We start from the raw sequence: 57671 nt of genomic DNA on the forward strand, positions 1-57671 counted from the left end.
CCCGCCCCCGCCCCCGCAGACCTGAGCAAGAGCGAGGACGCCCGATGACCAGCGCCCCCTACCAGCAGCAGTACACGTCGCCGATCCCGGTCCGCCGCGCCCACCTCGGGGACGCGCTCGGCTCCGAGTGGACCAAGATCCGCTCCGTGCGCTCCACGATGTGGACGCTGGGCGTCATGATCCTGCTCATGGTCGGCGTCGGACTGCTCAGCATCGTGGCGATCAAAGCCACCGACACGGACATGGGCGGGGAGTCGGCCCTCGGGCTGGGCTTCAACGGTGTGCTGCTCGGCACCATCTGCGTGCTCACGCTCGGCGTGCTGACCATCTCGTCCGAGTACGGCACCGGCATGATCCGTACGACGCTGACCGCCTGCCCCAGCCGCAGCCGTGTGCTGACCGCCAAGGCCATCGTCTTCTTCCTGCTGATCCTCGTCGTCACCACGGTCACCGCCGCCCTGGTCGCGGCCGTGCAGACCGCGACGCTCGACGGCGCCACCGCCACCGGGGAGGAGTGGGTGCGCGCGACGGTCGGCGCGGGGCTGTTCACCGCGGTCCTCGGGCTGCTGGCGCTCGCGGTCGGCGCGCTGGTCCGCCACTCCGCCGGCGCGATCACGATCATGATCGGCCTGATGCTGCTGCCGCTGGTCGCCGGCATCTTCATGTCGTCGCTGCCGGAGGTGCAGAAGTTCCTGTTCCAGTACTCGATCCCGAGCCTGCTCATCGCCTTCTACAGCGACACCGGTCTGATCGACGGCGGCCCGCACGGCTGGACGCCGCTGTGGATCCTCTGCGGCGTGACCGCCGTCGCGATGGGCGGGGCGCTCCTCGCCACGGAGAAGCGCGACGTCTGAGCTCCGCCTCCCGCCTCAGTAGCGGGGCGCGTTACGGGACCGCTGCACCCGCGTGGTGCGGCGGTCCCTCGCGTTCCAGCACGCCTTGTGCCAGTGCCGGCGGTCGTCCACGCCGCCGTACTCGGGCCACGCCACCACATGCGGCACACTCGAGGGGATCTCCTGGTCGCAGCCGGGGCACCGGTACCGTTTGCCGGCGCCGGCGCCGGCGACGTGGCGGATGGACCACTCCTCGTCCTGCCAGGACTCGGTGCGCTGGAACCCTCCGTACCTGGTGCCCGGCTCGCCGCCGTTCTGGTTCGGCTTCTCGCCGCCACGGGGGCGGTTGCGGCGCGGTGACACGGAACACCTCACTGGGAGCGGGCGCGGATGTTTGCCCGTCCAGCCTAAGGGTCGCGACTGTGGGTACTCGCACGGTCCGGTTCGAGTTACCGGAAAATCGCAACAACTTCCCGCCCGGCCGTTGCCTTTGGCACCTGCCAGACGTTGTTGCCAGTGAGGGGAGCCGCGTCGGCCGGTCAAGGAGGCATAAGGCGATGCGTGTGGGAACTTTTGTACTGGCGGCCCAGTTTCCCGGCCAGGGCCAGGGGGAGGCGCTGCACCGCGCGGTGCGGTCGGCGGAGGTGGCCGAGGAGGCCGGACTGGACTCGGTATGGCTGGCCGAGCACCACTTCGTGCCGTACGGCGTGTGTCCCTCCGCCGTGACGCTCGCCGCGCTGCTGCTCGGGCGGACGCGTCGCATCCGGGTCGGGACGGCCGTCAGCGTGCTGCCCACCACCCACCCCGTGGCGCTCGCCGAACAGACGGCGCTGCTGCACATCACCTCCGGCGGCCGGTTCACGCTCGGCGTGGGCCGGGGCGGGCCGTGGGTCGACCTCGAGGTGTTCGGCGCGGGTCTCGCGGCGTACGAGACGGGATTCCCCGAAGCGCTGGACCTGCTGCTGCGCTGGCTGCGCGAGCCGCGCGTCTCGGCCGGGGGGCAGCGTCACCGGTTCCGCGAGGTCGCCGTCGTTCCCCGGCCGCAGGAGCTCATCGACGGGGACCCGGTACCGGAGACGATCGTCGCCTGCACCTCGCCGCGGAGCGTGCGGCTCGCCGCCGAGCGCTGCCTGCCGATGCTGCTAGGGATGCACTGCGGTGACGAGGAGAAGGCGGACATGGTGGCCCTGTGGCGCCGTGAGGCGCTGGCCGCCGGTCACCGCGCCGACGCGGTCGCACGGGCGGCGGGCGGCCATGTGTCGGCGGGCGTGGCACAGATCGCCGACCGTACGGCGGACGCGGCGGAGGCACTGGTCAAGGCGATGCCGGGCTGGCTGAAGCAGGGGCTGGACGCCCATGTCACCGTGGACGGCAGGCACCGCGCGATGCGCGACCCCGTCGCCTACACCGAACTGCTGTGCCGGCTGCACCCGGTGGGCTCGCCACGGGTGGCGGCGGACCGGCTCGCGGCGACCTCGGAGCGTACGGGCATCACACGGTTCGCGCTGCTCGTCGAGGGCTCCGGCGACGTCGCGGCCACGGAGGAGAACGTACGGCGGCTGGGCACCGAGGTGGTACCCCGGCTCGAATGATGGCCACCATGCTGCCGCCCTGCACCAGTCGCACCTTCCGCGATGCGGAGCGGCAGCACAAGGCGTCAGCAGTCGCGCAGGGTCGGCGACTGGTTCAGCAGCTGGGCCCGTGCGGAGGTGAAGCGGGCGAGCCGCTCGTCGACCGAGGAGTCCAGCGGGAACACCGCGACGCGGTGGCAGTTCTGGAATGCCAGACGCACGCCGAAGTGCCTCTGGAGCGCACCCCGGATCGCATCACTCGCCAGCGCGCGCAGCAACTGGCCGCGCGCCTGCTCGTCCGGCGGCGGCGTCTGGTTGTCGGCGAACGCGCCGCCGTCCACCTTCAGCTGGGCCACCAGAGAGCTGATCATCTCCCATGCGAAGGGCAGGGAGGTCCGGACGCAGTCGACGAAGTCGGCTTCGTCGACCTCGCCTCGCTCGGCCTGTTCCAACAGCGCCGGTGAGACGTCGAGCGACATGGGTTCTCCTCTCGCGACCCCGGGTACCGGGGTCTTACGGGCAGGGAAGGAGGACGACCCCCGCACGACACGCTGCGTGCACGAGCGACAACCTCCCGCTTCCACGGTAAGCGCGCTGTCCGGACCGCACCAGGAGATTGGGTGCACAACCGGCCATGGAAGAAGGGGAGTTTAGGGCCGAATCGCGCGGAAGAGCGTGTGTCTTGTAGCGTTGCCGACCATGCGTCTCGTCATCGCCCGCTGCTCCGTGGACTACGCCGGCCGGCTCACCGCCCACCTGCCCTCCGCACCCCGTCTGATCCTGGTGAAAGCAGATGGCAGCGTGTCCATCCACGCCGATGACCGGGCGTACAAACCGCTCAATTGGATGTCGCCGCCGTGCACCCTCAAGGAGGGTGACGATCGCGTCTGGACGGTCGTGAACAAAGCGGGCGAGAAACTGATCATCACCATGGAGGAAATCCTCCATGACTCGTCACACGAGCTCGGTGTCGATCCCGGCCTCATCAAGGACGGCGTGGAAGCACACCTCCAGGAGCTGCTCGCCGACCGGATCGAGACACTCGGCGACGGGTACACACTGATTCGCCGCGAGTACCCGACCGCCATCGGACCGGTCGACATCCTGTGCCGCGACGCGGACGGCGCGACCGTCGCCGTGGAGATCAAGCGGCGCGGCGAGATCGACGGCGTGGAGCAGCTCACCCGCTATCTGGAGCTCCTCAACCGGGACCCCCACCTGGCGCCGGTGAAGGGCGTCTTCGCGGCCCAGGAGATCAAACCGCAGGCGCGGGTGCTGGCGACGGACCGCGGGATCGGCTGCGTGGTGCTGGACTACAACGCGCTGCGCGGCATCGAGGACGACAAGCTGCGGCTGTTCTGAGCCCACCCGCATGCCTACGGCCCCGGGACGTCACCGTCCCGGGGCCGTAGGCGCGTCTCAGGCGGCCGTGCCGGACGGCTCGGGGTCACTGCTCGTGGCGGGAGCGCTCTGGGTGGCGCCGCCCGCCCCGCCGGTGGAATCGGTACCGCCGCTGCTGGTGCCGCCGCCGGCGCCACTGGTCGTGTCCCCCGTGGTGGACCCGCTGGTCGTCTCACCGGACGTGGACCCGCTCGTCGTCTCACCGGACGTCGACCCGCTCGTCGTCTCACCGGACGTCGACCCGCTCGTCGTCTCACCGGACGTCGACCCGCTCGTCGTCTCACCGGACGTCGACCCGCTCGTCGTCTCACCGGACGTCGACCCGCTCGTCGTCTCACCCGACGTCGACCCGCCCGTCGTCGGGGCGCCCGTGGTGGGCCCGCTGCTGGAGGGGCTGCCCGAGCCGGGCCCCGACGTCGTCGGTGTCGTCGTCCCGCTCGTTGCGGACGGGTCGCCCGACGGACTCGACGGGGTGCCCGCCGCGCCGCTCTCGCCCGGGCTCGCCGAGGAACCCGGCACGCCGGAGGTGCCGGAGCCGGAGCCGCCCCGGCCACCGTCGCCACCACCGTCGCCGGGGTCGCGGGTGGAGCCCTGGGCCGGCTCGTCCGCGTCGAGGCCGCCGCCGCCCCCGGTCTCGTCGGCCGGCTGGTCGGAAGTGACCCGCCGCGAGCCGCCGTTGCCCTCGTCACCGCCCGAGGTCGCGCCCAGGGTCACCACCGTGCCCAGGACGGCCGCGAGGACGGCGCCCGCACCGGCGGCGACCAGGTTGCGCCGGGCACCGCTCAGGACGGTGCGCCGCGCCGACGGCCCGGCCACCGGGGCAGGCGGGTCCTGGCGGCCGATGAGCGTCTCGGTCTCACCCCCGAGGGCCGGCACCGCGGTCGCCCCAGCCGTGCGCGCGGGGGCCACCGGTACGCCGCCGGGCGGGGACGCCGGGTCCTCGAACCGCGCCGCGGGCACCTCCGCGCCCGCCGCCGGCGTGCGTCCGCCCGGCAGCGGCCCGCGCTCACGGTCCACGACCAGGGCCAGGGCGCGCCGGCCGGCCACCGTGCCGCGCTTGTCGGCGAGGGCGCCGCGCATGGCGATCGACGCCTCCAGCTCGGCGCGGGCCCGGTCCAGGTTGCCGGCGCACAGCGCGAGAACGCCCAACTCGTGGTGGAAGTAGGCCTCCTCGGCCACCTCGCCCGCGTGCCGGGCGGCCTCGGCACCGGTGCGCAGTGCCCGCTCCCAGGCCCCCCAGTGGAGCCCGGCCGCGAACGCCGGCGCCGCGCTGCGGGCGAGCACGACCGCCACGTCGGCGTACCCCTCCTCCTCGTCGTCCGAGGAGGACGAAGAGGAGGAAGAGGAGGAAGAGGAGGAAGAGGAGGACGAAGAGGAGCCGGAAGCGCCGGGTGCCCCGGCGGTGCCGGTCCCGCCGAAGACACCGGAGACGTCCGAGGAACCGGAAGCGGCGGTCCCGCCCGCACCGGAGTCGGCGGCCGCCTGTACCAGTGCCGTCATCGCGGCCAGGACGGCGTCCGCCTCGGCCACCGCCCGGCCGGGGCTGACCGAGGGGTGCCCGACCCACCAGGCGTAGTGCTGGGCGGCGGTGCGGGCGCGGTCGGCGGCGCCCTCGTCGTACCCCTCCGCCACGAGCTGGGCCATGACCCCGGCGGCGAGCCGGTACCGGGTGCCGACCGGGGTGAGCAGTCCGCAGCGCAGCAGCTCGCCGAGCGCCGCGTCGGCGTGGGTGTCGTTGACGAGCGCCGGCATGTGCGCCTGGTGCGGCACCTCCCCGCCGAGCGCGACCGCGAAGCGCAGCGTCTCGCGGGCGGACTCGGAGAGCCGGGAGGCGAGCAGCGGAGCGGGCGCCGCGCCCTCGCGGAGGGTCGGCAGGGGTGCCTCGCGGACGTCGGTGAAGACGCTGTCCTCGTCGTCGTCCCCGGACGGGCCGGCACGCAGCTCGTCGCGCTGCCGCAGCAGGGCTCCGGCCTGGACGAAGCGGAGCGGCAGGCCCTCGGACTCGAACCAGAGGTCACCGGCCCAGTTGGCCTCGTCGTCGGTGAGCGGCCGGTCGACGCAGCGCTCCAGCAGCTCCAGCGCGGAGCCGCGGTCCAGCCCCGAGAGGAACACCTCTTCGAGGTGGGAGTCGGCGGACGGCGCGGCGACACCGGGGGTGGCGGCGAGCAGGAAGGCGCACTCGGGGGTGGCGTCGAGGATCTCGTCCAGGGCGGCACCGCCGAACTCCAGGTCGTCCAGGACGACGACGGCGCCGATGTCGTGGACGGCGGCCTGCAGCCCCGCACGGTCGGGACGTTGGGCCGGCGCCCGGTGGACGGCGGCGAACAGTTCGTACAGCAACTCGGTGGGCGTGCGGTGGTGGCCGGAGAGCCGTACGACCCCGTCGGGCGCGAGGTCGGCGCAGTCGGCGGCGACGGCGTCGAGCAGCGCGGTGCGCCCGGCCCCGGCCGGTCCGGTCAGGCGCACGGAGCGTCCGCGCGACAGCAGCCGGACCAGCCGCTCGCGCTCCTCCTGGCGCTCCAGGAGGGGCAGCGGCAAGGCCGCGGGGCCGGGGGGCACGGGCGGACCGGCGGCGCGGGCCAGCTCGGCACGCTCCTCGGGGGTGTGGCGGACGGGTGTTTCCGGCCGGTGCCCGGGCGGGCACGGTTCGATCTCGCTGCCGTCTATCGGGTTGATGGTGAGCAGGAGGTCGCCCGAGACGAGCTGGGCGGTCCTGGCAGGACCCGGCGGTGCGCCGCCCTGCCCTGAGGGGGGCGTGGGGCCGCCGTCGCGTGTGGTGCGCGGGCGGCTGTCGCCGTCGCGGTCGTCGTGGCCGAAGTCTTCCGGTCCCCGGTTGATCGGGTCCATGGTGAAAGCCCCCAAGAGCGTGGTGCGCCGAAGCCCCTCCCGGCCTTTCCGCACGCCCGCTGCCGCTTCTGGTCCGGTGCCCGCCGGATGGGTCCGTCAATCGGCAGGCGACCGAACCCTAGACCTTCGCCCAGTATGGACGAAGAGCCGGGGTGGTACGGCGCCCAAGACGTCATGGTCTTGTGAGGATTGGGTATCTGGTGTGCTTTTCCAGGCCCGTACCGTTACACCCGGGGCAACGTTTCGGCGGCGATGCCGCCTTCGATGGCGAGGATGCGGTGCAGCCGGGTGGCCACCAGCAGGCGCTGCATCTGGGGCGGTACGCCCCGCAGTACCAGCCGGCGGCCGCAGCGGCCCGCTCGTCGGTGAGCGCCCATGATGACTCCCAGACCGGTGGCGTCCCAGGAGTCGAGGCCGGTCAGGTCCAGCACCAGGTCGCCGGCTCCGTCGTCGACGGCCGAGTGCAGGACCGTACGGGCGTCCGCCGCGCTGCGGACGTCGAGGCGGCCCCCGACGACCAGCTCGGCGTGGTCGCCCCTGATGTGCATATGCGCTCCCCGAGAGTGCGTTGTCGTCACGTCTTCCGTCGTCACGTACTTCTATGCAACAACTGACTGCCTGACCGGCGGACCAGTTGCGCCTTGTAAGCGAACCGATACCGAATTCACCCCGAGGGGTGATGGTGAAAGGGTCGAGACGGCTCAGTGCTTGTAGAAGCCCTGCCCGCTCTTGCGGCCGATGTCACCCGCGTCCACCATCCGGCGCATCAGCTCCGGCGGCGCGAACTTCTCGTCCTGGGACTCGGTGTAGATGTTGCTCGTGGCGTGGAGCAGGATGTCCACGCCGGTGAGGTCGGCGGTCGCCAGCGGGCCCATGGCGTGGCCGAAGCCCAGCTTGCAGGCGATGTCGATGTCCTCGGCGGAGGCGACGCCCGATTCGTACAGCTTCGCGGCCTCGACGACCAGGGCGGAGATCAGACGGGTCGTCACAAAGCCGGCGACGTCGCGGTTGACGACGATACAGGTCTTGCCGACGGACTCGGCGAACTCGCGGGCGGTGGCGAGGGTTTCGTCGCTGGTCTTGTAGCCGCGCACCAGTTCGCACAGCTGCATCATGGGGACCGGCGAGAAGAAGTGGGTGCCGACGACGCGCTCCGGGCGCTCCGTCACGGCCGCGATCTTGGTGATCGGGATGGCGGAGGTGTTGGAGGCCAGGACGGCGTCGTCGCGTACGAGCTTGTCGAGCGTACGGAAGATGTCGTGCTTGACGTCCAGCTTCTCGAAGACGGCTTCGACGACGATGTCGGCGTCGGCGGCCGCGTCCATGTCGGTGGTGGTGGTGATGCGGGCCAGGGCGGCCTCGGCGTCGGCGGCTTCGAGCCTGCCCTTGGCGACGAACTTGTCGTACGAGGCCTTGATGCCGTCGGTGCCGCGGGTCAGGGCGGCGTCGGTGACGTCGCGCAGCACGACCTCCCAGCCCGCCTGGGCCGAGACCTGCGCGATTCCGGATCCCATGAGTCCGGCCCCGATGACGGCGAGCTTCCTGGCCACGATCTTCCCCTTAACACCCGTTTACGTATCGGCTCTTCGCGGAGATTAGCGGGCGCGCGCGGCCGTGTGGCGCCGAAGAGATGCGCGTCACGTCTCAGATGACGGACATCACACCGATACGGGTGGTGCGGTGAGCCGGAGTGCCGCGGGTGGCCGTGAGCCGGGTCACGCGGAGCGGGGTCACGCGGAGCGGGGTCACGCGGAGCCGGCTCGCTCGCCTCGCCGCCTTCTTCCCCGCGGCTCCTCCGTCCGGCCGGGCAACCGCGCGCTTCGCGGGTGGCCTCGCCGGTGCCCGCCGCTCGACCGCCCCGGCGCCTGCCCCGGTCCGGACGGTGCCCGTGTGGCGAGGAGCCTCATAGCCGCCCCGGCGAGGAGGGCCGCGTCGGACCGGAGCGCCTGCCGGGGCCCTCGAGCCCGGCGTGTCCGGCCGGGCGTCCCTTTCACTAGGCTGGCCGTATGGTCAATCTGACGCGCATCTACACCCGCACCGGCGACAAGGGCACGACGGCACTCGGCGACATGAGCCGCACGGCCAAGACGGACCTGCGGATCGCCGCGTACGCCGACGCCAACGAGGCCAACGCGGTCATCGGTACCGCGATCGCGCTGGGCGGCCTCGACGAGGAGGTCGTCAAGGTCCTCGTCCGCGTCCAGAACGACCTGTTCGACGTGGGCGCGGACCTGTCGACGCCGGTGGTCGAGAACCCGGAGTACCCGCCGCTGCGGGTGGAGCAGCCGTACGTCGACAAGCTGGAGGCCGACTGCGACCGGTTCCTGGAGGACCTGGAGAAGCTCCGCTCCTTCATCCTCCCCGGCGGCACCCCGGGCGCGGCCCTGCTGCACCAGGCGTGCACGGTCGTCCGCCGCGCCGAGCGGTCGACGTGGGCCGCGCTGGAGGTCCACGGCGAGACGATGAACGCCCTGACGGCCACGTACCTCAACCGGCTGTCGGACCTGCTGTTCATCCTCGCGCGGACGGCCAACAAGGAAGTCGGCGACGTTCTGTGGGTGCCGGGCGGGGAGCGCTAGCGGCGTTCCGCACGGACCGGTTCGCGGGGCGGCCCGGCTTCCGGGGCCGGGGCCTTCCTCGGCCAGATCGCGTACGTGAGCGCCACCAGGCCGTGGATGCCGGCCGTCCGCCAGGCGGCGCCCATCCAGCTCCGGAGCGCACCGGTGCGGCTCGGGTCGTCCACGTACAGGATCGCCAGCCACAGCAGGACCGTGGCGACCGCCGCTCCGGCGAGGGTGCCGAGCCAGATCCGGCCCTCGTGGCGGGCGCGCGCCATGCCGTAGCGGGGTGGCCCGGCCGGGCGCGGGGCGCCCCCCAGGCGGTGGGCGGCGTGCCCGTCGAGCCACTTCACGGTGCGGTGGCCGTGGCCGACGGTGTAGCCGATGTACAGCGCGGCCAGCCCGTGCTTCCAGCTCGGTTCGGCGCCGTTCTTGAGGTCCATCGCGGTGACGACCAGCAGGACGACCTCCAGCAGCGGCTCGCACAGCAGCAGCGCCGCGCCCGTACGGGGCATCCTCAGCAGGTAACGGGTGGCGAGCCCGGCGGCCAGCAGCACCCAGAAGCCGACCTCGCAGATCACGATGAGCGCGACGACCACGGCACTCTCCCTTCGGTACCCCTCCAGCCTTCCGGGCGCCGTGCGCCGAGTCGTCGTCGCCGGTGACGAATCCGTACTGCATCTTTCGATGTAGTCGGCGCTCCGACCGCACGGCGAGGTCCGGGCGCGCCGCACCGTGTTGGATGGACGGGTGAGACTTCCCCGTACGCATCGCGACGATGTGCTGATCGCCGCCGCCGGGCTGGCCTGCGGGCTGCTGTTGTGGGCGTTCGGGCTGCACAGCCAGGGGCCCGGGCACCGCCCGCCGGTCCCCGGGCGCTGGCCGACACTGGTGCCCCTGTTCGCCGTGACCGCGCTGGCGATGGTGCGCCGGACGAGGCCGCAGACGGCGCTGGCCGTGGGGACGGTGGCGGTCGTCGCGGACCAGTTCACCCGGGGCAATCTCATGACGATCGTCATGTTCGCCGATCTCGTGTACGCCGCCGTGGTGTACGGAACGCCCGCCGCCGCGCGCCGGATCCCCGTCTCCACCGGGCTGATCACGATCGTGGTGACGCTGGGCTTCCTGGCCTGGTTCCGGGAGCCGGTCGCGCTGCTGATCGGCGTCGTCACTGCACTGATCACGTTCTTCCCGGCCATCACCGGGGCGGTGGTCCGCAACCACCGCGAGGCCGCGGACGCCGCCCGGCTGCGGGCGGAGCAGACCGCGCTGCTGGCCGAGATGGACCGCCGGCAGGCGGTGATCGCCGAGCGGTCCCGGATGGCGCGCGAGCTGCACGACATGGTGGCCAACCACCTGTCGGCGATCGCCATCCACTCCACCGCCGCGCTCTCCCTCGACGACCCGGAGACCTCCCGCGACGCGCTGGGCGTCATCCGCGAGAACAGCGTCGACGGCCTGGCCGAGATGCGCCGGCTGATCGGCCTGCTGCGCGACACCAGCGGCCATGACGCGCCGGCCGCCGCGCCGACCCTCGACGGCCTGGACGCCCTCGTACGGCAGGCCGGGGCCAACGGCGCGGCGAGCGGCCTGACGTTCCGGCTGGTCGACGGCCGGGCACCGGCCGCCGAGCCGCTGCCCGCGCCCGTCGAGCTCGCGGCGTACCGCATCGTGCAGGAGTCGCTGACGAACACGCTCAAGCACGCGGACCCGGGCGAGGTGACCGTCGCGCTGCACTCCGCGGACCACGCCCTGACGGTCCGGGTGACCAGCCCGTTCGGCACGCGGCCGGGTCCGCGGGCGCCGGGGTCGGGGGCCGGCCTGGTGGGGATGCGGGAGCGGGTCGCGCTGCTGGGCGGCGCGTTCGAGGCGGGTCCGGCCGAGCACCGGGGCGAGAAGATCTGGCGGGTGCGGGCGGAGCTGCCCGTGGCGGAGGACGACAAGGAGCCGTCGGCATGACCGGAACGGGAATTCCGCGCGTACGCGTCCTGGTGGCGGAGGACCAGAGCGCGGTGCGCGCCGGGCTGGTCCTCATCCTGGGCAGCGCGCCCGACATCGAGGTGGTCGGTGAGGCCGGGGACGGCGAGGAGGCGGTGCGCCTCGCCCGGGAGCTGCGGCCCGATCTGGTGCTGATGGACGTGCAGATGCCGCGCCTGGACGGCGTGTCGGCCACGCGTCAGGTGGTGGGCGAGGCGCTCGCCGACGTCCTGGTCCTGACGACGTTCGATCTGGACGAGTACGTCTTCGGCGCGCTGCGCGCCGGGGCGGCCGGCTTCCTGCTGAAGGACACCGATGCCAGGGGCCTCGTCGAGGCGGTACGGACGGTGGCGCGCGGCGAGGGCATGATCGCCCCGGCGGTGACGCGCCGGCTGATCGCCGAGTTCGCGGCGCCGGCCGGGCGGGGACGGCTGCAGGACGCGCCCGATCCGGGGGTGCTGGACGCGCTGACCCGGCGGGAGCGGGAGGTCCTGTCGTGCCTGGGCGAGGGGCTGTCGAACGCGGAGATCGCGGTGCGCCTGGAGATGGCGGAGGCGACGGTGAAGACCCATGTGAGCAGGCTGCTGGGGAAGCTGGAGCTGCGCAGCAGGGTGCAAGCGGCGGTGCTGGCGCAGGAGTTGGGTGTCTGAACAAGAGCACCCACCTATGGTCTGGACCTATTGACGATTGGTCCAGACCTTCCTACGCTCACGGCGCGCACCTTTCACGGATTCACGGACACCACCCCCACCTTGTCCGTCCGCAACTTGAGGAGCACCGTTGAGCACTCAAGCACTACCGCGCAGAACGAGGTTCCGAGCCAGGGCCACGGCCGGACTGACCGCCCTTCTGCTTCCGCTGGCCGCCATGGTCGGCCTCGCCTCCCCCGCGCAGGCCGCCACCTCGGCGACCGCCACGTACACCAAGGCCTCCGACTGGGGCTCCGGCTTCGAGGGCAAGTGGACGGTGAAGAACACCGGCACCACCTCCCTCTCCTCCTGGACCGTCGAGTGGGACTTCCCCACCGGCACGTCGGTCACCTCCGCCTGGGACGCCACCGTCACCAACAGCGGCAACCACTGGACCGCCAAGAACATCGGCTGGAACGGCACCCTCGCCCCCGGCGCCTCCGTCTCCTTCGGATTCAACGGCACCGGCACCGGGTCGCCCACGGGCTGCAAGCTCAACGGCGGGTCGTGCGACGGAGGCCCCAGCGTCCCAGGTGACACCCCGCCCTCCGCGCCCGGCACCCCGGCCGCGTCCGGCATCACCGACACCTCGGTGAAGCTCACCTGGACCGCCGCGACCGACGACAAGGGCGTCAAGAACTACGACGTGCTGCGCGACGGCGCCAAGGTCGCCACGGTCACCGGCCTGACGTACACCGACAGCGCCCTGACGGCCGGCACCGGCTACTCGTACAGCGTCCAGGCCCGTGACACCGCCGACCAGACCGGCCCGGTCAGCGGCTCCCGCGCGGTACGCACCACCGGAGGCGGCACCGACCCCGGCCCCGGACCGGGCCCCGGCGCCAAGGTCAACCTGGGCTACTTCACCAACTGGGGCGTCTACGGGCGCAACTACCACGTGAAGAACCTGGTGACCTCCGGCTCCGCGCAGAAGATCACGCACATCAACTACGCCTTCGGCAACGTCCAGAACGGCAAGTGCACCATCGGTGACGCCTACGCCGACTACGACAAGGCCTACACCGCCGACCAGTCCGTCGACGGCAAGGCCGACACCTGGGACCAGCCGCTGCGCGGCAACTTCAACCAGCTGCGCAAGCTGAAGGCCCAGTACCCGCACATCAAGGTGCTGTGGTCCTTCGGCGGCTGGACCTGGTCCGGCGGCTTCGGCCAGGCGGTGCAGAACCCGGCCGCCTTCGCCCAGTCGTGCTACGACCTGGTCGAGGACCCGCGCTGGGCCGACGTCTTCGACGGCATCGACCTGGACTGGGAGTACCCGAACGCCTGCGGGCTGACCTGTGACACCAGCGGCCCGGCCGCCTTCACGAAGATGATGCAGGCCATGCGTGCCAAGTTCGGCACGAGCAACCTGGTCACCGCCGCCATCACGGCGGACGCCTCCCCCGGCGGCAAGATCGACGCCGCGGAGTACGGCCCCGCCTCCCAGTACATCGACTGGTACAACGTGATGACGTACGACTTCTTCGGCGCCTGGGCGGCGAAGGGCCCGACGGCCCCGCACTCCCCGCTCACCTCGTACCCGGGCATCCCGCAGGCGGGCTTCAACTCCGCCGAGGCGATCGCCAAGCTCAAGGCGAAGGGCGTCCCGTCCACGAAGCTCCTGCTCGGCATCGGCTTCTACGGCCGCGGCTGGACGGGCGTCACACAGAAGGAGCCGGGCGGCACCGCGACGGGACCGGCCCAGGGCACGTACGAGCAGGGCATCGAGGACTACAAGGTCCTCAAGAACTCCTGCCCCGCCAACGGCACGGTCGCCGGCACGGCGTACGCGCACTGCGGCACCAACTGGTGGAGCTACGACACCCCGGCCACCGTCATCTCCAAGATGGGCTGGGCGAAGAACCAGGGCCTGGGCGGCGCGTTCTTCTGGGAGTTCAGCGGTGACACCGCGAACGGCGAACTGGTGAGCGCCATCAGCAGCGGGCTGAAGTAGTCACCCCGCGGCGGGGATGGCGCAAGGTGCCGTCCCCGCCGTACCCCGCCTCGTGCCGCGCCACCGGGCACCGGGTCCCCAGCACGGCGACCGCCGCCCGGTATCCGTCACCCGCGTCGAGATCATGGAGCCGCACCGGCAGGTGCGGCTCCGCCCGTTCCCGCCACTCCAGCAGCGCGGCCGGCGCGTCCGGCGCGCTCACCGTGAGCAGGGACGGCTCCACCATCAGCCCGTCCCCGGTCGCCTTGAGGACCGCTTCCTTCCGCGCCCAGTAGCGGATGAAACCCCGCGCCCGCTCCGCCGCCGGCAGCCGCTCCAGCTCGGTTCGCTCCACCGCCGACAGCACGGCCGCCGACAGGTCCGCGACCTTGCCCTCGCCGGCGACCTCCTCGATGTCCACGCCCACCGGCCCGGCGAGCGACAGCGCCACCGCCACCCGGCCGCCCGAGTGCGACCAGGACAGCTCCAGGTCCGCGCCCGCCACCCGCGGCTTCCCGTGCGGCTCCGGACGGTCGCAGTGCCGGCACTCCTGGACGTACCGCACCTCGGTCGGTCGGACACCCAGCTGCGCGGCGACGAGCTGCCGCGCAAGCGCGTGCGCGGTCAAGTACAGCGCGCGGTCCGAGGCCCGGACGAAGGCGTCATGACGGGCCCGCTCCCGGTCGTCGAGCAGCTCCAGCAGCGGGGGTACGTGGACGGCGTCGGCGAACCAGACGTGGCACTCGCCCGCCCGCACCCGCGGTATGTCGGGGCTCACGCCACGTTGACCCTCTGCCCGGGCGGCGCCGCCTCCAGCCAGGCGAGGAAGCCGGTGAGCGCGTCCTCGCTCATCGCCAGCTCCAGAGGGCGCCCGTGGTGCAGGCACCCCAGGACCACCGAGTCGGAGAGCAGCGCCAGCTCCTCCTCGCCCTCGGGCATCCGGCGCGCCAGCACCTCGATGCCGGAACGCTCCAGGACGCGGCGGGGGCGGGGAGCGTACGAGAAGACGCGGAACCAGGCGACCCGGTCGCCGCTGTAGCGGGCGACGCCGTACACCCACCCCTTGCCGGTCGGGGGAACCCCGGCCGCGCGGGGCGGGAGGTCACCGTCCGGGACGTTCCAGCGCAGGCTGCAGTCGAAGGTGCCGCCGGAGCGCTGGATCAGCCGCCGGCGCAGCCCGAACACGAAGAGCCCGATCAGCACCGTGGCGACGACCAGAGCGCTCACCAGCAGAGCGAGGAACATCTCCACCGACCTCCTCGCATCGTTCGTTCAACGAAATACAACCTGCACCTGCATCGACCTCAGCCGCGACACGGTCTGGATGATTCCAGACCGGGCCGCGGCTGAGGGCACAACTCTCGGCGCGGTGCGTCAGCGCACCGCCACCGCGCGCAGCCGGACGTCGGCGCGCCGCTCGGCGGCGGCGTCCGACTCGGCCTTCGCGCGCTCCAGCGCGCGCTCGGCGCGCTGGGGGTCGATCTCGTCCGCCAGCTCGGCGATCTCGGCGAGCAGCGACAGCTTGTCGTCCGCGAACGTGATGAAACCGCCGTGCACGGCGGCGACGACAGTCCCGCCCTCACTCGTACGGATGGTCACCGGGCCCGACTCCAGCACACCGAGCAGCGGCTGGTGGCCGGGCATGACGCCGATGTCGCCGGACGTGGTGCGCGCGATGACCAGGGTGGCCCCGCCGGACCAGACACTCCGGTCCGCGGCGACCAGCTCGACGTGCAGCTCAGCAGCCAAGGGTGGCTCCTCGGGTCACCACCCGGCGTATGCCGGGTGTTGGGTCATAAGTCTAGTAGGGCGCCCGCCGCGGAAACGCCGGGCCCCTCGGTCGAACACGAGGCGTACGAAGGGGGGCGGGACGCGTGCCCGCCCCCCTTCACGAGTCATGGGACTCAGGAGACGCCGAGCTCCTTGGCGTTCTTCTTGAGGTCCTCAAGACCACCGCACATGAAGAAGGCCTGCTCGGGGAAGTGGTCGTACTCACCGTCGCAGATCGCGTTGAACGCGGCGATCGACTCGTCGAGCGGCACGTCCGAGCCGTCCACGCCGGTGAACTGCTTGGCGGCGTGGGTGTTCTGGGACAGGAAGCGCTCGACGCGACGGGCACGGTGGACGACGAGCTTGTCCTCCTCGCCCAGCTCGTCGATACCGAGGATCGCGATGATGTCCTGGAGATCCTTGTACTTCTGCAGGATCCCCTTGACGCGGGTGGCCGCGGCGTAGTGGTCCTCGGAGATGTAGCGCGGGTCCAGGATCCGGGACGTGGAGTCCAGCGGGTCCACGGCCGGGTAGATGCCCTTCTCGGAGATCGGACGGGAGAGAACCGTCGTCGCGTCGAGGTGGGCGAAGGTGGTGGCCGGGGCCGGGTCGGTCAGGTCGTCCGCGGGGACGTAGATCGCCTGCATCGAGGTGATCGAGTGACCACGCGTCGAGGTGATGCGCTCCTGCAGCAGACCCATCTCGTCGGCCAGGTTCGGCTGGTAACCCACCGCGGACGGCATACGGCCGAGCAGGGTGGACACCTCGGAACCGGCCTGGGTGAACCGGAAGATGTTGTCGATGAAGAAGAGCACGTCCTGCTTCTGCACATCGCGGAAGTACTCCGCCATGGTCAGACCGGCCAGGGCGACGCGCAGACGGGTGCCCGGGGGCTCGTCCATCTGGCCGAAGACCAGGGCGGTCTTGTCCAGAACGCCGGACTCCTCCATCTCCGCGATGAGGTCGTTGCCCTCACGGGTGCGCTCGCCGACGCCAGCGAAGACGGAGACGCCCTCGTGGAGGTTGGCGACACGCATGATCATTTCCTGGATCAGCACGGTCTTGCCGACACCGGCACCACCGAACAGACCGATCTTTCCACCCTTGACGTACGGGGTGAGAAGGTCGACGACCTTCAGGCCGGTCTCGAACATCTCGGTCTTGGACTCGAGCTGGTCGAAGTCGGGGGCCTTGCGGTGGATCGGCCAGCGCTCACCGACGTTGGCGTTCTCCTCGGGGTGGTTCAGCACCTCACCGAGGGTGTTGAACACCTTGCCCTTGGTGAAGTCGCCGACGGGGACCGAGATGCCGGCGCCCGTGTCGGTCACGGCGGCCTGGCGGACCAGACCGTCGGTGGGCTGCATCGAGATGGTGCGGACCAGGCCGTCACCCAGGTGCTGGGCGACCTCCAGGGTCAGCGTCTTCTTCTTGCCGTCCTCGGCCGGGTCGGCAACCTCGACGTGCAGCGCGTTGTAGATCTCCGGCATCGCGTCGACGGGGAACTCCACGTCGACGACCGGGCCGATGACCCGCGCGACGCGGCCCGTCGCCGTGGCCGTCTCAACAGTGGTGGTCATTACTTGTCACTCCCCGCGGTCGCGTCGGCCAGGGCGCTCGCGCCACCGACGATCTCGCTGATTTCCTGGGTGATTTCGGCCTGGCGGGCCGCGTTGGCAAGCCGGGAGAGGCTGTTGATCAGGTCTCCGGCGTTGTCGGTCGCCGACTTCATCGCGCGGCGGCGGGCGGCGTGCTCGGAAGCGGCGGCCTGCAGCAGTGCGTTGTAGATACGGCTCTCGACGTACCGCGGCAGCAGGGCGTCGAGGACGTCCTCGGCCGACGGCTCGAAGTCGAACAGCGGAAGGATCTCGCCCTTGGTCCCGGCCTCGTCCGCCGCCTGGTCCAGGCTGAGCGGGAGCATCCGGTTCTGTACGGGCGTCTGCGTCATCATCGACACGAATTCCGTGAAGACGATGTGCAGCTCGTCGACCCCGCCCTCGGCCGTCTCCGTGGTGACGGCCTCGATGAGGGGTGCGGCGACCTTCTTGGCGTCCGCGTAGCTCGGGCTGTCGGTGAAGCCGGTCCACGACTCCGCGACCTTGCGCTCGCGGAAGCCGTAGTAGGCGACACCCTTGCGGCCGACGATGTACGTGTCGACCTCCTTGCCCTCGCCGCGCAGTCGCTCGGTGAGCTGGTCCGCGGCCTTGATGGCGTTGGACGAGTAGCCGCCGGCCAGACCGCGGTCGCTCGTGATGAGCAGCACCGCGGCCCGGGTCGGGTTGTCCGTCTCGGTGGTCAGCGGGTGCTTGGTGTTCGACCCGGTGGCCACCGCGGTGACCGCGCGGATGAGCTCGGTCGCGTACGGCGTCGAGGCCGCCACCTTGCGCTGCGCCTTGACGATGCGCGAGGCGGCGATCATCTCCATCGCCTTGGTGATCTTCTTGGTCGCCGTGACGGATTTGATGCGACGCTTGTAGACCCGGAGCTGCGCTCCCATGAGTCAGGTCCCTTCCGTCGTCACTTCGAGACGTTGGCGGCGGCCGGGGCGTCCTCGGCCAGCAGCTTCCCGTCCGAGGTCTCGAACTGCCTCTTGAAGGCGGCGATGGCGTCGGCGACGGCCGTGAGGGTGTCGTCCGACATCTTCGCGCCCTCGCGGATCGAGTCCATCAGCCCCTTGTGGTCGCGGTGCAGGTAGTCCAGCAGCTCGCTCTCGAAGCGGCGGATGTCCGCGACCGGGACGTCGTCCATCTTGCCCGTGGTGCCGGCCCAGACGGAGACGACCTGGTTCTCGGTCGCCATCGGCTGGTACTGGGGCTGCTTCAGCAGCTCGACCATGCGCTTACCGCGCTCCAGCGAAGCCTTCGACGCGGCGTCCAGGTCGGAACCGAAGGCGGCGAACGCCTCCAGCTCACGGAACTGGGCGAGGTCCACGCGCAGACGGCCGGAGACCTGGCGCATCGCCTTGTGCTGGGCGGAGCCACCGACACGGGAGACCGAGATACCGACGTTCAGGGCCGGACGCTGGCCGGCGTTGAACAGGTCGGACTCCAGGAAGCACTGGCCGTCGGTGATGGAGATGACGTTGGTCGGGATGAACGCCGAGACGTCGTTGGCCTTGGTCTCGACGATCGGCAGACCGGTCATCGAACCGGCACCCATGTCGTCGGAGAGCTTGGCGCAGCGCTCCAGCAGACGCGAGTGCAGGTAGAAGACGTCACCCGGGTAGGCCTCGCGGCCCGGCGGGCGGCGCAGCAGCAGGGAGACGGCACGGTAGGCGTCGGCCTGCTTCGACAGGTCGTCGAAGATGATCAGGACGTGCTTGCCCTGGTACATCCAGTGCTGGCCGATGGCGGAGCCGGTGTAGGGCGCCAGGTACTTGAAGCCGGCCGGGTCGGACGCCGGGGCGGCGACGATGGTCGTGTACTCCAGGGCACCGGCCTCCTCCAGCGCGCCGCGAACGGACGCGATGGTGGAGCCCTTCTGGCCGATGGCGACGTAGATGCAGCGGACCTGCTTCTTCGGGTCGCCCGAGCGCCAGTTGTCGCGCTGGTTGATGATCGTGTCGACGGCCAGGGCGGTCTTGCCGGTCTGACGGTCACCGATGATCAGCTGACGCTGACCACGGCCGATCGGGGTCATGGCGTCGACGGCCTTGTAGCCGGTCTCCATCGGCTCGTGCACCGACTTGCGCTGCATGACCGTGGGTGCCTGCAGTTCGAGGGCGCGGCGGCCCTCGGTCGCGATCTCGCCGAGACCGTCGATCGGGTTGCCGAGCGGGTCGACGACCCGGCCCAGGTAGCCCTCGCCGACAGCGACGGACAGGACCTCGCCGGTGCGGGTGACCGACTGGCCCTCCTCGATGCCGCTGAACTCACCGAGGACAATGGCACCGATCTCGCGCTCCTCGAGGTTGAGGGCGAGGCCGAGGGTGCCGTCCTCGAACTTCAGCAGCTCGTTCGCCATGGCCGAGGGCAGACCCTCGACCTTCGCGATGCCGTCGCCGGCAAGGCTGACCGTACCGACCTCCTCGCGCGAGGCCGCGTCCGGCTTGTACGACTGGACAAAGTTCTCCAGCGCGTCCCGGATCTCCTCCGGCCGGATCGTGAGCTCCGCCATCTGGGTTCCCTGCTCTCCTTGTTGGGCCCGAAGTTTCTTTGGGGGATCTGGGGGCTCCCCCCAGAACTTCTGCATCCTCTGCACGGCCCAACCGGGCCGTAGGTAACGCTTGTTGAGTTGGTGCTGATCAGCCGGCGAGTCGCCGGGCCGCCTCGTCGAGACGGCTGGCGACGGTGCCGTTGATGACCTCGTCGCCGACCCGCACCGAGATCCCGCCGAGGACCGTGGGGTCCACGTCCAGGTTCAGGTGCATCTGGCGGCCGTACAGCTTGGCCAGCACGGCGCCGAGGCGCTGCTTCTGCCGGTCGTCCAGCGGCACGGCCGAGGTGACGACCGCGACCATCCGGTCCCGGCGCGCCGCGGCGAGCTTGGACAGGGACTCGAGTCCCGCCTCCAGGCTACGTCCCCGGGGGCGGGTCACGAGACGCGTGACCAGCCGCTCGGTGGCCGGGTTGGCCTTGCCGCCGAGCAGGCTGCCCAGCAGCTCGCTCTTGGCGGAGGTGGTGGCCGCCTTGTCGGTCAGCGCGGCCCGCAGCTCGGTGCTCGACTGGACGATCCGGCCGAACCGGAACAGCTCGTCCTCGACGTTGTCGAGCGCGCCGGTCCGCTGCGCCGCGGTGAGGTCCGCGGTGTTCGCCAGCTCCTCGAGGGAGTCGACGAGGTCACGCGAGGACGACCAGCGGGACCGGACCATGCCGGAGACCAGGTCGACGGCTTCCCCGCCCACCTGACCGCTCAGCAGTCGCGTGGCGAGCGCGGCCTTGGCCTCGCCGGCCTGCGCCGGGTCGGTCAGGACCCGACGCAGCGACACCTCGCGGTCGAGCAGCGCGGTAACGGCGGCCAGCTCACCGGCGAGCTTCGCCACGTCGACCGACGTGTTGTCGGTCAGCGCGTCGAGACGCTCGCGTGCGGCAGCCAGTGCCTCGCGGCTCGCTCCGTTCATCGGGCGGCCTCGGCCTTCTCCTCGAGCTCGTCGAGGAAACGGTCGATGGTGCGGCTCTGGCGGGCGACGTCCTCGAGGGACTCGCCGACCAGCTTGCCGGCCAGGTCGGTGGCGAGCTTGCCCACGTCCTGGCGCAGCGCGGTCGCCGCGGCCTTGCGGTCGGCCTCGATCTGGGCGTGGCCGGCCGCGATGATCTCCTCGCGCTGGCGCTGGCCTTCCGCCTTCATCTCCTGGATGATCGCGGTGCCCTGCTCCTGCGCCTCCTGGCGCAGCCGAGCGGCCTCGTGGCGGGCCTCAGCGAGCTGAGCCTTGTACTGCTCGAGCACACTCTGGGCTTCGATCTGGGCCGACTCGGCCTTCTCGATGCCACCCTCGATCGCCTCGCGGCGCTGCTCCAGAACCCTGTTGATGTTCGGGAGGAGCTTCTTGGCGAGGAAGCCGAAGACGATGGCGAAGGCGATCAGGCCGATGACGAGCTCGTCGAGATGCGGGACGATAGGAGGCTGAGGCTCCTCCGCCTGCGCAAGGAACAGAGCGTTCACATCAGTGCCTTCCGTGAAAGGGGTTGGGCTGTCGGTCCGGCTTACTGGAAGACGAAGCCCATGACGATGCCGATGAGGGCGAGCGCCTCACAGAAGGCGAAACCCATGATCTGGTTGGTACGGATCAGACCGGCCGCCTCGGGCTGGCGGGCGAGGGCCTGGGTGCCGTTACCGAAGATGATGCCGACGCCGACGCCGGGGCCGATGGCCGCGAGGCCGTAGCCAACAGCGTTCATGTTGCCGGAGACGGTGTTCTCGGCGGCGAGGGTCTGGAGAACGGACATGCCGGATCTTCCTTCTCTTTCAATGACCCGGTGGGGGTTGGCCACCGGATGACTGGGGGTCTTGAGGGGAGGGGCTGGCTCAGTGGTGCTCGGAGAGCGCGCCCTGTACGTAGCTGCAGGCCAGGAGGACGAAGACGTACGCCTGGACAGCCTGGATGAAGAGCTCGAAGGCGGTCATCACGACGACCATGACGAACGAGGCGCCGGCGTAGACGAAGCCGAGGCCGTTCATCAGGTACCAGGTGGCCAGCGAGAACATCACGATCAGCATGTGGCCGGCGAACATGTTCGCGAAGAGCCGGACCGCGTGCGTGAAGGGCCGGATGATCAGGTTGGAGAGGAACTCCAGGACCATGACCATCGGCAAGATCGGGCCGAGGTTCTTGTCGTAGCCGAGGATGTTCTTCCAGCCGCCCACGAAGCCGTGCTTCTTGAACGTGAGGCTGACCCACATCACATAGACGATCAGGGCGAGACCGGCCGGGAAGGCGATCAGCGAGGTGACCGGGAACTGGGCGAGCGGAATGATCGACCAGAGGTTGAGGATCCAGACGAAGAAGAACAGCGACACCATGAAGGGGACGTACTTCTCGCCGTCCTTCTTGCCGATGATCTCGTAGACGATGCCGCGGCGGACGAAGTCGTACCCGGCCTCACCGACCATCTGGACCTTGCCGGGCACCAGCTTCGGCTTCGCGAAGGCGGCCCAGAAGAAGGCGACGATCGCGATCGAACCCAGGAGGGCCAGCAGCATCGGCTTGGTGAACTCGAAGCCGGCCACGGTGGCGATGGGCTCGTACATGAACGTGTGGAGGCCCGGCGCCGGGAAGCCGCATCCGGAGAAGATGTGACAGCTCGGGTCGAAGGCAAGCGTCTGGTCAGCACTCACCGCGGGCTCCTTCAGCGTGGCGCATAGGTACGGCAACCTCGTTGTGTCGGCGCGGCACGCAGCCGCGGGTCGGCACTGGACTGGTCTTACGGATGGGGGGGCGGCGGTTCGGCGTCGAGCCTCGCGCTGGGACAGGCGTCAGCTCGGCTGGCCGCGCCCGCAGTGCCGCAGTTGGCACCGGACGATAGCAGCATCGCGAACGCGCGTTTATCCCGGCCCTACTCCTCACGCCGACGGCCCCGTCTTCTCGGGCTTCGAGCCCTTGCCGGACGGGTCGTCCACGTAGAGGATCTTGGCCTTCATGTAGGCGCGGGCCTGGGCCGCGACCCAGACGATGGTCGCCGCGAGCAGCGTGAAGGCGAAGGCCTTGAAGTTGAACAGCGTGGTGTTCTTCAGCAGGGCCATGAACATGAACAGCAACAGCAACTGGGCCATGTAGAGCATCAGCCCCATGGCCTGGAAAAGCTGGGGCAGCGACTTGGCCGTCCGCTGCAGCACCACCAGCCCGACCCCCATGAAGAGGACGACCACCAGCGTGCCGGCGACGGCGCCGATCGCCCCCTTGCCGCCGGCGACCACACCGCTCACCACGGTGGCGACAGCGCCGGTGGCGAGAGTGGGTACGGCGGCGTACAGCAGGGTGCGTGCGTCGTTGGACGGCATGGCGGCATCTCCGCTTGCTGGTGGGGGCAGTGGTGTCGTCATGGACGAGCGTAAGCCCGGTCCGAGGCGTGCTCTCGGGGCCGAGGAACCGTCGCACTACGGCCCTTCGGCTCTGTCGCCGGGTCTCGTGAACGGTATCACAAACTATTTGATGAGGTCTTTACCCGAAGGTGTGCCAACTCTCACACATGAGAGTGACCCTGCGCGTGTGTGCAGATAACCCGGCCAGTTTGTCTGGTATTGGCTCCGACCGCGAAATCCGTCAACCGCGCGTTCCGGCCTTCCGCCGGTCGTGGAGCTCCGGAAGGGCACTGAGGGCGGTCGCGCCGTTGACCCCCGCGGGGACGGTGACGCGCTCCTCCTCCTCGCCGGAGGACGGCTCACCGGCCTCCGGCGCCACCGGCCGCACCGTGCGGCGGCGGCGGTAACGCGGCGGGACGAAGGCCTCCGCCCAGCGCGGGGCGCGCGGGGTGAAGCGCGGCAGCAGCAGGAGCACCAGGCCGATCGCGCTCAGTGCGACGATCACCAGCACGATCCACATCGACGCCGAGTGCACCGAGTACGCCAGGGTGCCGAAGGCGATCAGCGCCGACCAGAAGTACATGATCAGGACCGCCCGGCTGTGCGAGTGCCCGATCTCCAGCAGCCGGTGGTGCAGGTGCCCGCGGTCGGCGGCGAACGGCGACTGGCCGTTCCACGTACGGCGCACGATCGCCAGCACCAGGTCCGCCACCGGGATGGCGATGATCGTCAGCGGCAGCAGCAGCGGGATGAAGACCGGCAGCGCGGCGTGCGTGGCCTCACGGGTCGAGCCCTCGAAGATCTTCAGGGCGTCCGGGTCGACCTGGCCGGTGATCGAGATGGCCGACGCGGCCAGCACCAGGCCGATCAGCATCGAACCGGAGTCGCCCATGAAGATGCGCGCCGGGTGCATGTTGTGCGGCAGGAAGCCCAGGCACATGCCCATCAGGATCACCGCGAACAGCGTCGCCGGGGCGGCGGCCTCGATCGTGAAGCCGTACCAGATCCGGTACGCGTACAGGAAGAACGCGGCGGCGGCGATGCACACCATGCCGGCGGCCAGGCCGTCGAGACCGTCGACGAAGTTGACCGCGTTGATGGTGATGACGACCAGGGCGACGGTCAGGAGCGTGCCCTGCCACTGCGTCAGCGCCACCGTGCCGATGCCCGGGATGGGCAGCCAGAGGATCGTCAGACCCTGCATGACCATCACGCCGGCGGCGATCATCTGGCCACCGAGCTTGATCAGGGCGTCGATCTCGAACTTGTCGTCCAGGACACCGATCAGCCAGATCAGGGCGGCGCCGGAGAGCAGTGCGCGCGGCTCGTTGGAGAGCTCGAAGACACTGTTGAGGTTCGGCAGGTGGTCCGCGACCAGCAGTCCCGCGCACAGCCCGAAGAACATGGCGATGCCGCCGAGCCTCGGCGTCGGCTCCCGGTGCACGTCGCGGGCGCGGATCTCCGGCATCGCTCCGGCCGCGATGGCGAACTTCCGCACCGGACCGGTGAGCAGATAGGTCACCGCGGCCGTGACACAGAGCGTCAGCAGGTAATCACGCACGGGCTGCCCCACAGGAATCGCTGGCCATCTCAGCCCCACACCCTAGCTCTGCCGTCCCCATGGTTGAGGACACCCGGGTGCCGTGGACGGTTGCACGAGGTCCTTCTACCCCCGATACGGTGGATATCGGTCGGCCAGTTCACGCACGACGGACCGGACACTTCCGGCCGCGCCGGGGTCCTCGCGCAGCGCCGCCGCGAACAGGGCGGCGATCCGCTCCATGTCCGGGGCGCCCATTCCCTGGGTCGTCACGGCGGCCGTCCCGAACCGGATGCCGCGCCCGTCCCCGTACGGCAGGGCGCAGGTGTCCAGCACGATGCCGGCGGCCGCCAGACGCGCCTTGGCGACCCGGCCGTCGACACCCAGGGGTGCCGGGTCGGCGGTGATCAGGTGGGTGTCGGTGCCGCCGGTGGTGATGACGAAGCCCTCCTGGGCGAGCGCGTCGGCGAGCACCCGGGCATTGGCCACCACCTGATGGGTGTAGGCCCTGTACGCCGGTGTCGCCGCCTCCCCGAAGGCCACCGCCTTGGCGGCGATCGTGTGCATCTGCGCGCCGCCCTGGGTGAACGGGAACACCGCCCGGTCGATGCGCTCGGCGAGCTCCCCGCCGCACAGCAGCAGCCCTCCGCGCGGGCCGCGCAGCACCTTGTGCGTGGTCGCGCAGACGATGTCGGCGTACGGGACGGGGCTGGGCGCGGCCCCGCCGGCCACCAGCCCGATCGGATGGGCGGCGTCGGCGACGAGGCAGGCCCCGACCTCGTCGGCGATCTCGCGGAACCGGGCGTAGTCGATGTGCCGGGGGTACGAGATCGAGCCACACACGATCGCCTTCGGGCGGTGCTCCTGCGCGAGGACCCGGACCTGCTCGTAGTCGATGAGCCCCGACTCGGCGTCCACGCCGTACGGGACGAAGTCGAACCAGCGGCCGGAGAAGTTGGCCGGCGAGCCGTGCGTCAGGTGCCCGCCGTGCGCCAGCCCCATCGCCAGCACGGTGTCGCCCGGCCGCAGCAGCGCCGCGTACGCGGCGAGGACGGCCGCGGAGCCGGAGTGCGCCTGGACGTTCGCGTGCTCGGCCCCGAAGAGCTCGGTGGCCCGCCGCACGGCGATCCGCTCCGCGGCGTCCACGTATTCGCAGCCGCCGTGGTAGCGGGCGCCGGGGTACCCCTCGGCGTACTTGTTGGCGAGCGGCGACCCGAGCGCGGCCAGCACGGCGGGCGAGGCGAAGTTCTCGGCGGCGATCAGCTGGAGGCTGTCGGCCTGCCGCCGCCCCTCCCCCGCCAGGACGTCGGCGATCTCGGGGTCCTGCCGTCGCAGGACGTCGGTGGCCGCCCCGTGTGCGTTCGGCTCACGCACGTCGGCGGCGGCAGCAGCAGCGGTGACCGGCATCAGTGGCTCCAGGCGTGGGCGGGCCCCGTCACACCCAATGTAGGCCCGGCCCCGGCTCACCGCCGGGTGGGAACGCCCGTCAGGGCCGTCACGACCGGGTCGAGCGCCTGCTGGATCTCGTCGCCGATGGAACGGAAGAACGTGATGGGAGCGCCGTACGGGTCGTTGACCTCGTCCGCTTCCGCGCTGGGGGCCAGGAGCCAGCCGCGCAGGGCGGCGGCGGCGCGGACCAGGGCGCGGGCGCGCTCGACCATGCCGTCGCTGAGCGGATCCGGGAGGGTGGCCGGATCTATCGCCCGTACGAGGCGGGTGAACTCCTTCAGCGTGAACGTGCGCAGCCCGGCCGAGTGGCCCATCGAGATCACCTGGGCGCGGTGGTCGCGCGTCGCCGTCAGCACGAGGTCGGCGCGGATGACGTGCTCGTCGAGCAGTTCACGACCGACGAAGCCGCTCGCGTCCGCTCCGAAGTCGGCCAGGACGATCTCGGCGTTGGCCTCCATCGGAGCGCCCTCGTGCCCCCAGGTGCCGGCGCTCTCCACGATCAGGCCGCCGCCCATCGGGTCGCCCAGCCGGTCGCACAGGGCGTGGCGGGTCAGCCGCTCGGTGATCGGCGAGCGGCAGACGTTGCCGGTGCTGACGTGGAGGATGCGGAACGACGTATCCGTGCCTATGCCACGCCCCTCAGGGGCGGTCAATTGGCCACCTCGAGGTCGGGTACCACCTTGCGCAGCTCGTCCACGGAGAGGGCGCCCGCCCGCAGCAGGAGCGGGACGTCGCCGGTGACGTCGACGATCGACGACGGGACGATGCCCGGTGTCGGGCCGCCGTCCAGGTACACGGACACGGAGTCGCCGAGCATGCCCTGCGCGGCGTCGCAGTCCTCCGGCGCGGGGTGGCCGGTCAGGTTGGCGGACGACACGGCCATCGGGCCGACGTCGGTGAGCAGCTCGATGGCGACCGGGTGCAGCGGCATCCGGATCGCGACGGTGCCTCGGGTGTCGCCGAGGTCCCACTGGAGCGACGGCTGGTGCCTGGCGACCAGCGTCAGGGCGCCCGGCCAGAAGGCGTCGACGAGTTCCCAGGCCTGCTCGGAGAAGTCCGTGACGAGGCCGTGCAGGGTGTTCGGGGAGCCGATCAGCACGGGGGTGGGCATGTTGCGGCCGCGCCCCTTGGCCTCCAGCAGATCCGCGACGGCCTCCCCGCTGAAGGCGTCCGCACCGATCCCGTACACGGTGTCGGTGGGCAGCACGACGAGCTCGCCGCGGCGGACGGCGGACGCGGCCTCACGGAGGCCGGTCGTGCGGTCGGTCGCGTCGTTGCAGTCGTATCGCCGTGCCATCAGCGGGCCTCCTCGTACACGTGCTCTGTCATGGCGTCGCCTTGCGCGCGGTCGCGAAGCGCGGGCGGTTGTTCAGGTCGGGGTGGTCGGCGGCATCCGTCCAGCCGGCCTCCTCGTTGAAGATCCACGGCACCTGGCCGCCCTGGGTGTCGGCGTGCTCGACGACGACGAGGCCGCCGGGGCGCAGCAGCCGGTGGGCGGTGCGTTCGATGCCGCGGATGGTGTCGAGGCCGTCCTCACCGGAGAAGAGCGCCATCTCCGGGTCGTGGTCGCGGGCCTCGGGCGCGACGTACTCCCACTCGGTGAGGGGGATGTACGGGGGGTTGGAGATGACCAGGTCGACCTGGCCGTCGAGCTCGGGCAGGGCCGTCAGGGCGTCGCCCTGGTGGACGGTGACCCTGGACCCCTCGGCGTTCTTGCGCGTCCACACCAGGGCGTCCTCGGACAGCTCCACGGCGTGCACCCGGGAGCGCGGGACCTCCTGGGCCATGGCGAGCGCGATGGCACCGGAGCCGGAACACAGGTCCACGATCAGCGGCTCGACGACGTCCATCGCCCGTACCGCGTCTATGGCCCACCCGACGACCGACTCGGTCTCGGGGCGGGGCACGAAGACCCCGGGCCCGACCTGGAGCTCCAGGTACCGGAAGAACGCCCGCCCGGTGATGTGCTGGAGCGGTTCGCGGGCCTCGCGGCGGGCGATGGCCTCCCAGTAGCGGGCGTCGAAGTCGGCGTCCTTGACGTTGTGCAGCTCCCCCCGCTTGACGCCGTGCACGAACGCGGCGAGCTCCTCCGCGTCGAACCGCGGCGACGGCACACCGGCGTCGGCCAGTCGCTGGGTGGCCTGGGCCACCTCGGCAAGCAGCACACTGCGGGGGCTTGGGGGTCGCCCCCCAAAATGTTGCTGCACGCTGGTCCTCCGGGCTGAGCGGGTGTGCGGGTCTGCGGGCGCGGGTGCGGGTCTAGGCGGCGGCGAGCTTCGCGGCGGAGTCGGCGTCGACACACGCCTGGATCACCGCGTCGAGCTCTCCGTCGAGCACCTGGTCCAAGTTGTACGCCTTGAAGCCGACCCGGTGGTCCGAGATCCGGTTTTCCGGGAAGTTGTACGTCCGGATCTTCTCGGACCGGTCGACGGTGCGCACCTGGCTGCGGCGCGCGTCGGCGGCGTTCTTCTCGGCCTCCTCCTGCGCGGCGGCGAGCAGCCGTGAGCGCAGGATGCGCATGGCCTGCTCCTTGTTCTGGAGCTGGCTCTTCTCGTTCTGGCAGGAGGCGACGATGCCGGTCGGCAGGTGGGTGATGCGGACGGCGGAGTCGGTGGTGTTGACGGACTGGCCGCCGGGCCCGGAGGACCGGTAGACGTCGATGCGCAGGTCGTTGGCGTGGATCTCGACGTCGATCTCCTCGGCCTCGGGCGTCACCAGGACACCGGCGGCGGAGGTGTGGATGCGGCCCTGCGACTCGGTGGCGGGCACGCGCTGCACGCGGTGCACCCCGCCCTCGTACTTCAGGCGCGCCCAGACGCCCTGGCCGGGCTCGGTGGCGCCCTGGCCGCCCTTGGTCTTCACGGCCACCTGGACGTCCTTGTAGCCGCCGAGCTCGGACTCGGTGGCGTCGATGATCTCGGTCTTCCAGCCGACGCGCTCGGCGTACCGCAGGTACATGCGCAGCAGGTCACCGGCGAACAGGGCGGACTCGTCGCCGCCGGCGCCCGCCTTGATCTCCAGGATGACGTCCTTGTCGTCGCTGGGGTCGCGCGGGACGAGCAGCAGCCGCAGTTTGTCGGTCAGCTCCTCGCGCTGCTTCTCCAGCTCCTTGACCTCGGCGGCGAAGTCGGGGTCGGTCTGCGCGTACTCGCGGGCGGTCTCGACGTCGTCGCCGGTCTGCTTCCAGGAGCGGTACGTGGCGACGATCGGGGTCAGCTCGGCGTAGCGCTTGTTCAGCTTGCGGGCGTTGGCCTGGTCGGCGTGGACCGAAGGGTCGGCAAGCTTCTTCTCGAGATCGGCGTGCTCACCGATCAGTTCCTCGACCGCCTCGAACATCGGGGGCTCCTGGTTTCAACGGAATGGCTGCTGTGGAAGACGGCAAAGCGCCGGTCCCGGCCGCCCCGACACGCGGGGCGGCCGGAGACCGGCGCAGTGGCTCGCTACTTGGAGGAGCCGGCAGCCTTCTTGCCGAAGCGGGCCTCGAAGCGGGCCACGCGGCCACCGGTGTCGAGGATCTTCTGCTTGCCCGTGTAGAACGGGTGGCACTCGGAGCAGACCTCGGCGCGGATGTTGCCGCTCTGGATCGTGCTACGGGTGGTGAACGACGCGCCACAGGTGCAGCTGACCTGGGTCTCGACGTACTCGGGGTGGATCTCGCGCTTCAAGGTGTCTCCTAGTTTCGGGAGGGCGCCGGGTCGCTCGCGCGGGATGCGCGTGCGTGAACCGGGGCCGACGTACCAGTCTGCCAGGACCGGCCGTATCTCCCAAAACCGGGGGGTGGCCGGATCTATTCCACGCCCCGCGAGGGGCTGCTCCGCGGGGGCCGTCCCGCCGCGAGGAGCTGCCCCATGAGGGGCTACTTCACGACTCCGTCGGCGTGGCCCTCGGCGGTGTCCTTCGTGACGGACGCGGGGATCGGCCGGTCCGCCTTGAGCGCGGCCCACAGCTGCCGCGCCTGCGCCTCCAGCGGTATGACCCGGTTGAGGTCGGCCGGGTCGTACCGCACCGGCAGCGTGATCATGTCGACGTCGTCGGCGCCGAGCTGTCCCAGGCCGCGGGCGAAGTCGGCGAGCTCCTTGACCGAGTCGAGCTCGGAGTCCGGTCTGATGGCCTTGGTGGCGGTGTCGGCGAGGTCCCACAGCTTCTTGGGGCTGGTGAGGACGCCGACGCTCCTGGCCTGCTCGATGAAGGCCTTCATGAACGCCTGCTGGAGCTGTATGCGGCCGAGGTCGCTGCCGTCGCCGACACCCTTGCGGGTACGGACGAGGCCGAGGGCCTGCTCACCGGTGAGGGTGTGGGAGCCCGCGGCCAGGTCGAGGTGGCTGCTCTTGTCCTTGATCGGCTTGGTGGTGGTGACCTCCACGCCGCCGAGTTCGTCGATGAGCTTCTTGAAGCCGGTGAAGTCGACCTCGATCGTGTGGTCCATGCGGATGCCGGACATCTTCTCGACCGTCTTCACCGCGCAGGCCGGGCCGCCGACCTCGTACGCCGTGTTGAACATGGCCTTGCGCCGGCCGGGGACGGTCGCGCCGCTCCGGTCGGCGCAGTCGGGGCGCTCGACGATCGTGTCGCGGGGTACGGAGACGACGCTCGCCTTCTCGTGGCCCTCGTACACGTGCAGGATCATCGCGGTGTCGGAGCGGGCGGCGCCCTCGTCCCTGCCGTACTCGCCGTTGGCGCCGGCCCGGGTGTCGGAGCCCAGGACCAGGATGTCCAGGGAGCCGTTGTCGACGTCCCTCGGGCGGTCGTCGTCGCGCAGCTGGGCGTTGATGTCGAGGCTCTCGATGTTGCCGTTGAGCGTGAAGTACGCGTACCCGAGTCCGCTCCCGCCGACCAGGAACAGTCCGGCGGCGGACCAGGCGGTGACGGTGAGCGCGCCACGCCTCCTGCCGGACTGCCGGCGACGGCGTCCGGTGGCGCGTATTCGGCTGCTGCTGCCCTGCTCGCCCATGTTCTCCTCAGTCCTCGCTGGTCCGGCTACCCCCAGCTGTGGTGATCAGGCACGGTTCGGCCTGTCAGACGGGGAAGCGGGCCAAAGGGTTGCACCGCGAGGTGAGAAGCCTCTGAGAACGCGCTGTGCCCACCGCGCGGTGCGCGATGGGCACAGACCGTGTCTCGCCTGCGGTTTTCCCGGGGCCGGGCTTCCGGGGCGGCTCGCGGACGAGCCGCCCCGGACGTGGCGAGGATCGCATGCCGCCCGGCCGCCGAGGGCGTCGGTCAGCCGAAGAGGTTGTACGCCTGCCAGCCGGTGCCGAAGGCGACGCGGGCGTTGAAGCCGCCGTTGCCCTTGCCCGGGTACAGCCAGAGCTTGCCCGCGGTGTCGCGGGTCATGACGTCGGCGACACCGTCGCTGTTGACGTCACCGGTGGTGATGATGGCGTTCATGGCGCCGAAGGCCCCGACGAGGACGGGCGCGGACCACGGCTTGGTGGCGACGCCGGTGCCCTTGTACAGGTACGTCTTGCCGTCCGAGGTACGGGCGAAGATGTCGGCCTTGCCGTCGTTGGTGAAGTCGCCGTGGCCGCGGACCATCGTGTACTTGCCCCAGCCGGTGCCGACGGTGACGGGGGCGTAGAAGCCACCGTTGCCACGGCCCGGGTAGACGCGCATGGTGCCGGCCGAGTCCACCGCGATCATGTCGGGCAGCTCGTCACCGGTGACATCGCCGGGGGCGACGATCGCCTTGTGCTTGCCCCAGGCCTTGGCCACGAGCTTGGACTGCCACTCGCCGAGCGACGGGACCCAGTGGTCCCAGTAGATGTCGCCGTTGTAGCGCGTCAGCATGTCCTCGTTGTCGTCGCGGTCGAGGTCCGTCTGCAGCAGCAGGGTGAAGCCGCCGAAGTACCCCATGTCGTAGGTGCGGCTCAGCGAGGTGACCTTCGAGTTCCAGCCGAACAGGGTGGAGTCCGAGGTGCGGCGGGACAGCAGGTCGGCCGTGTGGTCGTTGTTCCAGTTGGCGTCGTCGACGCGGGCCTGGATAGGCGCGGAGTACGTGGAGACCTTCGCGTACACGCCGTACTTGCCGGCGGCCGAGCAGTTGGCGTCACCCCACGACACGATGCCGACGAGCCGGCCGCTGACGACCAGCGGGCCGCCGGAGTCGCCGTTGCAGGTGGTTTCGCTGGTCTCGTCGCTGCCCGTGGGCGCGGCGCCCGCGCAGAGCATGTGGCCCTTGATGAAGCCGTCCGGGTAGGCGGCGGCGCAGTCGGTGTCCGAGACGATGTCGGCGTCGGCGACCTTCAGCGTGGGCGAGCCGCTGTTGGGCTCGGTGGAGCTGGTGCGGCCCCAGCCGTAGACCTTGCCGTCGAGGCCCGCCCGGTACAGGGCGCCGTCCGTCGGCTGCGCGAGCGGCAGCGGCTTGACGGTGGTGGGCGAGGTCAGCGTGAGGACGGCCACGTCCGCGTCGAGCGTGTACGGGCTGTAGGACGGGTGCTGCCACTGGCGGTAGGCGCCGAAAACGGTGCCGCCGTGGAAGTCCCAGCTGCCGTCGGCGTTCTCGGTGGGCACCTTGTCGGCGCCGGTGATGACCGCGCCGTCCTGGTACCACTTGATGCCCTTGACGCAGTGGGCCGCGGTGGCGACCTTCGTCGGGGCGATCACCACGCCGCCGCAGAAGTAGCCCGCGCCGGTGCTGTCGCTGAAGTGGAGCTGGGCCATCCAGGGCGCGGAGGAGATGGTGGTCTGCGAGCCGCCGATGATGCGGGCGCTCGGGGCGCTGTCGGACGCCGCGGCGTCGGGCTGCTTGACCAGGGACCGCTCGCTGGTGGCGTCGCCCTTCATCGCCTTGATGGTGCGCTGGCGGAGCTCCTGCTTCGACGGCTCGGCGGGCTTCTGCGAGTCCATGCTGATCCGTGGCACCTCACCGGCCTCCGCGGAGTCCGAGCCGGTGACCGCGATTCCCGCTCCCACCAGGGCGACGACTGCGGCGGCGGCCGGCAGCGCCAGTGTCATACGGCGCCGGTGACGGCCGCCGCGCGTGCGTATCTGCACTAGGTAAACCCCTTGGGTAGACCCGGCGCAGCGCGACCGCCGCGCCGGAAGAATCCATGACGGTGGCGGGGCTCGGCTGTTACGCGGGCAGTGAGCCGGAAAACCCCCCTGGCCTCGGCTCGGACTGCGCGGCGGAATCCCCCCACGTCGATGGGAGGATGCTACGCCTGTCAAGTAGTGGTTGACCAGCGGCAGGTGAGAAGTTCGTGAAAGACGGGACCGCCCCGTCACCGGAGTGACGAGGCGGCCCGTTGTGTCCTGCTGAGACGACGTCAGTCGTTGCCGTTGCCGGCCGACGGGGTCGTCTTCTGGATCTGGAGCAGGAACTCGGCGTTCGACTTCGTCTGCTTCATCTTGTCGAGCAGCAGCTCGATCGCCTGCTGCTGGTCGAGCGCGTGCAGCACCCGGCGCAGCTTCCAGACGATGGCGAGCTCGTCGCTGCCCAGCAGGATCTCCTCCTTGCGGGTGCCGGACGCGTCGACGTCCACCGCCGGGAAGATGCGCTTGTCGGCGAGCTTCCGGTCGAGCTTGAGCTCCATGTTGCCGGTGCCCTTGAACTCCTCGAAGATCACCTCGTCCATGCGCGAGCCGGTGTCGACCAGCGCGGTGGCCAGGATGGTCAGCGAGCCGCCGTCCTCGATGTTGCGCGCGGCACCGAAGAAGCGCTTCGGCGGGTAGAGCGCGGTCGAGTCGACACCACCGGACAGGATGCGGCCGGAGGCGGGCGCCGCGAGGTTGTACGCGCGGCCCAGGCGGGTGATGGAGTCCAGCAGGACGACCACGTCGTGACCCAGCTCGACGAGGCGCTTGGCGCGCTCGATGGCCAGCTCGGCGACGGTGGTGTGGTCCTCGGCCGGACGGTCGAAGGTCGAGGAGATGACCTCGCCCTTGACCGACCGCTGCATGTCGGTGACCTCTTCGGGACGCTCGTCGACGAGGACGACCATCAGGTGGCACTCGGGGTTGTTCGTGGTGATCGCGTTGGCGACCGCCTGCATGATCATGGTCTTGCCGGTCTTCGGCGGGGCCACGATCAGGCCTCGCTGGCCCTTGCCGATCGGCGACACGAGGTCGATGATCCGCGTGGTCAGCACACCCGGGTCGGTCTCCAGACGGAGGCGGTCCTGCGGGTAGAGCGGGGTCAGCTTGTTGAACTCGGGACGGCCCCGGCCGGAGTCGGCGGCCATGCCGTTGGCCGAGTCCAGACGGACCAGCGCGTTGAACTTCTCGCGGCGCTCGCCCTCCTTCGGCTGGCGGACGGCACCGGTGATGTGGTCGCCCTTGCGCAGGCCGTTCTTCCGGACCTGGGCGAGGGAGACGTACACGTCGTTCGGGCCCGGCAGGTAGCCGGAGGTCCGGATGAACGCGTAGTTGTCGAGGATGTCCAGGATGCCCGCGACGGGGATCAGGACGTCGTCCTCGGAGACCTGCGGCTCGCTGCTCGCGAAGTCCTCGCGGCCGCGGCGGCCACGGCGGTCGCGGTAGCGGCCGCGGCGGCCGCGACGGCCGCCCTCGTCGTCGAAGTCGTCCTGCGGGCCGCTCTGGCCGCCCTGCTGGCCGCCCTGGCGCTGCTGGCGCTGGCCGCCCTGCTGGTCGTCGCCCTTGCCGCCGCGCTCGCGCTGGCGGTCGCGCTGACGGTCCCGGCGGTCACCGCGGTCGCCGCGGTCACCACGGTCGCGCTGGCGGTCGCGGCGGTTGCCCTCGGCGGTGTCGGCGGACGCCTCGGCCTTGGCCTCGGGCTGCCCGTCGGCCTTGGCGTCGGCCCTGGTCTCCGTACGGACGTCCGTGCGGACCTCGGTGCGGACGTCGCCCTCGGGGCTGCCGGCGGGCGCGGTGGCGCGGCGACGGCGGCGCTCGCCCACGGGCTGGTCGTCGCCGGAGGCGCCTCCCTGCTCCGGTGATGACGAGAGCTTGGGCGAAGGCTGACCGGGGATCTCGATCTGCTGCTGCGCCACGGCCTTGTCGGCCTTCTCGGCGCTCTTCTCGGCGGCCTTGTCGGCCTTGCCGGCGGTCTTGTCGACGGCCTTGGCGGCGTCCTCGCCCGTACGGGCCTTGGAGGTGGCGCGGCGCTTCGGCTTCGTCTCGGCGGCACCGGCCGCGTCGGCGGCCCTGGGCGCGGAGGCGCCGCCTCCGGCCTGCGCCTCCTTGATGACCTCGATCAGCTGGCTCTTGCGCATCCGCGCGGTGCCCCTGATGCCGAGGCCGGACGCGACCTGCTGCAGCTCGGCCAGGACCATGCCCTCGAGGCCGGTGCCGGAGCGGCGGCGCCGTGACGTGGTGCCAGTGGCAGCACCTGCGGCGGGCGCGGCGGTGTCGACACTGTTGTCGGCAGTCACGCCCATCAGATCGGTGGTGTCGCTCACGAAGGGTCCTTCCCTGGAGCGGACGTCGGCCTTCTGGCTCGGCGACCGGTTGTGCTGTCCGACAGCGGTCCTTGATCGGTGGACCGAGTCGGGGCGGTGGTCCCGCCGGGTACGGCGGAGAGAAAAAGACGTGCTGGGTTCCGGCCCGAGGCCCCCTGCTCGGCCCGCTCCTGGGAAAAGCGAGGGGTGTCGCGCGCCGGTTCCGGAGCGTGCTCGAAACTGCTCAGGCAGGCTGCTCAGGCAGTGGAGGAGGCTCCCGGAAGAATGGTGGTCCCGGATGGGGACACTCAGCACCGCGCCACAAAGACGTCGGGTGCAGATTCGAGGTTAACACTACCGGCTCCAACAAACATTCCCCCTCTCCAACACCGGCAACCGTGTACTACGGGGCGAGCGGCAGAACGCTCGCACCCGAGACGTCGAGGGCCAGCCTGTTCGCCGCCCAGCCGTCGCCCGCCAGCCGCGCGACCTTCTCCGCCGCGCCGTTCTCGGCCAGCGCCAGCACCGTGGGGCCCGCGCCGGAGATGACCGCGGGGACGCCGTCCGCACGCAGCCGGTTCACAAGATCGATACTCTGCGGCATCGCGGGGGCCCGGTACTCCTGGTGCAGCCGGTCCTCGGTGGCGGCGAGCAGCAGCTCGGGGCGCCTGGTCAGGGCCTCGACGAGCAGTGCGGCGCGGCCCGCGTTGACCGCGGCGTCCACATGGGGAACGGTGCGCGGCAGCAGGCCGCGGGCGGTTTCGGTGAGGACCGGCTTCCCGGGGACGAAAACCACCGGAACGATGGAATCGGCGGGGTCCATCCTGATCGCCCGGGCGGCGCCGCCCTCGGTCCAGGCGAGCGTGAAGCCGCCGAGCAGGCAGGCGGCCACGTTGTCGGGGTGGCCCTCGATCTCGGTGGCCAGCTCCAGCAGTGCCGCGTCGTCGAGCCTGGCGTCGCCGCCTATGGTCACCGCGCGGGCGGCGACGATGCCGGCGCAGATGGCGGCCGAGGAGGAGCCCAGGCCCCGCCCGTGCGGGATGCGGTTGGCACAGACGACCTCGAGGCCGCGCGGCTGCCCGCCGAGCAGGTCGAAGGCCGTGCGCAGGGAGCGTATGAGCAGGTGACTCTCGTCGCGCGGGAGGGCGTCGGCGCCCTCTCCGGCGATGTCGATGTGCAGTCCGGAGTCGGCGACCCGGACGACCACGTCGTCGTACAGCCCCAGCGACAGGCCGAGGGCGTCGAAGCCCGGGCCGAGGTTGGCGCTGGTGGCGGGAACGCGCACCCGGACGGCGGCGGCGCGGAACGCTGGACCGGCCATCGCTCGATGACTCTCCTTGGATCTGACGACGAGATGTCGAGGGTTTTCGAGGGTCGGGGTTCTACGAGAGGACGAAGACCCGTGGGCCGCAGCGGCATCAACGGCAACAGCACCGCGGCATATGCGGCGGGGCGGGTTCGGTACAGCCTATCGAAGGAAGGTTCAGTGGCGACATAGGGCGCACAGGAGGCGCACGATGCGTGTCGCGAGCCTGCCCGTGCTTCCGCGTACGGCGCTGTGCGGGTTGCGAGTTTCGGCCAGACTTCGCGCCCGCGGGGGCGGCCGGCGCCCGGCCGGGACCGGCCCGGGCGCCGTGCGGGCCCGGGCCGGTCCCGGCCGGTGCTCAGGCCAGGCCGAGCCGCTCGGCGGCGGTCGCCGCGTCGACCGGAACGGTGACCGGCTGGGGCGCTCCGGCGACCGCCCAGTCCGGGTCCTTCAGACCGTTTCCGGTCACGGTGCACACGATCCGCTGCCCCGGGTCCACCTTGCCCTGCTCGGCCGCCTTCAGCAGGCCGGCCACGGACGCCGCGGACGCGGGCTCCACGAAGACACCCTCCTGCGAGGCCAACAGGCGGTAGGCGCGGAGGATCTCACGGTCCGTCACCTCGTCGATGAAGCCGCCCGACTCGTCCCGCGCGGCCAGCGCGTAGTTCCAGGAGGCCGGGTTGCCGATACGGATCGCCGTCGCGATCGTCGACGGGTCCTTGACGACCTCGCCGCGCACGATCGGCGCCGAGCCGGACGCCTGGAAGCCCCACATGCGGGGCGCGCGGGTGGAGACCTTGTCCGCCGCGTACTCGGTGTAGCCCTTCCAGTACGCGGTGATGTTGCCGGCGTTCCCGACGGGCAGGACGTGGATGTCGGGGGCGTCGCCCAGCATGTCCACGATCTCGAACGCTGCGGTCTTCTGGCCCTCGATGCGGACCGGGTTGACCGAATTGACCAGCGCCACGGGGTAGTTGTCGGACAGCGCGCGGGCAAGCGTCAGGCAGTCGTCGAAGTTGCCGTCGACCTGGAGGATCTTGGCACCGTGGACCAGGGCCTGGCCCATTTTGCCGAGCGCGATCTTGCCCTGCGGGACGAGGACGGCGGACACCATGCCGGCCCGGACGGCGTACGCGGCCGCCGAGGCGGACGTGTTGCCGGTGGAGGCGCAGATGACGGCCTGGGCGCCCTCCTCCTTGGCCCGGGTGATCGCCATGGTCATGCCGCGGTCCTTGAAGGAGCCGGTGGGGTTGGCGCCCTCGACCTTCAAGTGCACCTCACACCCCGTGCGCTCGGAGAGCACCTGCGCGGGCACGAGCGGCGTACCACCCTCACGGAGCGTGACGACCGGCGTGGTGTCGGTGACCGGAAGCCGGTCGCGGTACTCCTCGATGATTCCGCGCCACTGGTGAGTCATTGCTGGTTACTCTCCTTCGACCCGCATGATGCTGGCGACACCACGCACGGTGTCGAGCTGGCGCAGCGCCTCGACGGTCCCGGACAGGGCGGCGTCGGGCGCGCGGTGGGTGACGACGACGAGGGACGCCTCGCCGTCCTTGCCCTGCTGGCGCACCGTATCGATGGATACGCCGTGCTCGGCGAAGACCGTCGCCACCTGGGCGAGGACGCCCGGCTTGTCGGCCACGTCGAGGCTGATGTGGTATCGCGTCACCACGTCGCCCATGGGGCTCACGGGGAGCTGGGTGTACGCGGACTCGCCGGGACCCGTCGCGTCGTTGAGCCGGTTGCGGCAGACGGCGACGAGGTCGCCGAGGACGGCGGACGCGGTCGGCGAACCGCCGGCACCGGGCCCGTAGAACATCAGCTGACCGGCGGCGTCCGCCTCGACGAACACGGCGTTGTACGCGCCGCGCACCGAGGCCAGCGGGTGACTGAGCGGGATCATCGCGGGGTGCACACGCGCGGTGACGGACCCGCCGTCGGCGGCCCGCTCGCAGATGGCGAGCAGCTTGATGGTGCACCCCATGCGCTTGGCGGAGGCGAAGTCGGCGGCGGTGACCTCGGTCATGCCCTCGCGGTACACGTCGTCGAGGCGTACGCGGGTGTGGAAGGCGATCCCGGCGAGGATGGCGGCCTTGGCGGCGGCGTCGAAGCCCTCGACGTCGGCGGTCGGGTCGGCCTCGGCGTACCCGAGGGCGGAGGCCTCGTCGAGCGCCTCGGAGTACCCGGCGCCCGAGGTGTCCATCCTGTCGAGGATGAAGTTGGTGGTGCCGTTGACGATGCCCAGCACCCGGTTGACCTTGTCACCGGCGAGGGACTCACGCAGCGGGCGGATCAGCGGGATGGCGCCGGCCACGGCCGCCTCGTAGTACAGGTCCTGGCCGTGCTGCTCGGCGGCGGCGTACAGGCTCTGGCCCTCCTGGGCGAGGAGCGCCTTGTTCGCGGACACGACCGACGCCCCGTGCTCGAACGCGGTGGTGATCAGCGTACGGGCCGGTTCGATGCCCCCGATGACCTCGACGACGACGTCGATGTCCCCGCGTTTGACCAGGGCGGTCGCGTCGGTGGTGATGAGTTCCTGGGGGATGCCCTCACGCACCTTGGAGGGCCGGCGGACGGCGACACCGGCGAGCTCGACCGGAGCGCCGATGCGCGCGGCGAGGTCGTCGGCGTGCGTCGTCATGATGCGCGCCACCTCTGAGCCGACCACTCCACAGCCCAGCAGCGCCACCTTCAGTGGACGCGTACGCATCATCCGACCTCACTTCTCATACTTCTACGGTGTGGACCAGTCTCACTCACCGGACGGAATTTTCTCCCTTCCGTCCGGATTATGAGACATGTATTTCATCAGCCGACATCGAGCCGCAGAAGATCTTCCTCTGTCTCGCGCCGGACGATCACACGTGCCTCCCCGTCCCTCACCGCGACGACGGGAGGCCGGAGGGCGTGGTTGTAGTTGCTGGCCATGGAACGGCAGTACGCGCCGGTGGCCGGTACGGCGATGAGGTCGCCCGGTGCGACGTCGGCCGGCAGGAACGCGTCCTTGACCACGATGTCGCCGCTCTCGCAGTGCTTGCCGACGACCCGGCTGAGCATCGGCTCGGCATCGCTCGTCCGGGACACCAGGGAGACGGAGTACTCCGCGTCGTACAGGGCGGTGCGGATGTTGTCCGACATGCCGCCGTCGACACTCACGTACGTACGCAGCCCGGCGAGCGGCTTGACCGTCCCCACCTCGTACAGCGTGAACGCGGTGGGACCGACGATGGCGCGCCCGGGCTCGACGGAGATGCGCGGCGTACGCAACCCCGCGGCCTCGCACTCCCTGGTCACGATGTCGCTGAGCGCCTTGGCGATCTCGTGCGGCTCGCGCGGGTCGTCGTCGGAGGTGTACGCGATGCCGAGGCCGCCGCCGAGGTCGATCTCCGGCAGCTCCACGCCGTGCTCGTCGCGGACCTGCTTGAGCAGCCCGACCACCCGGTGGGCGGCCACCTCGAATCCGGAGGTGTCGAAGATCTGCGAACCGATGTGGGAGTGGATGCCGATGAGCTCCAGCCCGTCCAGCCGCAGCGCCCGCCGGACGGCCTCGGCGGCCTCCCCGCCGGCCAGCGCGATGCCGAACTTCTGGTCCTCGTGGGCGGTGGCGATGAACTCGTGCGTGTGGGCCTCGACGCCCACCGTCACCCGGATCTGCACCTTCTGCCGCTTGCCCAGCGACTGGGCGATGTGCGCGACGCGCACGATCTCCTGGAAGGAGTCGAGCACGATCCGCCCGACCCCGGCGCGCACCGCCCGCTCGATCTCCCCGGCGGACTTGTTGTTGCCGTGGAACGCGATCCGCTCGGCGGGCATACCGGCCTCGAGAGCCGTCGTCAGCTCACCGCCCGAGCACACGTCGAGGTTGAGGCCCTCCTCCTCCAGCCACCGCACGACGGCGCGGGACAGGAAGGCCTTGCCGGCGTAGAACACGTCCGCGTCCTTGCCGAACGCCTCGGCCCAGGCACGGCAACGGGCGCGGAAGTCGGCCTCGTCGAGGAAGTAGGCGGGGGTGCCGAACTCCTCGGCGAGCTCGGTGGCGGTCAGGCCGCCGACGGTGAGGACCCCGTCGTCGTTCCGGGTGACGGTCCGGGACCACACCTTCTCGTCGAGGCGGTTGAGGTCGCTGGGCGGGGCGGAGTAATGGCCCTCGGGGAGGACATCGGCGTGACGGGGCCCGGCGGGGTGTGCGGAACGGCTCATTTCTCTCTCACAGGTAGTCAGGGGCGCTGATGCCGAGCAGGGCCAGGCCGCCGGCCAGCACCGTCCCGGCGGCTTCGGCGAGGGCGAGCCGGGAGCGGTGGGCGGCCGAGGGTTTCTCGTCGCCGAGGGGGAGCACGGTGTGCTGGAACCCCAGGAACGCGTCGGCGGTGGCCTCCAGCTGCCGGGCGATCCGGTCGGGGGCGCGGTGACGGGCGGCGGCTTCGAGAACGGCGGGGTGGTCGCCGAGGGCGGTGAGGAGGCGCGGGGCGTCGACGTCCTCCTCGTACGCGGGCGCGATGTCGAGCTGCGCGGCGTTACGGAGGAGGGCGCGCGCCCGCGTGTGGGCGTACCGCACGGTGAACAGCGGGTTCGCCTCGCTCTGCACGAGCAGCCCGTCGGGGCCGAGGGCCCGGTCGTGCGCCGCGGGCCGGAGCAGCGCCCAGCGGGCGGCGTCGGGGCCGAGGGCGGTGACGTCGTAGGTGACGGGGAGGGGGCGGAGGGTGACGGTCTCGGCGGCGTACGCGGGCGGGTGGGCGGCGCGCGGGTCGTCGTGGCGCGGGTGGGCGGCGGAGCGCGGGTGGGCGTCGTGTGCGGCGGGGCGCCGCTGGGGGCGGTCGTCATGGGGGCAGTCGTCGTCCAGTACGGCGGCGCCCTGCGCGCGCAGGAGGGCGCGTACCGCCTCCGCCATCACGGTCGCCCGTACGTCGCCGGGGTGCACCAGCCGGTAGGCGCGCCCCCGCAGGGCGTCGCCGTGCCCGTAGCGCTCGCGCCCGGCGAGGACGTCGCGCACGAGGGCGCGCCCGCCGCGGTCGGCCAGCGTGATGTTGAGGAACCCGGGCCCGGTGATCTCGACGCTCTCGACGCCGTCGGCCTCCGCGATCCTGGGCCGCAGCACCTGGGCGACGCCCAGTGGCTCCATCCCGGCCTCGCGGGCCAGCTGGAGGGCGGCGTTGGTGGCCCAGTCCCCGCTGCCGCCGGGCCGCGGCCGCTCGATCTTGACCCGCTCGGGCACCCGTGTCCCCTGCCGCAGCGCGCCTTCACCGACCGCGCGGCGCACGGCGTGCAGCACGGTGAGGGAGAGGTCTGCGGGGGTCACGGGACAAGCGTAGGGGAGGACGCCCTCCCGGGCGGAACCGGTTTCGCGATGCGGTCACCCGGCGGGGCGCGGGGGTGTACGGCGGCCGGGGCCGGCGGGGCTGCGGCCGACCGGCGAACCGCCTGCCGAGCCTCCGCCCGAACGTCAGCTCCAGGCGCTCCCGGCATGCCCGGCACCGCTCCGGCCGTCGATGGGCGGCGGACTCTCCCGCTGCATGAGCTGCCGCACGATCCGCACGAGCTCGGCCGGCTCGAAGGGCTTCGCCAGGAACGCGTCCACCCCGGCGGCGAGCCCGCTCTCCACCTCGTACTGCGTGCACGCGCTGACGATGGCGACGGGGAGGTGTCTGGTCCGCGGATCCTCCCGCAACCGCTCGGCGGTCCGCAGACCGTCCAGGCGGGGCATGACGACGTCGAGGGTCACCACGTCGGGGCAGACGTCATGGACGACGTCCAGACACTCGGCACCATCGGCCGCGGTCACGACCTCGAAGCCCTCCAGCTCGAGATTGACCCTGATCAGCTGCCGGATGACCCTGTTGTCGTCCACGACGAGCACCCGGCCGGACGCGCCTGACACAACTCGAGAGTAGGTCGAGCCCCTGCCCTGCGTCCGGGTTTTCCCCACTTCCGCCCCACACGGGCGACACTCCCTGCCTCACCACCCCTAAATACCTGTTCACAGGCACCGCCCGGGAACTGGTAGTGTTCTACCCGTCGCCGCCAAGCGCGGCGCACGCCCCCGTAGCTCAGGGGATAGAGCAACGGCCTCCGGAGCCGTGTGCGCAGGTTCGAATCCTGCCGGGGGCACTTCGCGAGAAGTGCCATGAGGGCGCTGACCAGCAGAGATGCGGGTCAGCGCCTTTCTTGTTCCTGTCACAAGGCACACGACCTGCCTTGCCGTTGCACATTCGCGGCGCACCCCTCCCCGACCTGGACCCTTACCTCGGCGTGCCAGACGCGATCGGGAGCATTCGACGCCGTGGAACCGGCTTGTGCGGGACATGCGTGGGACGCGAGGTGTACGGGCCGCCTCGGTAACCCAGGAAGCATGACGACCCCTCAAATTGCGTTTGGCCAGAGGCTTGTCGATGCGCCTGTTCGCGAAATCCTGGTTTCTGTAGGGGCACTTCGCGTACCCGCGTCATGAGCGCCTCGACGCTGGTGCCCGCCCGTTCGGTCGCTTCTCTCCAGATCAACGCATCACCCATCGAGGCAATGCGCGGCCAGGGGGACAGACGGACTTCCCCTCCCGAGGCGGGGGAGGATGAGAGGTGGGATAGGTAGCATGAGCGAGCCTACCGGCAAATACTCGATCACCATGCCGCGCGACGTCGCCGAGGCCGCCAAGGCCCGCAGCGGCCCCTCCGGCCTGTCCGCCTACGTGGCTGCGGCAGTCGCCCGCCAAATCGAACGCGACAACCTCAACGAAGTCATCAGCGTCGCCGAAGCCGAGCACGGCCCCGTCACCGACGAAGAGATCCAGGCCCTCCGCGACCAGCTCACACGGGCGCGACGCGAGCAGACCCAGCGCGGAGCGAGCGCCGCGTGACCCACTCCCCCGCTGTTCCCGGCGGAACCCTGGTCCTCGACAGCGAAGGACTGGCCCAAGCCGTCCTGCGCGACCGCACAGTCACCACCTGGCTCGCCCTGGCCCGCGCCGACGACCTGCGCGTCATCACCTCAGCAGCGACCCTCGTCGAAGTGGTCCGCCCCCGCGTCAACCGCCCGGCCCTGGAGTGGACGCTCTCCCGACTCGTCGTGGAGCCGATCACCGAACCGATCGCCCGCCACGCCGCAGCGCTCCTCGCGGACGCCGGCCTGGACGGCCAGAAGTACGCCATCGACGCCATGCTCGCCGCCACCGCCCTGGCCGCACACGGGCCGGTCACGATCCTCACCTCCGACCCCGAGGACCTCACCACCCTGTGCAGTGGACGCGCAACTGTGGTCAAAGTCTGACCTGGTACCCCATCTGCATCGCCATGTCCGGCGCGGCCAACGAAGGACATTCCGCTGCGGACTGAAGTCCCGTCTTCACGGCCTGCCACGGTGATCGCGCTCCGACTGCCCGGGCGGCGAGACACATTCCCGCTGTCCGCGCCTTCGGGCAGGCGGGCTGAACCTTCCCTCGCAGGAGAGAAGCGGGCCGAGGAACCGACTCGGTTCGCCGTGCCAGGTGACGACGAGCGCGTCCCGCGCCATGACCATCGCGTCGACCGCCCGGCCGGAGCCGGTCAACGCGTTGGTCGCGGACACCGCCTGCCCGGCCTGGTCAACGCAGGCACGGGCGTCGGCGTACTCGACGTAGCCGTACCGGCCGAACGGGCCGAGCCGAGCAGCATACGGATGCGGGACCGGATCCCGGCCAGGTGCCCGCGAGCGCTCGCCGCCCGCAGCCGGTGCCGCCTGAAGGAGTAGGCGCTCGAACTGCGTGCGGTCCGACGACTCCGAAAGAGGGCTGCCGTGTGCCCAGCGTTCAGGCGCACTCGGTTACCCCTACGCCCCCACTGCCCGCTCGTTCGCATCGGAGCCGGGGGCGCGTATGGCGGGCACCACCACCGGTAGTTCCGAGGGCTGGCCCCATTCGCTCCAGGAGCCGTCATAGACCGCTGTGTCGGCGTAGTCGGCCAGGTGCGCGGCGAGGGCGAGGACGCAGGCGGTGACGCCCGAGCCGCAGCTGAAGACGAGCTTGTGGCAGCCGCCGGTCAGGGCGGTGAAACGGGCGCGCAGTTCCTCAGGCGGGCGCATCCGGCCGTGGAGCAGAAGGTCGCCGAAGGGGAGGTTGAGGGCGCCCGGCATGTGGCCGCCGCGCAATCCAGGGCGGGGCTCGGGGGCGGTGCCGGCGAAGCGGGCGGCGGTACGGGCATCGAGGACCGCCGAGTCCGGGTCGGCCAGGGCGGCCGCCACCCGGGCGCTGTCGGCCAGCAGCTCCGGGCGGGGTCGTGCGGTGAAGTCGCCGCGCGGTCCGTCGTAGTGCGGCGGTCGCGGGTCCACCGGTCGGCCCGCCGCTGTCCAGGCCGGCAGCCCGCCGTCGAGGACGGCGGCGCGGTCGAAGCCCAGGGCGCGCAGCATCCACCAGGCGCGTGCGCTGGAGTAGATTCCCTCGCCGTCGTACACGACGACCGTGTCGATGTCGTCCAGGCCGAGTGCGCGCAGTTCGTCGGTGAGCGCGTCGGCGGGCGGCATGGTGTGGGGCAGGGGGCTCATACGGTCGGACAGGGCCCCGTCGATGTCGAAGGGTCGTGCCCCTGGGATGCGATGGGGCAGGCCGCGGTGCGGGCCCACGGAGGCGTCGAGGAGGACGAGTCCGGGTGCTCCGAGGCGTTGGGCGAGCCAGTCGGCGTCCACCAGCGGGCCGGGAAGTGGAATGGGCGGGCCCGGGGCCGGTTCGGGGTTGCTCGGCATCGTCACCACGCGCTCCTCAGGGGTCGGCAGGGTACCGGCCAGGACTCTAGCCAGACGGGTGTGGTGGCGGATCGGCCCCTGGCCGGGCTGTGCCGGGGGGCCAGTTCCGGGCGGATGGAAGTCGCTCGCTGCGGAGTGTGCGTGTCCCCCGCAGCCCCCGCGACTCCCGCCCGGTGGGGTCCGGCGGGTGCGGGGGTGCCGGCGGGGGGCGTCAGGAGGCGCGTTTGCGGGGTGGGGTCTTCTTGGCGGTGGACTTCTTCGCGGTGGTCTTCTTCTCGGCCGTCTTGCCGCTCGCGCCCGTCTTGGAGGTGGACTTGCGGGCGGGCGCGGCCTTCTTGGCGGGTGACTTGGCCGTGGACTTCTTGGCGCCGCTCTCCTTGGGTGCGCTACGGGCGGCGGCAGCGGTCTTCTTGCGGCCGGACAGCTCGTGCACGGACGCCTCCGGCTCGCCCTCGCCACGGGCCTCCCGGGCCGCGCGCACGCTGCTCTCCAGCGCCGCCATCAGGTCGATGACCTGGCCCCCGGGCCGTTCCTTCGTGGGCGCGGCGACCTCCGTGCCCTCCGCCTTCGCGGCGATCATCTCCTCCACCGCCGACCGGTAGTCGTCGTGCAGCGACTCGATGTCGACCTCGCCGAGGGTGTCCATCAGGGCGTCCGCCAGGTCGAGTTCGGCGTCGCGGACCGTCACGGAGGTGTCCGGGGCCACGCCCTCGGGACGGCGGATCTCGTCCGGCCACAGCAGCCCGTGCATGGCGATGACGTCATCGACGACCCGCAGCATCCCGAGCCGCTCGCGCCCGCGCAGCGCGAACTTCGCGATGGCGACCCGCTCGCTGCGTTTGAGCGCCTCCCGCAGCAGCGTGTAGGGCTTCGCGGCCGGCACACCGTTGGCGGAGAGGTAGTACGCCGTGTCGATCTGCAGCGGGTCGATCTGGGACGCCGGTACGAACGCGACGATCTCGATCGTCTTCGCGGTCGGCAGCGGCAGGGAGGCCAGATCCTCGTCGGTGATCGGGATCATGGTCCCGTCGGCCTCTTCGTACGCCTTGCCGATCTCGTCCGACGTCACCTCCTCGCCGTCCAGCTCGCACACCTTGCGGTAGCGGATCCGGCCGCCGTCCTCCGTGTGGATCTGCCGGAAGGAGATGGACCGGTTCTCGGTCGCGTTCACCAGCTTGATGGGGATGCTGACCAGACCGAATGAGATGGCGCCATTCCAGATGGATCGCACGTTTCATCCCTTTCGTCCTGATTCGTGGGATTCTCATGGTATGACGCCGATCACGGAGGTGGAGGGGCGGCGCCTGGCGCTCAGCAACCTGGAGAAGGTCATCCATCCCGCCACCGGGACCACCAAGGGCGAGCTCCTGCACTATTACGCCACCGTCGCCCCCTGCCTCCTCCCCCACCTGCTGGGCCGTCCCCTGTCGTTCCTCCGCTATCCCGACGGCCCCGACGGCCAGCTGTTCTTCACCAAGAACCCGCCGCCCGGCACACCCTCCTGGGTGAAAACCGTCTCCGTCCCCCGCTCGGAGGACAAGAACGCCCGCCAGGTGCTCGTCCAGGACCTCCCCTCCCTGATGTGGGCGGCGAACCTGGTCGTGGAGCTCCACACCCCCCAATGGCTGGCCGACGCCCCCGCCCTCGCCGACCGGCTCGTCCTGGACCTGGATCCCGGCCCGCCCGCGACCGTCGTGGAGTGCTGCCGGGCCGCGCTCTGGCTGCGCGAGCGCCTCGCGGAGGACGGCCTGGAGGCGTACGCCAAGACGTCCGGCGCCAAGGGCCTGCACCTGTACGTACCGCTGGAACCGGCCCCTGCCGAACGGGTCCAGGCGTACGCGAAACAGCTCGCCGTCGAGGCCGAGGCGGAGCTCCCGGCGCTGGTCGTGCACCGGATGACCAAGGCGCTGCGCCCCGGCAAGGTCTTCGTGGACCACAGCCAGAACAACGCCGCCAAGACCACGGCCGCCCCCTACACGCTGCGCGCCCGCCGTGAACCGGCCGCCTCGGCGCCGGTGACCTGGGAGGAGGTCGAGGCCTGCGGCGACCCCGCGCAGCTGACGTTCCTCATGGCGGACATGGCGCCCCGGCTCCAGGACTACGGCGACCTGCTGGCACCGCTGCTGGACCCGGACAGGGCGGGGCGGCTGCCGTGACGCTGAAGCCGCCGTTGCGGGTCGCCCTCGCGCAGACCGTGGGCACGCTGCCGCGCGAGCCGGGACTCGCGTACGAGCCCAAGTTCGACGGTCACCGGATGGTGATCTTCCGGGAAGGTGACGGGGTGGTGCTCCAGGCCCGCTCGGGACGGATCGTCACGGCCGCGTTCCCCGATCTGGCCGCCGCCGCACGGGCGCTGCCGGACGGCACGGTGCTGGACGGCGAGGTCGTCGTCTGGCGGGAGGGGCGCATCGACTTCGCCGCCGTCCAGGGCCGGGCCGCCGCCACCCCCGGCCGGGCACCGGGGCTCGCGGCGCGGCTGCCCGCCTCGTACGCCGCCTTCGACGTCCTCGCCTCGGGCGGCGCCGACCTGCGGCCCCGGCGGTACGCGGTACGCCGCGAGAGGCTGGTGGAGCTCCTCGCGGACGTGGGCCCGCCGATCCAGCCCGTACCGATGACCACCGACCCGGAGCTGGCCGCGACCTGGTACGAGACGCTGCCCGGGATCGGCGTGGAAGGGCTGGTCGTCAAGCGCCTGGACCAGCCGTACAAGGCGGGCACGCGCGCGTGGCGCAAGCTCCGGCACACCGACACCCGGGACGCGGTGGTGGTCGGGTTCACCGGCAGCCGGCGGCGGCCCGCCTCCCTGGTGCTGGTCCTGCCCGACGACGACACCCCGGTCGTCTCCAGTCCCCTGCCACCGGCCCTGCGCGCCCGCGCGGGTGCCGCGCTCGCCGCGCTGCCCCAGGGGGAGCAGGGCACGGCGATGGCCGTCGGCCTCGGCGAAGTGCCCTACCGGTCGGTCCCGCCGGAGCTGAGGGCGGAGGTCGCCACCGGCACGACCCGGCACACGGTGACGACGGTGCTGCGGCTGAAGGACGAGGACCAGCGGGAGAAGGACGAGGGCCGGCGGGAGGAGAACGGCGACAAGGACCGCGCCTAGGGCGGCGGCCAGGTGCGCCGGTCGCGGGCCGTCGCGGGCCGGCACGTACGGCGAGTCCGCGTCAGCGCGGCCAGGACATCGTCCTCGTACTCCTCCCGGATGAGGCTGATCCGGCCGTTGTCCGGTTCGTATCAGTCGATGTCCCGGGCGCGCGGCAGGCGGACGCACAGCCGGTCGCGGCCCCCGGTCGGGCAGGTGTGACGCGCGGTGCGCTCATGCCCCCATCAGCCGCACGCCCATGGGAACGGCCGGGCCTCACGGGAGCGGGGGAAGGAGCCTTACGGGGGCGGGAGGGGGGCAGGAGTCGGGCGGGCGACGGTGCCGGAGCGTGTCCGATTGCCGGGGCGTCGTGCTCGGTGGTGTGGTGCACTATTGCCCCCAAGTGCAGTGTTCGCGGGGAGGGACGGCATGTTCACGGGGATCGACGAGGTCGACTGGGCCTCGCTGGGTCATGCCTACGGTCCGGCCGACGACGTGCCCGGGCTGCTGCGCGGGCTCGCTTCTCCCGATCCGATGGAGCGCGAGGTCGCGCTGGACGGCATGTACGGGGCGGTGCACCACCAGGGTGACGTGTACGACTCGACGCTCGCCTGCATCCCCTTCCTGCTGGAGCTGGTGGCCAGGCCGGAGGTCCAGGACCGTGGCTGCGTCATCGAGCTGCTGACCAGCATCGGCGGTATCGACCTGGGCGGCGACGACGAGCTGGACGAGCTCGACCCGGAGGACGAGGAGTTCGAGGACGCCGCGAACTACGCGATGGCCGCCGCCGCCGTCGCCGCCGGAGCGGACGTGTTCCTGGCGCTGGTCGGCGACGACGACCGGGAGGTGCGCCTCGCGGCGCCGGGCGCGCTCGCCTCGCTGCACCAGGACCCCGCGCGGGTGCTGGTCCTGCTCCGCGAGCGGCTGACCGCCGAGACGGACAGGGAGGTGCGGCTCGCCCTGGTGGAGGCCGTGGGCCGGATCGCCCTGCGGTACGAGTCGCTGCGGGACGAGATCGCCGACTGGCTCGGCTGGCTCACGGGCGCCGCCCAGGACCCGGCCCTGCGTCTCGCCGCCCTCGCCCAGCTGGCCCGGTGCGCCCCCGACCGGCTGCCGCGGGACGTGGTGGTGACGGTGACGGAACTGCTGGACCGGCTGCGGGAGGCGCCGGGGCACGGCGGGCGTCCGGCGCCGCCGCCCGGCCTGGAGGAGATGGCCGCCGTGGCCCGCCTCCCGGACCTCACCGACCTGGCCGTCCTCGCGGAACTGACCGAGCTGCCGGAGGTGCCCGACCAGCCGGAGGCGGTCGAGCCGCGGCCCTTGGCGCCCACCCTGGTGGGGCAGTTGCGGGAACTGCGCGAGGAGCAGCGGGCCGGGCGCGGCTCCGCGTGGGCCGACGACCTGCTGCGCACCCTGCACAGTGCCCTGGACGACCGGGTCGAGGACCGGATCGCTCTGGTCACCGCCCAGTTGCGCAGCCCCGACCGGGACCAGCGGGCGGACGCGGTGTGGATGTGCGGCGGCCTGGTGCGTACGTGGCGGGGGGCGTACGACGAGGTGGTGCGGCTCGTCGGGGCGCAGCTGGGCGACCCCGAGCCACGGCTGCGGGAGGCCGCCGTCGTGTGGCTGGAGGGCCTGTTCGAGGTGGCCCGCCCGGCGGCCGACGCGCTGGCGGCCAGGGTGGCGGCCGACCCGGCCCCCTGGGCGTCGGAGCGGGCGGGCGGCCGGCCGGGCACGGGAAGCGCGCTGCTGGCCCTCACCCGTACCGGTGACGCTCGGGCGGTACCGGCGCTGGCCCGCGCCCTGGAGGAGCCCCGCCTGGACGGCCGGCTCGGTTACGCGATCACCCACCTGGGCGAGGCCGCGGTCCCGCTGGTGCCCGCGCTGCGGTACCGGCTCGGCGGGCTGCCGCTGGACGAGGAGCTCGGTGAGGAGGCCGGTCCCCTGCTGCTGGCGCTTGCGCACCTGGGCGCGTCGGAGGCGCTGGAGGAGGTCCTGCGGGTGCTGCGCGGGGCGCCCGCGTTCCGGCGGGAGTGGGTGGTGGAGTCGTCGTTGCGGGCGCTGACCGCGTTCGGGCCGGCGGCGGGCGAGGCGGCCGGTGACCTGCGGGCGCTGCTGGACGACTGCTCGGTGGCGGTGGTGACGTCGGCGGCCCGCGCGCTGTGGGCGGTGGAGGGCGACGCCGGTGCCGTACTGCCGCGGCTGCGGGCCCGGCTGCTGGCGCCGGACGCGGCGCACCGGCGGGAGGCGGCCCGGGCGGTGGGCGCGATGGGGCGGGCGGCCGGAGCGGTGGCTCCGGAGCTGCGGGCGTGCCTGTCGGCGCCGGGGGTGTGGCTGCGGGTGGACGCGGCCGTGGCGCTGTGCCGGGCGACCGGTGACGTACGGGCGGCCCTGCCGGTGCTGGTGGGAGCCTGGAAGGAGAACCGGCACACGCGCGTGGAGATCGCCGGGTGCCTCGCGGAGCTGGGGCACGTACCGGCGGAGGCGGCCCCGCTGCTGCGGGCGGAGCTGGCCCGCGCGCGTCGGCACAACGTGTCGGAGGGCACGTCGGGCGAGCACGACGTCCATCACGACGAGAAGTTGCTGGCGCTGTGCCGACGGGCGCTGGGCCACTCCGGAGAGGAGAGCATCGGATGATCATCTTCGGGACGAAGGGGTACCTCCGGCAGCTGGCGATGCTGACGCTGGTGTGCGGCCGGTGCGGCAACCCCGCCGCGCACGCGCTGCGGAAGAGGACCACCAAGTTCACGCTGTTCTTCGTGCCGCTCTTCCCGGTGTCCACGTCGTACCGCACGCAGTGCACGTTCTGCGGCGCGGAGGAGCGGGTCACGCGGGAGCAGGCCGACCGGATGCTGTCGGGCGGCACGCGGGCGCGGTGACGCGCGGGCGCGGGGACGCCCGGCGACGGACGCGGAATGCGGGGACGCGCGGACGCGGCTGACACGCGGCGGCGGGGCGGGTGGGGTGCCTGGGGCGGCCGGGGCGGACGACCGGGGTGACCGGGCCGGGTCGACAAAAGGGACTTCCGTACGAATAAGGTTGTCGGGAAGTCCACCCGCCGGCCACCGGCGCCGCCGCATCATTCAGGGAGCACCGTGAGCCCGCACCGCCCGGCCGTGTACGCGGCGCTGCTGCCCGGCACGGCCGTGGCCGCGCTGCTGCTGGCGGGGTGCGGCGACGCGGGCGAGCTCCGGAGCGCGGGTCCCACGCCCACGGCCGTCGGCCCGGTCCGGCTCTGGCCCGACCTGCCGCCGGTCACGGCACCGCCGTACGACTACGGCGAGAGCGACACCGCTCGGGTGCCCGGTATCGAGGCTCCCGGCGGCGACGTCCACCGGGTCGACCCGGTCGCCGTCGTCCAGGCCGAGGTGGCGGCGCACCCCGACGCGTACAGCGGCCCCGACGGGATGTACGAGGAGACGGCCGGCCGGATCCGCGCGTGCGGGAGCGAGCCGGGGCGGTGCCCGGTGCTGAAGCCGTACTACCGGGACCTCACCGGGGACGGCAGGGACGAGCTGGTCGTCGGCATCCGGATGCCGGACCAGCAGACCGGGCTGCGCGTCTACATGCCCGAGAAGGGCGGCCTGACCCGGATCATGTCGACCGTCGACCAGGTCGTGGGCGTGCAGCTCGCGGGCAAGGACCTGGTCGTACGGGTCGTCTCGGCGGGCATCCCGGGGTACGAGTACCGCACCGCGTGGTCGTGGGACGCCCAGCAGCGGGCGATGCTGCCGACGCGCGACGAGATCGTCCGCGTGAAGCCCGTACCGCCGAAGCGGAGCTCTCCGCCCCCCGCGTCCCCCTCGGACGGCGCGTGATGCGCCGCCCCCGGCCGCCGGCCTGGGCGGCGACCCTGACGTGGAAGGCCGGGGTCTTCATCACGGTGATGTGCTGTGCGCTCGCCGCCCTGCTGGGCGCGCTGGTGCACGTGTCGGTGACCCGGCAGACGGTGGACACGGCGCGGGAGAAGGCGCTGGACCACCTGGCGGAGGTGACGCGCGCGTACGAGGCGGGCGAGCCGTTGCCGCCGTCCGCGGGCGTCGACCCGGACGGCCTGCCCTCCGCGCTGCGGGCGATGGCGGTCCGGGGTGAGCGCGGCACGGTGGTCGCCGACGACCCGGCGGGCCGGCCCGCCATATGGGCGGCGGGACCCGCCGACGGCCGGGCGCTGGCGGTGCGCGTGGACTACTCGCTGAGCGCGGGCACGATCAGCGGGCTGGACAAGGCGATCCTGGGCTCCTCCGTCCTGGCCATCGGCGCGACGCTGCTGGTCGGCTCGTTCGCGGTGACCCGGGTGACGCGGCGGCTGCACCTGACCGCGCAGGTGGCGAGACGCATCAGCGCGGGCGACCTGGACGCGCGGGTCAACGACCCGCGCACGAAGGACCCCTCGCGTCCGGAGGACGAAGTGGCGACGGTGTCGGGAGCGCTGGACACGATGGCGTCCAGCCTCCAGGGCAAGCTGCTGAGCGAGCAGCGCTTCACGGCGGACGTGGCGCACGAGCTGCGCACGCCCCTGACGGGGCTGTCGGCGGCGGCCGAGCTGCTGCCGCCCGGGCGGCCCGCGGAGCTGGTGCGGGACCGGGTGAAGGCGATGCGGGCGCTCACGGAGGACCTGCTGGAGATCTCCCGGCTGGACGCGCGCACCGGGACGGTCGACCTCGACGTGTACGAGCTGGGGCCGCTGGCCGAGCGGGTGGTGCGGGCGTCGGGCACGGCCACGGAGGTACGGATCGTCCGGGACGCGCGCGTGGAGACGGACAGGCGGCGTCTCGAGCGGGTGCTGGGCAATCTGCTCGCCAACGCCCACAAGCACGGCAGGCCACCGGTCGTCGTGGCGGTGGACGGCCCGGTGCTGACGGTCCGTGACCACGGGACCGGGTACCCGGAGTACCTCCTGGAGCACGGGCCCCAGCGGTTCCGTACGGAGAGCGGAGGCAAGGGCCACGGCCTGGGCCTGACCATCGCGGCGGGCCAGGCCTCGGCGATCGGCGCGGAACTCCGCTTCGGCAACGCCCCCGACGGCGGTGCGGAAGCCCGTCTGACGCTGCCCGAGTACCGCGACGCCCCGGAGCCACCCGCCCCCACCGCCGCCCGCTGACCCCCCGCTGACCTCCCGCTGACCCCACTGGCCGCCCGCCGGGCCGGAAGCCCGTGGCCGGCGCCCGCCCGCCCGCGCGGGGACGACCGGGGACGACTGGGGACGACCGGGGACGACCGCAGGCCGGTACGGCTCGACGCAGGCCCGACATAAGGGACATACGCCTCACCGCTTGCTACGTTGCGAGGCATGACCGCAACGAGGGCCGACGCCCCGCCGCCCGGGGTGCGTCTGCACAAGCGCCGGGGGGTGGAGCTGTCGCTCCTCATCGGCGCCGTCCTCATCTCCGTCCACGGCTACATCAACGTCGGCCTCGCCAGGAACGGCGCCGTCCCGCCGGACGCCGCCACCTACGGCGCCGGGCTCGGGCTCCTGGCGCTGCTCGCGCACCTGGCGGTCCGCCTCCGCGCCCCGTACGCCGACCCGCTCCTGCTCCCCATCGCGGTCCTGCTCAACGGCCTCGGCCTGGTGCTCATCTACCGCCTCGACCTGGAGACCCCCGCCGACCACGCCGCGCCCACCCAGCTGGTGTGGTCCACGCTCGGCGTCGCGCTCTTCATCGCGGTGGTCGTCCTGCTGCGCGACCACCGCACCCTCCAGGGCTACGCGTACGTGTCCGTCGCCACCGCCCTGCTCCTGTTGCTGCTGCCGATCTTCTTCCCCGCGGTCAACGGCGCCAAGATCTGGATCCGGATCGGCGGATTCTCCTTCCAGCCCGGCGAGTTCGCCAAGATCCTGCTCGCGGTGTTCTTCGCCGCGTACCTCGCCGCCAACCGCCACGCCCTCGCCTACACCGGCCGCCGCGTCTGGGGTGTGCAACTGCCCACCGGGCGGGTCCTCGGGCCGATCGTCGCGATCTGGCTGGTGAGCGTGGGCGTCCTGGTGCTGGAGCGCGACCTCGGCACCTCGCTGCTGTTCTTCGGGCTGTTCGTGATCCTGCTGTACGTGGCCACCGGCCGCACCGGCTGGGTGGCCGTCGGGCTGCTGCTGGCCGCGGCCGGCGCGTTCGTGGTCGGCGGCCTCGAACCGCACGTCCACAGCCGGGTGGAGGACTGGCTGCACCCGTTCGCCTCCATCGAGGCCGGCCGGGGCCCCGGCCAGCTCGCCCAGTCGCTGTTCGCCTTCGCCGCGGGCGGGATGCTCGGCACGGGCCTGGGACTGGGCCACTCCGTCCTGATCGGCTTCGCCGCCAAGTCCGACTTCATCCTGGCCACCGCGGGCGAGGAGCTGGGCCTGGCCGGGCTGACGGCCGTCTTCCTCCTGTACGCCCTGCTCGTGGCCCGCGGTTTCCGGACCGGCCTCGCGCTGCGGGACCCGTTCGGCAGGCTCCTCGCCACCGGCCTCGCCTCGATCCCGGCGCTCCAGGTCTTCGTCATCGCCGGCGGGGTCATGGGGCTGATCCCGCTGACCGGCATGGCCATGCCGTTCCTCGCGCAGGGCGGTTCGTCGGTGGTCACCAACTGGATCATCGTGGCGCTCCTGGTCCGCGTCAGCGACTCCGCCCGCGCCCCCGAGCCCGAAGGCGTCGAGCCGGGGGCCATCCTGCCCGCCACGACGGAGGTCCGGTGATCCCCTGCATCCGGCACGCCGCCCTCCTGTGCCTGCTCCTGCTCGCCGCCCTGCTGGTGAACGCCGCCCGCGTCCAGGTCGTCGAGGCACCGTCGCTGGACGGGAACCCGGCCAACCGGCGCCCGGTCATGGCCCGGTACGCCGAGCCGCGCGGGGACATCGTGGTCGACGGCAGGCCGGTCACCGGCTCCAAGGACACCGGTGAACAACTGCGCCACGAGCGCACGTACACCGACGGCCCGCTGTACGCCCCGGTGACCGGGTACGCCTCGCAGACGTACGGGACCGCCCTCCTGGAGCACGCCGAGGACCCCGTCCTGGCCGGTACGAGCCCGATGCTCACGCCCTTCCCCTTCTGGTACGACCTCAGCCGCACGCGGCCGCCGGGCGGGAACGTCGTCACCACGATCCGCGAGCCGCTGCAACGCGTGGCGTACGAGGCGCTCGGCGGCCGGCGCGGCGCGGTCGCCGCCCTCGAACCGTCCAGCGGGCGCGTCCTGGCGCTGGTGAGCAGCCCCTCCTACGACCCCGGCCTGCTGTCCGGGACCGGCCGCGAGGTGGCCGCGACCTGGGCCCGGCTCAACGCGGCGCGGGACCAGCCCATGCTGAACAGGGCCCTGCGGCAGACCTATCCGCCCGGCTCCACGTTCAAGATCGTGACCGCGGCGGCCGCGATGGACGCCGGGATCGTCACGGACGTCGACGCCCCGACCGGCACCCCCGACCCGTACCTGCTGCCGGGCACGCGCACCGTGCTGCCCAACGAGGCGAAGGGGTGCGGCGGCGCCTCGCTGGCGTACGCGATCCGCTGGTCCTGCAACACCGTGCTGGCCCACCTGGGGGTGAAGGTGGGGGCCTCGGGGATGCTCGACGCGGTGGCGCGGTTCGGCTTCAACGACACCTCGCTGCGCGTGCCGTCGGCGGTCGCCAGGTCCAACTTCGACAACGGGATGACGGTGGACCGGCTGGCGCTCTCCGCCATCGGCCAGTACGACACCAGGGCCACCCCGCTCCAGATGGCGATGGTCGCCGCGGCGGTCGCCAACGGCGGCGAGATCGCCCACCCGCACCTGGTGGACCGGACGACGACCGCCGACGGCGACACCGTGACCCAGCACGTCCGCCGCACCTACCGGCAGGCGATGCTGCCGCCGACCGCGCTGCGGCTCCAGCAGCTGATGGTGGACGTCGTCGACGGCGGCTCGGGCAGCAAGGCGGCCATCGCGGGCGCACGGGTCGGCGGGAAGACCGGCACCGCGCAGCACGGCGTGGGCAACATCGGCACGCCCTACGCGTGGTTCATCGGCTGGGCACAGGCGCAGGGCTCGGGCCGCCCGGCGGTGGCGGTGGCGGTGGTCGTGGAGGACGCCTCGGCCAACCGGGAGGACATCAGCGGCGGCGGCAGCGCGGCACCGATCGCCCGGTCGGTGATGGAGGAGGCGCTGCGGGAGGAGGAGCGGCGGGAGGAGGAGCGGCGCGGCGCGGCCCGCCCCGGTCAGCGGAACGGGACGGGCGGCCCGTTCGGGCCGTGACTATGGCGCGCCCCTGTGCGTCGAGCCCGCGACAGCCGAACATCGCCCGCTCCGAAGCCCGGCCGGAGTGGCGGGAGTTGGGGGACTGAACCGACGCGCCCGGCCCGTGAGCGCCGTGGCCGACGCCCTGGGCCACCGTCCGGTGGTGGAGGGGGCCGGGAAGCGTCTCCTCCACCCGCGCGAACAGGGCCCTGCGGCGCCCGGGTTCACCTTGCGGACGGCTTCCGGCCGGGACCTCTCAGCCGAGCGGCTCACGGATGTCGTCGCGGACCTCGAGGGTCAGTTCGGCGGCCGCGTTCAGGTCGATGTCCTCGGGCTTCCGGCCGGCCGAGGACGCGTCGACCACGCCGACACCGGCCACGGTGTTGCCGTCGCCCCAGGCGCACATGGGGAAGGTCACCTCGTTGCCCGCCTCGGTGTTGGTGAGCACCTCGCACTCGACCTTGACGTCGGACCCGGCGGGGGTGACGTCCTTGGCGGGTATCTCGATCCTGGCGTTCTGCCCGGTGCCCGCGCCGCGCAGCACGCTGCGGCGCTGGACGTCGGGGTTCTTGATCTGGCCGTAGAACCCGGAGACGACGAGCGCCTTGATCTCGCCGTCCTTCTCGGCGGTGTACTGCGCCACGGCCGCCCCGTCGCTCCGGACGCGGGGGTCGTACGACTCCTCCAGGACCTTCTTGCCCTCGGTGCCCGACATGTCCTGGGCGAGCGTGTACTCGCCGTCCAGGAGCGTCTTGGGGACGGTGAGCTTGTGCGTGGCGGCCGGGAAGGGGGTGTCGTCGCCGGCCGCGTCGACGACCATCTTGACGCCCAGGCCGAGGCAGCCGAGCAGGACGAGCCCCCCGGCGACGAGGCCCACGACCAGCCCGGTGCGCTTCTTCCTCGGCGGCTGCGGCATGCCGTACGGGCCGGGCAGCGGACCGCCGTAGGGGCCCGGGTACTGCTGCGGGACTCCCGCCCGCGGATCGGGGAACGGGCCCGGCCCCGGCGGCTGCTGGTACGGGCCCGCCTGCGGTCCGGGGT

General features: G+C 71.8%; 53 protein-coding genes, 1 tRNA gene and 1 pseudogene (1 of these 55 running past the window's edge). 18 read left to right on the forward strand and 37 right to left on the reverse strand.

Features of this window, described 5'->3' with window-relative positions:
• Window positions 1–44 precede the first annotated feature (44 nt).
• Window positions 45–854: an ABC transporter permease gene (locus ABD347_RS26355; RefSeq protein WP_344365832.1), complete on the forward strand. Its 810-nt coding sequence runs from the start codon at window positions 45–47 to the stop codon at window positions 852–854.
• Between the two features lie 15 nt (window positions 855–869).
• Here the strand turns inward: ABD347_RS26355 and ABD347_RS26360 are convergent, their stop codons facing one another.
• Complete coding sequence (locus tag ABD347_RS26360; protein WP_344365833.1) at window positions 870–1196, reverse strand: ATP/GTP-binding protein; 327 nt, start codon at window positions 1194–1196, stop codon at window positions 870–872.
• Between the two features lie 194 nt (window positions 1197–1390).
• On the opposite strand from ABD347_RS26360, the gene ABD347_RS26365 reads away from it, so the two are divergent.
• Window positions 1391–2425 (forward strand): LLM class flavin-dependent oxidoreductase, encoded by a 1035-nt coding sequence (locus ABD347_RS26365; protein WP_344365835.1) that lies wholly within the window; start codon window positions 1391–1393, stop codon window positions 2423–2425.
• Between the two features lie 65 nt (window positions 2426–2490).
• Here the strand turns inward: ABD347_RS26365 and ABD347_RS26370 are convergent, their stop codons facing one another.
• Window positions 2491–2883, reverse strand: coding sequence for an SCO5389 family protein (locus ABD347_RS26370; RefSeq protein WP_344365836.1), 393 nt, complete (start codon window positions 2881–2883; stop codon window positions 2491–2493).
• Window positions 2884–3103: 220 nt separating this feature from the next.
• Here ABD347_RS26370 and nucS point away from each other — a divergent pair, with 220 nt between their 5' ends.
• Window positions 3104–3766 carry an endonuclease NucS gene (nucS, locus tag ABD347_RS26375; RefSeq protein WP_344365838.1) on the forward strand — a complete coding sequence of 221 codons (663 nt, stop codon included), beginning with the start codon at window positions 3104–3106 and terminating at the stop codon, window positions 3764–3766.
• Between the two features lie 57 nt (window positions 3767–3823).
• Here nucS and ABD347_RS26380 read toward each other — a convergent pair whose 3' ends face one another.
• From ABD347_RS26380 to ABD347_RS26390, 3 genes are all read right to left on the reverse strand, one after another.
• Window positions 3824–6652: an ATP-binding protein gene (locus ABD347_RS26380; protein ID WP_344365839.1), complete on the reverse strand. Its 2829-nt coding sequence runs from the start codon at window positions 6650–6652 to the stop codon at window positions 3824–3826.
• A gap of 224 nt (window positions 6653–6876) precedes the next feature.
• Window positions 6877–7200: an STAS domain-containing protein gene (locus ABD347_RS26385; RefSeq protein ID WP_031073773.1), complete on the reverse strand. Its 324-nt coding sequence runs from the start codon at window positions 7198–7200 to the stop codon at window positions 6877–6879.
• 153 nt (window positions 7201–7353) lie between these two features.
• Window positions 7354–8202: a 3-hydroxyacyl-CoA dehydrogenase family protein gene (locus ABD347_RS26390; protein ID WP_064071818.1), complete on the reverse strand. Its 849-nt coding sequence runs from the start codon at window positions 8200–8202 to the stop codon at window positions 7354–7356.
• A gap of 456 nt (window positions 8203–8658) precedes the next feature.
• Here ABD347_RS26390 and ABD347_RS26395 point away from each other — a divergent pair, with 456 nt between their 5' ends.
• Window positions 8659–9231 (forward strand): cob(I)yrinic acid a,c-diamide adenosyltransferase, encoded by a 573-nt coding sequence (locus ABD347_RS26395; protein WP_344365842.1) that lies wholly within the window; start codon window positions 8659–8661, stop codon window positions 9229–9231.
• Here ABD347_RS26395 and ABD347_RS26400 read toward each other — a convergent pair.
• Window positions 9228–9809 carry a hypothetical protein gene (locus ABD347_RS26400; RefSeq protein ID WP_344365844.1) on the reverse strand — a complete coding sequence of 194 codons (582 nt, stop codon included), beginning with the start codon at window positions 9807–9809 and terminating at the stop codon, window positions 9228–9230. The two genes, ABD347_RS26395 and ABD347_RS26400, sit on opposite strands and share 4 nt — an antisense overlap.
• Before the next feature lie 151 nt (window positions 9810–9960).
• Here ABD347_RS26400 and ABD347_RS26405 point away from each other — a divergent pair, with 151 nt between their 5' ends.
• The 3 genes from ABD347_RS26405 (at window position 9961) to ABD347_RS26415 (ending at window position 13830) form a co-directional block, all read left to right on the forward strand.
• The gene (locus ABD347_RS26405; RefSeq protein WP_344365846.1) at window positions 9961–11169 is read left to right on the forward strand and encodes a sensor histidine kinase; all 1209 of its coding nucleotides are present in this window, start codon (window positions 9961–9963) and stop codon (window positions 11167–11169) included.
• Entirely contained in the window at window positions 11166–11837 is a 672-nt protein-coding gene (locus tag ABD347_RS26410) for a response regulator (RefSeq protein WP_344365849.1), read from the forward strand. The genes ABD347_RS26405 and ABD347_RS26410 overlap by 4 nt, the downstream gene beginning before the upstream one ends.
• A 130-nt stretch (window positions 11838–11967) precedes the next feature.
• A complete protein-coding gene (locus ABD347_RS26415; protein WP_344365851.1) occupies window positions 11968–13830 on the forward strand; it encodes a glycosyl hydrolase family 18 protein in 1863 nt (620 codons plus the stop codon).
• On the opposite strand, the gene ABD347_RS26420 is transcribed toward ABD347_RS26415, so the two are convergent.
• The 27 genes from ABD347_RS26420 to ABD347_RS26550 all read right to left on the reverse strand — a co-directional run bounded on the left by ABD347_RS26420 (window position 13811) and on the right by ABD347_RS26550 (window position 42587).
• Window positions 13811–14587 (reverse strand): 4'-phosphopantetheinyl transferase family protein, encoded by a 777-nt coding sequence (locus tag ABD347_RS26420; protein ID WP_344365853.1) that lies wholly within the window; start codon window positions 14585–14587, stop codon window positions 13811–13813. The two genes, ABD347_RS26415 and ABD347_RS26420, sit on opposite strands and share 20 nt — an antisense overlap.
• Window positions 14584–15060: a DUF2550 domain-containing protein gene (locus ABD347_RS26425; protein WP_344365855.1), complete on the reverse strand. Its 477-nt coding sequence runs from the start codon at window positions 15058–15060 to the stop codon at window positions 14584–14586. The genes ABD347_RS26420 and ABD347_RS26425 overlap by 4 nt, the downstream gene beginning before the upstream one ends.
• Window positions 15061–15183: 123 nt before the next feature.
• Entirely contained in the window at window positions 15184–15558 is a 375-nt protein-coding gene (locus ABD347_RS26430; RefSeq protein WP_156692297.1) for a F0F1 ATP synthase subunit epsilon, read from the reverse strand.
• A gap of 155 nt (window positions 15559–15713) precedes the next feature.
• Entirely contained in the window at window positions 15714–17156 is a 1443-nt protein-coding gene (gene atpD, locus ABD347_RS26435; protein WP_344365859.1) for a F0F1 ATP synthase subunit beta, read from the reverse strand.
• Window positions 17156–18073, reverse strand: coding sequence for a F0F1 ATP synthase subunit gamma (locus tag ABD347_RS26440; protein WP_344365861.1), 918 nt, complete (start codon window positions 18071–18073; stop codon window positions 17156–17158). Before ABD347_RS26440 ends, atpD begins: the two co-directional genes overlap by 1 nt.
• Before the next feature lie 20 nt (window positions 18074–18093).
• On the reverse strand, window positions 18094–19692 hold the full coding sequence (gene atpA / locus ABD347_RS26445; RefSeq protein WP_344365863.1) for a F0F1 ATP synthase subunit alpha: 1599 nt from the start codon (window positions 19690–19692) through the stop codon (window positions 18094–18096).
• A gap of 127 nt (window positions 19693–19819) precedes the next feature.
• Entirely contained in the window at window positions 19820–20635 is an 816-nt protein-coding gene (locus ABD347_RS26450; RefSeq protein ID WP_344365864.1) for a F0F1 ATP synthase subunit delta, read from the reverse strand.
• Window positions 20632–21177 (reverse strand): F0F1 ATP synthase subunit B, encoded by a 546-nt coding sequence (locus ABD347_RS26455; RefSeq protein WP_344365865.1) that lies wholly within the window; start codon window positions 21175–21177, stop codon window positions 20632–20634. The genes ABD347_RS26450 and ABD347_RS26455 overlap by 4 nt, the downstream gene beginning before the upstream one ends.
• A gap of 41 nt (window positions 21178–21218) precedes the next feature.
• Window positions 21219–21461: an ATP synthase F0 subunit C gene (gene atpE / locus ABD347_RS26460; protein WP_290111532.1), complete on the reverse strand. Its 243-nt coding sequence runs from the start codon at window positions 21459–21461 to the stop codon at window positions 21219–21221.
• A gap of 79 nt (window positions 21462–21540) precedes the next feature.
• Window positions 21541–22350, reverse strand: coding sequence for a F0F1 ATP synthase subunit A (atpB, locus tag ABD347_RS26465; RefSeq protein ID WP_344365869.1), 810 nt, complete (start codon window positions 22348–22350; stop codon window positions 21541–21543).
• Between the two features lie 225 nt (window positions 22351–22575).
• Window positions 22576–23013 (reverse strand): Cg1360 family ATP-synthase-associated protein, encoded by a 438-nt coding sequence (locus ABD347_RS26470; RefSeq protein ID WP_344365870.1) that lies wholly within the window; start codon window positions 23011–23013, stop codon window positions 22576–22578.
• Window positions 23014–23275: 262 nt separating this feature from the next.
• Window positions 23276–24595, reverse strand: coding sequence for an MraY family glycosyltransferase (locus ABD347_RS26475; RefSeq protein WP_344365872.1), 1320 nt, complete (start codon window positions 24593–24595; stop codon window positions 23276–23278).
• 105 nt (window positions 24596–24700) lie between these two features.
• A complete protein-coding gene (locus ABD347_RS26480) occupies window positions 24701–25981 on the reverse strand; it encodes a serine hydroxymethyltransferase (RefSeq protein WP_344365873.1) in 1281 nt (426 codons plus the stop codon).
• Between the two features lie 56 nt (window positions 25982–26037).
• On the reverse strand, window positions 26038–26676 hold the full coding sequence (locus ABD347_RS26485) for an arsenate reductase/protein-tyrosine-phosphatase family protein (RefSeq protein ID WP_344365875.1): 639 nt from the start codon (window positions 26674–26676) through the stop codon (window positions 26038–26040).
• Window positions 26673–27320, reverse strand: a complete 648-nt coding sequence (locus ABD347_RS26490) for an L-threonylcarbamoyladenylate synthase (RefSeq protein WP_344365876.1) — start codon at window positions 27318–27320, stop codon at window positions 26673–26675. The genes ABD347_RS26485 and ABD347_RS26490 overlap by 4 nt, the downstream gene beginning before the upstream one ends.
• 28 nt (window positions 27321–27348) lie before the next feature.
• Window positions 27349–28230 (reverse strand): peptide chain release factor N(5)-glutamine methyltransferase, encoded by an 882-nt coding sequence (prmC, locus tag ABD347_RS26495; protein WP_199831389.1) that lies wholly within the window; start codon window positions 28228–28230, stop codon window positions 27349–27351.
• Between the two features lie 52 nt (window positions 28231–28282).
• Window positions 28283–29359 carry a peptide chain release factor 1 gene (gene prfA, locus ABD347_RS26500; RefSeq protein ID WP_344365879.1) on the reverse strand — a complete coding sequence of 359 codons (1077 nt, stop codon included), beginning with the start codon at window positions 29357–29359 and terminating at the stop codon, window positions 28283–28285.
• 104 nt (window positions 29360–29463) lie between these two features.
• Window positions 29464–29688: a 50S ribosomal protein L31 gene (rpmE, locus tag ABD347_RS26505; protein WP_064071841.1), complete on the reverse strand. Its 225-nt coding sequence runs from the start codon at window positions 29686–29688 to the stop codon at window positions 29464–29466.
• Between the two features lie 191 nt (window positions 29689–29879).
• On the reverse strand, window positions 29880–30974 hold the full coding sequence (locus ABD347_RS26510) for an LCP family protein (RefSeq protein ID WP_344365880.1): 1095 nt from the start codon (window positions 30972–30974) through the stop codon (window positions 29880–29882).
• Between the two features lie 266 nt (window positions 30975–31240).
• The gene (locus tag ABD347_RS26515) at window positions 31241–32974 is read right to left on the reverse strand and encodes a trypsin-like serine protease (RefSeq protein ID WP_344365882.1); all 1734 of its coding nucleotides are present in this window, start codon (window positions 32972–32974) and stop codon (window positions 31241–31243) included.
• A 311-nt stretch (window positions 32975–33285) separates the two neighbouring features.
• Window positions 33286–35376 carry a transcription termination factor Rho gene (rho, locus tag ABD347_RS26520; RefSeq protein WP_344365883.1) on the reverse strand — a complete coding sequence of 697 codons (2091 nt, stop codon included), beginning with the start codon at window positions 35374–35376 and terminating at the stop codon, window positions 33286–33288.
• A 382-nt stretch (window positions 35377–35758) separates the two neighbouring features.
• The gene (gene thrB, locus ABD347_RS26525; protein WP_344365885.1) at window positions 35759–36676 is read right to left on the reverse strand and encodes a homoserine kinase; all 918 of its coding nucleotides are present in this window, start codon (window positions 36674–36676) and stop codon (window positions 35759–35761) included.
• Window positions 36677–37019: 343 nt separating this feature from the next.
• On the reverse strand, window positions 37020–38078 hold the full coding sequence (gene thrC / locus ABD347_RS26530; RefSeq protein WP_344365886.1) for a threonine synthase: 1059 nt from the start codon (window positions 38076–38078) through the stop codon (window positions 37020–37022).
• 6 nt (window positions 38079–38084) lie between these two features.
• Window positions 38085–39377 carry a homoserine dehydrogenase gene (locus ABD347_RS26535; RefSeq protein ID WP_344365889.1) on the reverse strand — a complete coding sequence of 431 codons (1293 nt, stop codon included), beginning with the start codon at window positions 39375–39377 and terminating at the stop codon, window positions 38085–38087.
• Window positions 39378–39472: 95 nt separating this feature from the next.
• On the reverse strand, window positions 39473–40864 hold the full coding sequence (lysA, locus tag ABD347_RS26540) for a diaminopimelate decarboxylase (protein ID WP_344365891.1): 1392 nt from the start codon (window positions 40862–40864) through the stop codon (window positions 39473–39475).
• Window positions 40865–40871: 7 nt separating this feature from the next.
• Window positions 40872–41960, reverse strand: coding sequence for an ArgS-related anticodon-binding protein NrtL (gene nrtL / locus ABD347_RS26545; RefSeq protein WP_344365892.1), 1089 nt, complete (start codon window positions 41958–41960; stop codon window positions 40872–40874).
• 144 nt (window positions 41961–42104) lie between these two features.
• Window positions 42105–42587, reverse strand: a complete 483-nt coding sequence (locus ABD347_RS26550) for a response regulator (RefSeq protein ID WP_344365894.1) — start codon at window positions 42585–42587, stop codon at window positions 42105–42107.
• Between the two features lie 110 nt (window positions 42588–42697).
• Here ABD347_RS26550 and ABD347_RS26555 point away from each other — a divergent pair.
• The 3 genes from ABD347_RS26555 (at window position 42698) to ABD347_RS26565 (ending at window position 43921) form a co-directional block, all read left to right on the forward strand.
• Window positions 42698–42769, forward strand: a tRNA-Arg gene (locus ABD347_RS26555).
• A 478-nt stretch (window positions 42770–43247) separates the two neighbouring features.
• Window positions 43248–43511: a CopG family transcriptional regulator gene (locus ABD347_RS26560; RefSeq protein ID WP_344365896.1), complete on the forward strand. Its 264-nt coding sequence runs from the start codon at window positions 43248–43250 to the stop codon at window positions 43509–43511.
• A complete protein-coding gene (locus ABD347_RS26565) occupies window positions 43508–43921 on the forward strand; it encodes a PIN domain-containing protein (RefSeq protein WP_344365898.1) in 414 nt (137 codons plus the stop codon). The genes ABD347_RS26560 and ABD347_RS26565 overlap by 4 nt, the downstream gene beginning before the upstream one ends.
• Window positions 43922–44146: 225 nt before the next feature.
• On the opposite strand, the pseudogene ABD347_RS26570 reads toward ABD347_RS26565, so the two are convergent.
• The 3 genes and pseudogenes from ABD347_RS26570 to ku all read right to left on the reverse strand — a co-directional run.
• Window positions 44147–44370, reverse strand: a pseudogene (locus ABD347_RS26570) (SWIM zinc finger family protein); the annotation flags it as partial.
• Between the two features lie 88 nt (window positions 44371–44458).
• Window positions 44459–45367: a sulfurtransferase gene (locus ABD347_RS26575; RefSeq protein ID WP_344365965.1), complete on the reverse strand. Its 909-nt coding sequence runs from the start codon at window positions 45365–45367 to the stop codon at window positions 44459–44461.
• 211 nt (window positions 45368–45578) lie between these two features.
• Window positions 45579–46598 carry a non-homologous end joining protein Ku gene (ku, locus tag ABD347_RS26580; RefSeq protein ID WP_344365900.1) on the reverse strand — a complete coding sequence of 340 codons (1020 nt, stop codon included), beginning with the start codon at window positions 46596–46598 and terminating at the stop codon, window positions 45579–45581.
• 40 nt (window positions 46599–46638) lie between these two features.
• Between ku and ligD the strand changes: the two genes are divergently transcribed.
• The 8 genes from ligD to ABD347_RS26620 all read left to right on the forward strand — a co-directional run bounded on the left by ligD (window position 46639) and on the right by ABD347_RS26620 (window position 56648).
• Window positions 46639–47523, forward strand: coding sequence for a non-homologous end-joining DNA ligase (gene ligD / locus ABD347_RS26585; protein ID WP_344365903.1), 885 nt, complete (start codon window positions 46639–46641; stop codon window positions 47521–47523).
• Entirely contained in the window at window positions 47520–48467 is a 948-nt protein-coding gene (locus ABD347_RS26590) for an ATP-dependent DNA ligase (RefSeq protein ID WP_344365905.1), read from the forward strand. Before ligD ends, ABD347_RS26590 begins: the two co-directional genes overlap by 4 nt.
• A 408-nt stretch (window positions 48468–48875) precedes the next feature.
• Window positions 48876–51083, forward strand: coding sequence for a PBS lyase (locus tag ABD347_RS26595; protein ID WP_344365907.1), 2208 nt, complete (start codon window positions 48876–48878; stop codon window positions 51081–51083).
• Window positions 51080–51325, forward strand: coding sequence for a zinc-ribbon domain-containing protein (locus ABD347_RS26600; protein WP_344365910.1), 246 nt, complete (start codon window positions 51080–51082; stop codon window positions 51323–51325). Before ABD347_RS26595 ends, ABD347_RS26600 begins: the two co-directional genes overlap by 4 nt.
• A 216-nt stretch (window positions 51326–51541) precedes the next feature.
• Window positions 51542–52264 (forward strand): hypothetical protein, encoded by a 723-nt coding sequence (locus ABD347_RS26605; protein WP_344365913.1) that lies wholly within the window; start codon window positions 51542–51544, stop codon window positions 52262–52264.
• Entirely contained in the window at window positions 52264–53547 is a 1284-nt protein-coding gene (locus tag ABD347_RS26610; RefSeq protein ID WP_344365967.1) for an ATP-binding protein, read from the forward strand. Before ABD347_RS26605 ends, ABD347_RS26610 begins: the two co-directional genes overlap by 1 nt.
• A 189-nt stretch (window positions 53548–53736) precedes the next feature.
• Window positions 53737–55116: an FtsW/RodA/SpoVE family cell cycle protein gene (locus ABD347_RS26615; protein ID WP_344365915.1), complete on the forward strand. Its 1380-nt coding sequence runs from the start codon at window positions 53737–53739 to the stop codon at window positions 55114–55116.
• Complete coding sequence (locus ABD347_RS26620) at window positions 55113–56648, forward strand: penicillin-binding transpeptidase domain-containing protein (RefSeq protein WP_344365917.1); 1536 nt, start codon at window positions 55113–55115, stop codon at window positions 56646–56648. Before ABD347_RS26615 ends, ABD347_RS26620 begins: the two co-directional genes overlap by 4 nt.
• A 238-nt stretch (window positions 56649–56886) precedes the next feature.
• Here ABD347_RS26620 and ABD347_RS26625 read toward each other — a convergent pair whose 3' ends face one another.
• Window positions 56887–57671, reverse strand: the 3' portion of a protein-coding gene (locus ABD347_RS26625) for a hypothetical protein (RefSeq protein ID WP_344365919.1). Its footprint extends 121 nt past the window's final position; the window shows 785 of its 906 coding nt (coding positions 122–906); the start codon falls outside the window, past its right edge — the gene reads right to left on this strand; the stop codon is at window positions 56887–56889.

Source organism: Streptomyces gobitricini (assembly GCF_039532985.1).
Lineage (GTDB): Bacteria > Actinomycetota > Actinomycetes > Streptomycetales > Streptomycetaceae > Streptomyces > Streptomyces gobitricini.

Coding starts and splice junctions, on each gene's coding strand:
- ABD347_RS26355 (WP_344365832.1), top strand. CDS start 45: ATGACCAGCGCCCCCTACCAGCAGCAGTACACGTCGCCGATCCCGGTC.
- ABD347_RS26365 (WP_344365835.1), top strand. CDS start 1,391: ATGCGTGTGGGAACTTTTGTACTGGCGGCCCAGTTTCCCGGCCAGGGC.
- ABD347_RS26370 (WP_344365836.1), bottom strand. CDS start 2,883: ATGTCGCTCGACGTCTCACCGGCGCTGTTGGAACAGGCCGAGCGAGGC.
- nucS (WP_344365838.1), top strand. CDS start 3,104: ATGCGTCTCGTCATCGCCCGCTGCTCCGTGGACTACGCCGGCCGGCTC.
- ABD347_RS26380 (WP_344365839.1), bottom strand. CDS start 6,652: ATGGACCCGATCAACCGGGGACCGGAAGACTTCGGCCACGACGACCGC.
- ABD347_RS26385 (WP_031073773.1), bottom strand. CDS start 7,200: ATGCACATCAGGGGCGACCACGCCGAGCTGGTCGTCGGGGGCCGCCTC.
- ABD347_RS26395 (WP_344365842.1), top strand. CDS start 8,659: ATGGTCAATCTGACGCGCATCTACACCCGCACCGGCGACAAGGGCACG.
- ABD347_RS26410 (WP_344365849.1), top strand. CDS start 11,166: ATGACCGGAACGGGAATTCCGCGCGTACGCGTCCTGGTGGCGGAGGAC.
- atpD (WP_344365859.1), bottom strand. CDS start 17,156: ATGACCACCACTGTTGAGACGGCCACGGCGACGGGCCGCGTCGCGCGG.
- ABD347_RS26440 (WP_344365861.1), bottom strand. CDS start 18,073: ATGGGAGCGCAGCTCCGGGTCTACAAGCGTCGCATCAAATCCGTCACG.
- atpA (WP_344365863.1), bottom strand. CDS start 19,692: ATGGCGGAGCTCACGATCCGGCCGGAGGAGATCCGGGACGCGCTGGAG.
- ABD347_RS26450 (WP_344365864.1), bottom strand. CDS start 20,635: ATGAACGGAGCGAGCCGCGAGGCACTGGCTGCCGCACGCGAGCGTCTC.
- atpE (WP_290111532.1), bottom strand. CDS start 21,461: ATGTCCGTTCTCCAGACCCTCGCCGCCGAGAACACCGTCTCCGGCAAC.
- ABD347_RS26470 (WP_344365870.1), bottom strand. CDS start 23,013: ATGCCGTCCAACGACGCACGCACCCTGCTGTACGCCGCCGTACCCACT.
- ABD347_RS26480 (WP_344365873.1), bottom strand. CDS start 25,981: ATGCCGGTCACCGCTGCTGCTGCCGCCGCCGACGTGCGTGAGCCGAAC.
- ABD347_RS26490 (WP_344365876.1), bottom strand. CDS start 27,320: ATGGCACGGCGATACGACTGCAACGACGCGACCGACCGCACGACCGGC.
- prfA (WP_344365879.1), bottom strand. CDS start 29,359: ATGTTCGAGGCGGTCGAGGAACTGATCGGTGAGCACGCCGATCTCGAG.
- ABD347_RS26510 (WP_344365880.1), bottom strand. CDS start 30,974: ATGGGCGAGCAGGGCAGCAGCAGCCGAATACGCGCCACCGGACGCCGT.
- ABD347_RS26515 (WP_344365882.1), bottom strand. CDS start 32,974: ATGACACTGGCGCTGCCGGCCGCCGCCGCAGTCGTCGCCCTGGTGGGA.
- thrB (WP_344365885.1), bottom strand. CDS start 36,676: ATGGCCGGTCCAGCGTTCCGCGCCGCCGCCGTCCGGGTGCGCGTTCCC.
- thrC (WP_344365886.1), bottom strand. CDS start 38,078: ATGACTCACCAGTGGCGCGGAATCATCGAGGAGTACCGCGACCGGCTT.
- ABD347_RS26535 (WP_344365889.1), bottom strand. CDS start 39,377: ATGATGCGTACGCGTCCACTGAAGGTGGCGCTGCTGGGCTGTGGAGTG.
- lysA (WP_344365891.1), bottom strand. CDS start 40,864: ATGAGCCGTTCCGCACACCCCGCCGGGCCCCGTCACGCCGATGTCCTC.
- ABD347_RS26560 (WP_344365896.1), top strand. CDS start 43,248: ATGAGCGAGCCTACCGGCAAATACTCGATCACCATGCCGCGCGACGTC.
- ABD347_RS26575 (WP_344365965.1), bottom strand. CDS start 45,367: ATGCCGAGCAACCCCGAACCGGCCCCGGGCCCGCCCATTCCACTTCCC.
- ligD (WP_344365903.1), top strand. CDS start 46,639: ATGACGCCGATCACGGAGGTGGAGGGGCGGCGCCTGGCGCTCAGCAAC.
- ABD347_RS26595 (WP_344365907.1), top strand. CDS start 48,876: ATGTTCACGGGGATCGACGAGGTCGACTGGGCCTCGCTGGGTCATGCC.
- ABD347_RS26600 (WP_344365910.1), top strand. CDS start 51,080: ATGATCATCTTCGGGACGAAGGGGTACCTCCGGCAGCTGGCGATGCTG.
- ABD347_RS26610 (WP_344365967.1), top strand. CDS start 52,264: ATGCGCCGCCCCCGGCCGCCGGCCTGGGCGGCGACCCTGACGTGGAAG.
- ABD347_RS26615 (WP_344365915.1), top strand. CDS start 53,737: ATGACCGCAACGAGGGCCGACGCCCCGCCGCCCGGGGTGCGTCTGCAC.